Here is a 53,062-nt window from a genome sequence, read left to right on the forward strand (position 1 = left end):
TTGGTCGTTGCCGGGGCCTCTTCTTACCCGGTCCGCGGGCGGGTTTGGGTGGGCCTCGCTTACCTCGCCCGACCCACAGTAAAAAGCACTTCTCGCCGGCGCAATGAGCGGAATGGGAGCGGCAGTAGCGCAGCATCTTTCACAACACGTAGATCAGGTGGTCTTCCTGGGGGCGCTCCCCGGGAAAGAGAGGCAGCTAGCCGCCGAGCTGAACGTGTCGCACTTTGTTGCGAAACTCTCCCGCCCGATCGCCCTGACCCGCACCGGACAGAGTCACAGCTCCGTGGCACGGGCGCTCGGCCTGAACCTCCGCACCGCCGGCAAGTACGCCCGGGCCCGCACGCCTGCACAGCCTCGAAAGAGTTGTCCCGTAAAAGCTCTCCGAGATGTCTCGGGTGGTTGATCGCAATGAAGCCCTTTGATCTATCCGGCGAGGGCGAGGTTGTGCATCTGTGCGATTCCGCCCATGCCTTGCAGTCGTTGCGGTTCCCGGGGAGCGGTCGGCCGACCACGACGACACGGCGGGTGTCGGCGACGGTGTGGTCACCGGTGGGGACCAGGGTGCCGTCGACGATGAGCACCGTGTCCTTGGCGAAACGCTTGCGAGGGCGAAGCCCGAGCAGCGGTCCAAGGTGGTCGATGATCCGAGATCCGATCCGCCGCCGACTTGGATACCCCGAAGAGCAGCCCAAGCTGGCGCGTCGTCAGGTTGGTTCTCCAGTACGCCGCGACCAGTAGGGCCCGGTCCTCCAGCGGGAGGCTCCATGGCCGACCCTCGCGGACCGCGTCCGCGCCTTGGCGCCGTAAAACCGTCACCAGCTTGCCGAAGCAGCGCGGGCTCAGCCCGGTGCACGGGGTTATCCAGGAAGGCTCCGACGCCGTGATCACACCAGCCACACCAAGATCATCTCATTGCGTGACCTGCGGTTGCAGAACAACCCTTAGAATGCGTCGAGTTGGTGTGGCATCTTCATGTGCCTCACGCGTCTAGAGGGGCAGCGGGGCGGGCGTGAAAGAAATTCTGTACTGGTCACCGAGGAAACTCGAACATTTCTACCTTCCGGGTAGGAAATGGGGCGTGGTGCCGAGTGAGGTGGAGCTCTCTGGGCTGGGCGCCTCGGTCCGCATGGCTTCCTCGCCCTCTATCGAGGGCGAGGAAGGAGGTCAGTTCCGAAAATTGGCGCGTGTGGCTAAGCACTTGACGAAAAAATCGGCGCCTCTATCTGAACTGCGACGTCCATGGGAGGTGGGGGACTGGTTCCAATTTGATTACAAAATGCGCTACGGTCGAGTCGCTAATTTTTCGGGCGAGCATGCGGCGATTTTTTACACCTCGGGAATCTTTGAGGCCGGCGGTCTGTTCCTGTTCGGCAGTGCCCACCACATGGTTGGGGAAGCGCCGCAGGCAACGACGCATTACACCTCAGCATTAGATTGGCTGTCATCTACTGCGGATCACCTGGAGGATGACCCCGATTATGTGGTCGGAGATGGGCGTAGGCTCCAGGTCTACTGGGAGCTGCCGCGGTTGGCACTTGAAACGACTATCCGTCGACTTCATAGAGAAAATAAACTTCTCCCTGCTGTGCGACTTAGCGGCCTAGCTCGTATCCTCCTCCTTCAGCCTCCCTGCATCTGGCCGAACAGCGGATATCAAATTGGTCCACTCATCGTAGGGAGCCCTCTCTATGTAGAAATTGGGCCGTGGAATCCGAAGTGGTAGATCCAGCCGATAAGGAAAAGGTTCTCACGGCTCAGGTGGGCGCCTCGTGATGAGCGTCAGTTCTGAATGCGGTCCTCGGTGTAGTTGTTGCCGGCCACGGCCGTGCAGCCCAGGAGCTTGATCCTCATGTTCGCGACCATCAAGTCGTCATCGACGCCGACACCCGGCTGGTCGTCGTGGTCGGTCGCTGCCCGGTAACCGCAACGACTGCAAGGCGTGGGCGGAATCCGGCGCGAGGGACACCGTCGGTACGACGATGACCATCGCTTACGGCGGCTATCCGGGCGCCGCCCTCGATGAAGGAATTGGCCGGCCGACTGTACTGCAACGCACCCAACCTCAGCTTCGTCATGAATCAGCTCACCGGTCGGGGACTCGTCGAACGTTCCGTCGACCCCGCCGACCGCCGTTCACGCGTCGTAGCGCTCACGGAGGACGGTCGGCGGGTACGAGCCGCGGTGATCGAGGCGACACTGGCTCTGAGCCCTTTCGCCCGTCTGGACACCGATGACCTGCTCAACCTGGTGAGTCTCCTGAGGAAAGCGCTCGAACCGACCCCAGGTCCGGCGTGAGATTCGGCGAACTTCACGACGTAGCAGCCATCGGTCGCGATTTGCTCATGCGCTGGCCCGACAGGGCGTCGCGGTGTGCCTCGAACGTCTCGGTTCGGCGAAGCCCCCACCCGTAGACGACCTTGAACAACGTGGCGTCGCGGTAGGCGGCGAGGCCCCCTGTCTCAGCCCGGGAGGAGCTGCTGGCCGCCGTCGATGTCGTAAGTCGCGCCGGTCAGCGCCTCGTTCACCATGATGTGTACGGCCAGGGCCGCGACGTCGGCGGGGCCGACCACCCGGCGGATCGGCAGCTTCGTGCGCAACTCCTCGCGCCGCGCCTCCAGTTGATCGCCCAGGAGTGAGGCCGACAGGGGCGTGTCGACGAAGCCGGCGGCGATGAGGTTCACCCGGACCGGCGCCATCTCCAGTGCCAGGTTCGCGACCAGGGGAGGCAGCGCCGCGGTCATGGCCGACAAGACCGACATCCCGACAGCGGGGCGTCGGCCGCCCGTGCCACCGACGAAGAGCAGCGTGCCCCCAGCGCGGACCTTGGCACGGCTGTAGAGGGCGATGCCGAGCGTCAGTGCCATGCGCTCGTCGAAGCCGCGCACCGCCTCGGCGAGGTCCATGCCGTCCAGCGGCATGTACGAGGGGGTGCCCGCGGTGCTCAGGACATGGTCGACGGGTCCGGGCAGCTCCTCGAAGAACGTCCGGAGGCTGTCGCTGTCGGTGGCGTCGAAGGCCGCCGTGCTGACGGGGGTGACCTCGGCCGCTGCCTGTGCCAGCCGCTCGGGGTTGCGGCCGGCCAGCACCACGTCCGCGCCGCGGGACCGTGCCAGGCGGGCGGTCTCCAGCCCCATCCCGGCGCTGCCGCCGATCACCACCACGGTCTGGCCCGCCATGTCCGCCGGGCCCGCGGCTCCCGGAGCGCTCGCCGTCGCGTTCATGAGCTGCCACCGCCTCCAAGGGGCTGCCGTCGTCCCCCAGCGACCATTGTCCCGCCGAGGGCCGGTCCCCGCCTGTCCGCCGAGGAGCGCGGGAGAGGACCGGCCGACGTACACGCCCACCGCGTCCCGCTCGGGCAGGTGAGGGCGGTGGGGTGCCTGCTCAGATCTGGTTCGTGCCTCCGTCGACGTAGATGTTCGCGCCGACGACGTAGCTGCTCTGTTCCGAGGCGAGGAACGCCACGACTGCGGCGGCCTCTTCAGGCCGGCCCATACGGCCCTTGGCCACCGTCGCGGCGACGTTCTCCTTGACGGCCCGCGCGGTCTCCTCGTCGCCGAATGCGGCGGTGCCCCCGGGGGTCTCGATCCATGCCGGCGAGATCGCGTTGACCCGGATGCCACGGTCCTTGAGCTCGTTGGACCATGTCCGTGCGAAGGACCGGACGGCCGCCTTCGATGCCGCGTACGCGCCGAACGCCTCTACTCCGCGGTCGCCGGCCGTCGAACCGACCAAGACGATCGACGCTCCTTCGTTGAGCAGCGGCAACGCCTTCTTCACGGTGAACAGCGTGCCTCGGACGTTGACCGCGAAGGTCTGGTCGAAGTGCTCCTCGGTGGTCTGTTCCAGCGTCACGAACGCACCGACCGCCGCGTTCGCCACGAGCACGTCCAAGCCCCTGCCTCGGGCCCGGACCGCCTCGTAGAGCCGGTCCAGGTCCTCCGGATTCGAGATGTCGCCGACGACCGCGGTGGCCCGGTCCGCTCCGATGGTCTTGACGGCGGCCTCCAGTTCGGACTGGCGTCGGCCGGTGACGAAGACGTACGCGCCCTCGTCCGCCAGCCGTACGGCGGTGGCCAGACCGATACCGGTGCTGCCCCCGGTGACCACCGACGTCTTGCCTTCCAGCTGTCCCATGTGGGTGTCTCCATCACTCTCTCGTTGCCGATCCGTTCGACATCGATAGTGCGGGAGATTGGGGATACTATCCATGATGCAGAGTCCGGCATTCTTTACGTATCGTCCAGGACCTGTGGTCGGTGCTCGGATGTCGGGATCTCGGGATCCAGTGGCCGACACCTCGCGGACAGCCTCCGCGCACACGCCGGCGTGCGGCGCCCCGCCCGTCCGGGCGGGGCGCCGCAGGCGGCGGGCTCCGCATGGCTGAGCCCGCCCGGGTCAGCCCGCGAGCTGCTTCTTCAGTGCCTCGACGTCGTGGACGTTGGACATCTGCACGAACTTTCCGTCATGGATCCGGTACAGGGCGAACTCGTCGATCTCGATCGGAGCGCCGGTGGGGGCCACCCCGAGCCATTCCTTCGTGGGGGTGCCGTGGTTGACGGAGTGGCAGGCCAGGATCTCACCGTGGATCGCCACCTCTTTGATCTCCCAGTGCATGTCGGGAACCGCGTCGGTGATGCCCTTGAGCGCCGCGACGACATCCGCGCGAGTGGCCGGCTGGCCGTGCGAGAGGATGGACTCGTCGACGAACTCGTCCATGCGGTCGAACTCATGCGCGTTGAGCGCATCGCAGTAGCGGTCGTAGAACTCGCGAATATTGAAGTCGGACATGACTGCCTTTCTCACCCGGTGTCCGCGGGCTGCACTTGTGTACTCATTGTTCACCTGCGACATCGATACTGCGGGAGATCGGGGATACTATCCATGATGCAAAGTCCGATATTCTTTACGTATCGTCCAGGAGGTGTCGTCGGTGCTCGGTTTTCGGGATCCAGTGGCTGACGCGATCGGCCTGCTCCGCCCCCGCACGGTGATCGGGCCCAGTCTCCTGGCCGCGGGCGAGTGGGCCCTGCGCTTCGACCCGTTCCTGCACGTGCGGATCGGGGGCCTCGTGCGCGGCACCTGCTGGTTGGTCCTCGAAGGGCACGAGCCGGTGCTCCTGCGGGAGGGTGACACCTTCATGCTGGGCAACCCGCCGCCGTACGTGCTTGCCAGCACGCCCGACGCGAACCCGCGCCCCGCGGGGCCGGTGCTGGCGGGTGCCGAGGACGGGTTCGTGCGGATCGGCCCGGAGTCCGAGGAGGACCTCTATCTCTGCGTCGGGCACATCGCGTTCGACGACAAGAACGCGGCCCTCCTGACCGATCTTCTGCCGCCGCTCGTGATCGTCCGCGTGGCCGATCCTCATGGCGGGCGGCTCGCGCAGCTGATCGATCTCCTGGCCACCGAGGTCGGGGTCGCCGCCGCTGGCGGCCCGCTGGTGCAGAACCACCTCGCACAGATCCTGCTCGTGCACATGCTGCGCGCTCACGCCGGTCAGACGGACCGGCCCACCGGCTGGTTGGGCGCCCTGAACGAGGACGGCATCGGTGCCGCCCTGCGTGCCGTGCACGCGGACGTGGCCCACTCCTGGAGCCTCAAGGAGCTCGCCGAGATCAGCCACATGTCGCGTTCCGCGTTCGCCCAGGCCTTCAAGAACCATGTCGGGGTCCCGCCGTTGGAGTACCTGATCCAATGGCGCATGAGCCTCGCGCGCGACGCCCTCGCCCGCGACACCCTGTCGATCTCCGAGCTCGCACGGGAAACGGGCTACCGGTCCGAGAGCGCGTTCAGCACCACGTTCCGCCGCGTGGTCGGATCATCGCCCGCACAGTTCCGGAGCCAGGCACGGCAGCCGGCGCACTCGGCCGCGAACGGAAGCTGAAGGAGGCGCGCCCCGCGGCCTCTCCTGTTCTTCGCCGGCGGGCCGAGAGTGCCCGGAGGCGCCGTGTCGTTCTCACCCATTGCCCCACCGTGAATGATAGCGCTTCCTGACATAGGCATCCCGTCGATCCCGACCACCTAACCGCCTCGTTCTCAGGCCTCGCAGCTACGGTCGGCCGACACACGCCCTCCGGCCGCCAATGGCGCACAATCTTTCCAGCGTTGTATAGAAAGCGCTTTCCCGACTGTTGCCTTTTCAGTGAGGGCTGCCCTTCACTGAGAGCGGCAGCCCGTCAGCCACTGGACCGCCGGCTGCCTCGGCCCTCAAGGAGGAAGGCCTATGCGGCCGTTCGTCGCACTCTTCTCAGCACTGTTCCTCGTGCCCCTCGTTCCAGGCCAGGCCGCCGCACAGCCTCCCGACATCCCACCCCAGCAACCGGGTGTGACCATGCGGGTGTTCGACGTGCAGGTGCCTCTTGAGGACTTCTGCACGCTCAAACCCGGCCAGACACCCAACATCGACCAGCTGAAGCCGACGATCGACTGGACCACCCCGGAAGACTTCGGGATGGGCGAGAACTTCGTCACCGAGGTCACCGGCTACCTCAACATCCAGACGCCCGGCAAGCACAACTTCCGTATCACCAGCGACGACGGATCCCGGCTGATCGTCGACGGCACGGAGATCATCGACAACGGCGGCAAGCACGGCCCTCAGCCGAAGGACGGCTCGGTCGATCTGTCCGAGGGGCCTCACCCGCTGCGCATCGACCACTGGGACGGCGCCTTCACGCAGCGCCTCCTGCTGGAGTGGCAACCGCCAGGTGCGGCCGGGTTCTCCCGCGTGCCCACGTCCGCGCTGAGCACCGACGCCGATGTCACCCGGGTCACTTCCCCCGGGCGCAAGACGTGCGAGGGCGTCGACGAGTCGCCGGGCGACGGCCTGCCGCTGAACGGCGTGCACCCCGACTACACGCTGACGAACCTGCGTCCCGACGGCTTCGAGCCACAGGTCACCGGCATGGACTGGCTGCCGGACGGCCGCATGGCCATCAGCACCTGGGGCGGCAGCAGGGAGAGCGAACTCGGCGAGGTGTACCTGCTCGACAACGTCACCGGCGCCACCGACCCGTCGAAGGTGACCAAGAAGCTGGTCGCCAAGGACCTGTTGGAGCCGATGGGCCTCAAGTACGTCGACGGCACCCTCTATGTGTCCGAGAAGGACGGTCTGACCGCGCTGATCGACAAGGACGGTGACGAGGTCACCGACGAGTACCGGACGATCGCGACGTGGCCGTTCGGCGGCAACTACCACGAGTTCGCGTTCGGCCTGCTGTACGAGAAGGGCCACTTCTACGTCAGCACGGGCATCGCCATGGTTCCCGGTGGCGCGACCAGGGACCCACAGCTCGTGCCCAACCGCGGCAGCACCCTCAAGATCAACAAGGACACCGGGAAGGTGTCCTACGTGGCCGGAGGGCTGCGCACACCGAACGGCCTCGGCTGGGGCCCGGAGGGCGACATCTTCGTCACCGACAACCAGGGCGCGTACGTACCGACTTCGAAGCTGGTGCGGATCAAGCAGGGCGCCTTCTACAACCACCACACGAACCCCGACGGCGTGTACGACAGCCAGCCGGTGACCGAGCCTGTGCTCTGGCTGCCGCACGGCGAGATCTCCAACTCGCCGAGTAATCCCCTCGTACTGCCCAAGGGCCCTTTCGCCGGCCAGATGGTGTTCGGTGACGTGACGTACGGCGGCTTGCAGCGGGCGTACCTGGAGAAGGTCGGCGGCGAGTACCAGGGCGCGGTCTTCCGTATGACGCAGGGCCTGGAGGCCGGGGTCAGCCGGATCAGCCTCGGGCCGGACGGGGCGATCTACACCGGCGGTATCGGCGACACGGGTAACTGGGGCCAGCAGGGCAAGCTCAAGCACGGCCTGCAGAAGCTCTCGCTCACTGGCGACGACGCGTTCGACATGCGCGCCATGCGCGCGGTCAATGGCGGCTTCACGATCGAGTACACCCAGCCGCTGTCCGAGGAGACCGCCGAGGACCTGGTGGCCAAGTACACCGCCGAACAGTGGCGTTACGTGGCGACTCCGAGGTACGGCGGCCCGAAGGTCGACGAGGAGACCCTCGACATCACCTCGGCGACACTGTCCGCCGATCGCAAGACCGTGACGCTGAAGATGGAGGGCCTGCGGCCCGGCCGGGTCGTACACGTCCAGTCCCCGCGTCCGTTCGCCGCGGAGTCCGGTGCCGAACTGTGGAGCACCGAGGCGTGGTACAGCCTCAACACACTGCCCAACGGCTCCAAGCCGCCGCCGGTGTACGAGGCGGAGTCCGCGTCGCTGGACGGCGGGACCGGGTTCAACGACAACCACTCCGGCTACTCCGGCGCGGGGTTCATCGACCGCAACTGGGAACCGGGCGCCCGCACCACTTTCGCCGTCCGAGCCGACAAGGCCGGCCGGCACGACCTCGCCCTGCGGTACGCGAGCGGAATGAACTCCGACCCGGAGCCCGTCCCCAGGTCGATGAGTGTGTATGTCAACGGCGAGCGCCTGAAACAGATCTGGCTGGACAGTACACGCACCTGGAACACCTGGGCGACCCACGTCGAGTCGGTGCCCTTGCGGAAGGGCGCGAACACCGTCTCCTACGTCTACGAGTCCGCGGACGACGGCCATGTGAACCTCGACAACCTCACCGTCACTCCGACGAAGCGCACCACTCTGTTCGACGGGTCCAACCTCGACGCGTGGGAGGCGGCGGCCGGCGGTCCGGCGAAGTGGCCGGTGGCGGACGGCTCGGTGGAGTCGCTCGGCGGGGACATCCGTACGAAGGAGAAGTTCGGCGACTTCCGGATGCACGCCGAGTGGTACCAGCCGGACTACCCCCCGGAGGTGACCGGACAGGCCCGCGGCAACAGTGGCGTCTACATCCAGGAGCGCTACGAGATGCAGGTACTGGAGTCCTTCGGGGTCAAAACGCCCCGTAACGACGATGCCGGCGCGATCTACCGGCAGAAGGCGCCGGACGTCAACGCGGCCACCGCGCCGCGTACTTGGCAGAGCTACGACATCGAGTTCCGGGCGGCTCGCTTCAACAGCGCGGGGGAGAAGGTGGAGAACGCGCGCGTGAGCCTCCGTTGGAACGGCAAGCTGGTGCACAAGGACGTGGCCATCACGGGCAGCACCGGGGCCGGCCGGCCGGAAGGCCCGGCACCCGGCCACATCAAGTTGCAGGACCACGGGGACCCCGGTGCGAACCCGAGATTCCGCAACATCTGGATCGAACGGCTCTGAACCACCATCGCCACCTCTCGTGGCGGACCCGCTCCAGCACTGCGGCGGGTCCGCCACGAGCGTGTGCGCGTGATGGTCGGTACCAAAGCAGGCGCGCAGCCGGGAACCGGCCTGTTGGCGCGATGAGTTCGGGGACCGGTTGACGCTCACCTGTGCGCCCCTCCCGCCCCGCGGGATTCTCGGCTGTGGCAGAGTCCTACAGGTGGATGAGCTGCGACCCCAGGATCCCGCGCGCATAGGCGTGTGGCAGATACTCGCCCGGCTTGGCGCGGGCGGCATGGGACAGGTGTATCTCGGCCGCTCGCCCGGCGGCCGGCTGGTGGCCGTGAAGGTGATCCGGGACGAGATCAGCGACCATCCGGAATCGCTGGCCCGGTTCCGGCGGGAAGCCGCGACCATGGAAACCGTACGCAGCCCCTACACCGCCCAGTTGATCGAGGCGTCGCTCGACGCGTCCCCGTACTGGCTGGCCACCGAGTACGTGCCAGGACCCACGCTGCGTGAAGCGGTGCGCGCGAGCGGGCCGTTCCCGCCCGAGAGCGCGCTGCGGCTGTTCGCCGCGCTCGCCGAAGGGCTGGCGACCGTCCACCGGCACGGGGTCACGCACCGGGATCTGAAGCCGCAGAACGTCATCCTCGCGCCGCAGGGACCGCAGTTGATCGACTTCGGGATCGCACGGGGGCAGGAGTGGACGGCGCTCACGCAGGTCGGAATGGCGCCGGGTACACCCGGGTACGCCGCGCCCGAAGTGCTGCTGCGCAATGAGGTCACCCCGGCCGCGGACATCTTCGCGCTGGGAGCGACGATCGCCTACGCGGCCACCGCCCGGCCCCCGTTCGGCGGCGGGGACGCCTCGGCGGTGAGTTTCCGGACCGTGCACGAGGACATAGACCTGACGGGCGTACGGGACGATCTGGCCGCGCTGATCCGGCGATGCGTCGCCAAGGACCCTGGCGAGCGGCCCGAGTTGGCCACGGTGATCGCCGGATGCGCGGTGGACTCGGCGCTGACCGCGGACGCGCACTACCGGTCGGTGGCCCGCGATACCGAAGCCGTACCCGAGCCCGTGTCCGAGCCCGAGCCCGAGGCCGTGTCCACCGCGCGGTCGGCGGAGTCCTGGCGGTGGGGGGACCCCGAGACCACCCCCTACGCCGCCCCGGACCCTCAGCCGCCGGCCCCCGCCCGGCCCGCGCGTCGCAGGGGCCTGCTCGCGGTCTGCGCGGTGGCGCTCCTCGTACCGCTGGGGCTCTGGCTGCTCCACGGACAGGGCGACGACGATCAGGACCCCGAGGCGGCGCCCACCACCGGCACCACCGGCGGCACCACCACCGACCGGCCTGCCGCCAAGGACGACCAGGCGGACCAGGCGGACCAGCCGGACGGCCCACCCGACCACATCGTGAACGACCGTGAGTCGCAGGACCGTTGGGCCCTGTCGGACGATCCGGAACAGGCCGCCCAGGGCATCGGCTCCTGCGACCTGGCCAGTCTCGTCGACTCCACACCGCCGGCGGGCCTCCAGTCCTCCGTCTCCTACACCAGCGGCTCGGGCACCGCATCGGTGTCCGTCCGCCCCCAGGCCGCCGGGAGCGGAAAGCGCCCGGCACCGTACTACGTGTCCATCGCGGTACGCCCTCCCCACAAGATCGACCGCGCCACCGGCCGCCCCCTCGACTCGGCCGGAAAGGACGTCGGCTTCACCAGCAAACCCGTCGACCTCTACTCCCGGTGGTCGTCCGGCGGAACCATCAAGCTCCAGTACCCCGACGACTTCCGGGCCCACTTCGACGACGGAACCCTCGACGCGATCCCGGTGAACGACGACCCGGGCGACTGGACCGTGGTGCTCCATCACGTGCAGGGCGGCCCCGCCAAGTACAAGACCATCGGCTGCAACGGCTTCCACGCCTGAGCCGAAAGACACGCCCTAGACCTGGTAGCGGGAGTGATGGATGTGCCAGACGTAGGAGGACGCGACGGACTTGAGAGCCTGCGCGTGATCGGACAGCGGGCCTTCGCCGGCTGACAGTTCGACGATTCGGGCGGCGGCCACCTCGGCCCGCCGCTCGCACATACGGGAGGCCAGCCGGAACGCCTCTTCGAGGTCGCAGTCGTGCTGTCGCATCAGCAGCGAGGGCAGGCTGAGCGTCCACGGCCCGTCCCGGGCTGTCTCCTTCGCGTACGAGGCGAGGTCGTTGATCCAGCCGGCGAGGTCGGCGACAGCCGTCTCCAGCTCTCGGACCGGCGCCAACGACCTCTCGGTCTCGCTCAGTTCGTACCCGAGAAAGACCTCACCCGTCGCGACGACGGTCCGTACGAAGACCGTGTGCGGCCGCATCGCGCGATAGTCGCGCATGGTGATGTGATCGGGCCTGTTGAAGTGGTGCGCCTCCCAGAGGATGCCGAAGAGGTTGTCCCGCAGGTGTGCGGTGAGCCGCAGATACTGAACGGGTGTGGCCCGCTCCCGAAATCGGGCCAGCAGGTCACCCAGCGCGTCGGTGAAGGTACTTGGGCCGCTCGCTGGCTCGTCGTGGCCGGCGATGAGGTGGACGCAGTCACCGATCACGCGGGCCAGTCGAGCCGGGTCGCGGGCCCCCGTGGCCTCACCGTGCGCGTCGTCGAACGCGGTGAGCCACAGGAAGAGGTCGGCGCAGAGGAAGAGGTCGTCCCGCCCGGCCGTCGGGAAGGTGCGGGCCACGCCCTGGCCGGTGATCTGGGACAGGGCGCCCAGCGCGCGCTCCGAGTCGACGAGCGGGTACGTCCGGAGCCACCGCGCGGCGTGGCGCTCGATGTCGTCGCTGTACGCGCTGGCCGGGAAGGGACCGGGAAAGGAGCCCCGCAGATCGGGCATCGGCAGGGCAGCACGCGAGTGGGTGCGGATCGCGTCGTTCATCGGGCCTCTCCCGCGACGGTGTGATGCCTGAGTTCCGGCACCATGTGAAGGGAAGAGGGGCGTGTGGTGATCTCTCCGACCGGGCGTACGGTGCCAGGGGTCGGCCGCAGCCGCCAGCGGTGCGCGACCATTGCGGTGATGATGGTCGCCTCGGTCCAGGCGAACGCGTCGCCCATGCACATGCGTTTGCCGGAACCGAAGGGGATGAAGGCGCCCTTCGGCGGCTGGGGGCGTTCGGGGAGCCAGCGGTCGGGGTCGAAGCGCAGGGGATCGGGGTAGAGGGCGGGATCGCGGTGCAGCGCGTAGGCGCTCCAGATCACGTCCGAGCCCGCGGGCAGGGTGAACTCGCCCAGTGTCACGTCCGAGATGGCCTGTCGGGTCACGAGCCACGCGGGGCTGTACAGCCGCAGGGTCTCGCTGACGAGCCTGCGGGTGAGGACGAGGCGGGGAACGCGCTCGGCGGTGAGCGGGCCTTCGGCGAGGACGGCGTCGACCTCCTCGTGGAGTTGGCGCTCCAACTCCGGGTTGCGGCCCAGCTCGTGGAACAGCCAGGCGAGGACGACCGCGGTGGTCTCGGAGCCCGCGGCGAGCAGCGCGGTGACCTCCGAGAGGATCTCGTCGTCGGGCAGTGTCGCGCCGGTCTCGTCCTGCGCGGTCAGGAGCAGCGACACGATGTCGTCGTACGCCTCGGGGTGCGCCCGGTGTTCCGCGATGATGTCGGTGACCGAGGTGCGCAGCGTGCCGCCGGCGGCGTCCGCCTTCCGATTGCGCCGGGTGGGCAGTCGTTCCAGGGCGGATATGGGCAGCAGGGCCCGCCGCAGGGCGGTCCTGAAGACGGTGTCGACGCTGTCGAGGATCTCGTGGGCGGGATCCCGCTCGGGCCTCGCGGAGAACAGGGCCGACATGACGACGCCCTGGGTCATGAGCTGCATCTCGGTCTTCAGGTCGAGTGGGCTTCCGCCGTCCCACGCCGTGATGTACGGCCGCACGGTTTCCCGCATCGTGCTGACGTAGCCGGCGATCTGCTCGCGGTGGAACGCCGGTTGCATCAGGCGGCGTCGACGCAGATGAGGCTTGCCCTCGGCGACGGGCAGGGCGTCCTTGCCGAAGAGTTTGAGCTTCTCGAAGAGCAGCCCCTTGGTGAATTCGTCGGCCTGGCTGGTGAGCATCTGGTGGATCAGCTCGGCCGAGTTGATCACCGTCAGTGTCTTCGGGCCGACGGTGATGCGGACGATGGGGCCGTGCGCGCGCAGGCTCTGGACGAAGGCGAGACGGTCCTTGATCAGTGGTACGGCGTGTCCGATGAGCGGCAGCTTCCCGGGCGCGATCGGTGGAACGTAGCTGGTGGTCGTCATGTGTCTGCCCTACCTTTCCGCGTCGGTGGGTGTGGTCGTCTCCCGCCCGGACGGGCGGGGTCGGGTCCGCAGCAGCTCCCGCACGGCGAGGACTTCGGCTTCGATCATGGCGCCGGGGGCGTAGAGGGTTTTGTCGTGCCAGAGCGCGGGGTGGTGGCCGGTGTTCGGGACGCCGTTCAGATAGGTCTCCGCGCGGTGCAGGGCGCGGGCATGCTGTGGCCGGTGCTCGGCGGCGGACAGCAGGATCTGTGCGGCGTACGCGGTCTCTTCCGCGGTACCGCCCCACACCCCCCAGGAGCCGTCGTCACGCTGGGTGTCGACGGTCCAGGCCACTGCTGTCTCGACGGCCGTGGCGGCGTGGTCCGCGCCGTACTGCCCGCCGTACTGCTTGAGCGTGGACACACACCGTGCGGTGGCGTAGTAGGGGGAAGCGTGCCATTTGTCGGGCCACGTTCCTTCGGGCCGCTGCTGGCCGACGAGCCAGTCGCGCAGCTTGTCCGTCCGGGGGCCGTAGGTCCGCTCCGCCCCGGGGTGCCGGCGCTGGTGGGCGCCGAGCGCCTGGAGGGCGTGGGCGTTCGCGGTGACGGACCCGGTGTCCTCGCCGATGTAGCAGTCGTAGTGGCTGCCGTTGTGGAACCGGTCGAGCGGCTCAGGACCGTGCGGCAGGCCGACCAGTGAGGACACCAGCACGGCCATGGCGGTGTCGTCGGCGTCCGTCATGAGCCCGGGGGCGCCGCGTACTCCCCGGGGATCGTAGATCTCGGCGGCCCATCTCCGCACGGTGGGCAGACTGACCGCCGGCAGGCCGGCGCGAGCCAGTGCGGCGGCGACCCACAGGCGCTCGAAGACGAGGATCGGGGCCGCCTCGGGGAAGCTACCCGCGTAGCGCCGTGCCACGGATTCGAGGGCGGCGACGGTCCCCGCCGAGGGTGATGTCGGGGCTGTCGCGGCGCGGGCGGCGGTGGCGGCCGGTGAACTGCCCAGCAGGTCGGGCCTGTCGGGTACGAGCGTCTGCGGGATGTACGCGGCTATGCCTTCGAACGTGTGGTGCAGCTTGACCGGGAGGCCGCCCGCCGAGGCGTACCGCTTCGCCGCGTACTCGGGCAGGGCTCGGTCGTAGCCGTGGGGCAGCGCGAGTTGGGGCCCGGGACGCCAACTGTCGGGGACCGGTGTCCTGTTGTCGACCGATGACGCGTTGTCGGCGATGAGGGGGAGCTGCTCGTTGATCCTCGCGACCAGGCTGGGGACGAGGATCTCGGCCGCGGCGGTGTCGGGCCATGGTCCTGCCGGGGGAAGTGCGCGCAGCGCGGCGAGACCTCTGTCCACCGCCGTAGCGAGCCGCCGGGTCGTCTCCGCGGGCGTGGCGGTGGTGCCTCGCAGGAGGACCGCCAGTGCGGCTTCCACGGCGCTGAGCGTCGGCAGCAGGCGGTAACGCTCCGGTCCTTCACCCCAACTGCCGTCGGAGGACTGCTCGTTCAGCAGATAGGCGATCCGGCCCGGTTCCCCGGGCAGCCAGGGAGCCGCCGAGATGACCCGGGCGGTCTCGTACAAGGAGGGGCGGACGCTGCCCCATCTGTCCTGGTCGACCTTGGCCACCAGGTGTGCGGCCTGTTGGGAGTAGGGCGCGTTCACGACCGTGTCGCTCATGGGCTTTTCCACCTCACGGTTGCGGTGACGGCATGCGGGTGCGCGGTTATGTCTGCCGGTCCGTGGCGGCCAGTGCGATCTGGCGCAGCTGGGCGGAGGCCGCTTCCGGGAAGGGCGCAGCGTCCAGTGCGGCGAGGGCGGCGTCCCGGCGTTCGGTGATCATTTCTTCCACGGTCTGCCGGGCCCCGGTGGACTCCAGGATCGCTCGTACCTCGGCGGCCTGGTCCTCGTCGAGGTCGCTCCGGCCGACGAGGTCGCGCAAGGTCTTGCGCTCGGTGGGCGAGGCTCGCTGGACGGCGAGGGCCATCAGTACGGTGGCCTTGCCCTCGCGCAGATCGTCCAGTATCGGTTTGCCGGTCTCGGCGGGATCGCCGAACACACCGAGCAGGTCGTCGCGCAGCTGAAACGCTTCTCCTAGTGGGATGCCGAACGCGGTGCAGGCGTCGAGCACCGCCGGGGCGGCTCCGGCCACCGCCGCCCCGATATGCAGGGGGCGTTCAACGGTGTACTTGGCGGTCTTGTAGCGGATGACGTGCAGCGCCGTTTCGAGGTCGCCGGTCAGCCGCCCGGTGGTCTGAAGGTCCAGGAGCTGGCCGTACACGATCTCGTTGCGCATGTCGGCCACCAGGGGCGTTACCTGGGCCAGCCTGATCGGGTCGAGGCCCGCCGTATGGAGGAGTTCGTCGGACCACACGAGTGCCAGATCGCCGAGGAGGACCGCCGCGCCGAGGCCGTGTGCCTCCGCACGGCCGCGGGGACCGCCGCTGTCGGTGTACGCGGCGGCCAGCGCCCGGTGCGCGGACGGCTGGCCGCGGCGGACATCGCTGTTGTCCATCACGTCGTCGTGCACCAGGGCGAACACCTGGAAGAGTTCAAGGCTCGCGGCAGCGCGCAGGGCGGCCGTCATCTCGCCGTCGCCTCTGGCGGCCTGCCATCCGTAGACGCACAGTACGGATCGCAGCCCTTTCCCGCTGGTGAGGAACGTGCGCAGGGTGGTGGTCAGATAGAGCAGCTCGGTTCCTGGCGCGGTTTCGTCCTTGGCGTCGAGGAATCCGGTGAGAGCCGCACCCACCTTGTGCCGTACGGACGAGAAGCTCGGCGGACTGGTCCCGGGACGTGTGGTGGTCATGGTGGTTGATCCCCTTTCGGCCGAGAACCGTCTTGGCGGTTCCGTTCGGGCAGAGGACAGGGCCAGGACACTGCTCGTCCCGGGGTGTCACGGTGGTGCGGGTCCTTCGCGGACGGCACCACCGCGACACGGCACGGGAGGGCAGGCTAGGAAGATGCCACCGACGCGCGGTCGCCTGCGGCCGACGGCGACCCGCTGTCCGTCTTCGGACCGGCGGAACCGCGGCTCCAGGGGGTGATGCCTTCGGCGTCGGGGGTCAGGGGAGTGAAGGTGGCCGGAAGTGACGTGAGAGTCCGGTGGATGGGCCCGTCGCGATAGGTCAACTGATCAGCCGGGACGGCCAGTTCGATGTCCGGCAGGTAGCTGGCGAGCCTTTCGATCGCGGCGGTGGCGATCAGCAGGGCGAGATCACGAGCCGGGCAGGCGTGCGGCCCGGCGGCGAACGCCAGGTGCGCCTTGGTGCCCGAGCGGTAGCCGTCGGCCGGGATCCCCGCGTGGGGGCAGGTGTTCGCTGCGGCGTACGAAACCATGACGGGGGATCCGGCGGGGATGTGTGTGCCGTGGAAAGTGATGTCCTTCTTGGGGAAGTGGAAACTGTAGTTGGCCAGTGGGGAGTCGTGCCAGAGCGCGTCGTCGATGGCGTTCTGGACAGGCAGACTTCCGGTGGTGAGCGTGCCGAAGTACCTGTCGTCGCTCAGCATCCGGACGCACGTGTTCGCGATGAGGTTGGCTGTCGTCTCGTTCCCCGCACCCAGGACGATGATGATCTGGTTCATCACCTCTTCCGGGCTCAGCCCGTTGGGGTGGTCGATGAACCAGGAAGTCAGGTCGTCGCCGCGCTTTTCGGCCTTGGTCTGGATGAGGGTTCCCAGGTAGGCGCCCAAGGCCTGGGCACCGGCAGCCTTTTGTTCCGGATCGGTGTCCATCATGGCGGCGAGAGCCCCCACCAGCGGGGGCCCCTGTTCGTCCTCCATACCGAACAGGGCGTTGAAGATCATCAACGGCAACTGCTGTGCGTACTGGCTGACGAGGTCGACCTTGCCGGTGTCCGCGAACTCCTGGAGGAGCCTGTCGGCGTAACGGAACGTCAGAACCCGGACGTCGTTGGGGTCGAGGAGGGCGAAGCTGTCGGTGATCACCTTGCGCAGGTGCGCGTGCTCGTCGCCGTCGGCGAAGAAGAGACTGGGCCGCCACTCCACCAGGGGCCTGATCGGACTGTTCTCCGGAACCTGGGACAGCCAACTGCGGGTGTCCTTGGTCCAGGTGGCCGTGTCCTGGAGAAGTTCGAGCGCCGCCCGGTAGTCGGTGACCAGATGGACGGTGAGACCGGTGTCGATCTCCGCGACGCCCACCGGTCCCTGGAGACGGAGCAGTTCGTAGCTGTGCTGAGGATTCGCCGCGTGCGCGGGCCCGTGCAGGGGCACGGCTGTGGCGGCTGGTGGTGTGATACTCACGGGGCTCCGACTCCGGCCGAGGATATGGAATGGGCGGTCAGTGCGATGAGTGCGCCGAGAGTGCTGTCCATCTCGCGGGCATCACAGGTGACGAGTGGGGTGGTTGGGGCGAGGTCGAGCTTCTTGCGCACGATCTCCAGGTCGTAGTCCGGGGAGTCAGGGAAGGTATTGACTGCTACGGCGTACGGCAAACCGCGCTCCTCGATGAGATCCATCACCTCGAAGGATTCATCGAGGCGCCGGGTGTCGACCAGAACGAGTGCGCCAAGGGCCCCGAAGGCGATGCCCTCCCACAGAGGAAGGAAGCGGCGCTGCCCCGGAGTTCCGTACAGATACAGGACAACTCGGCCGCCCGGGAGGGTCAGTCGGCCGAAGTCGATGGCGACCGTGGTGGTCGTTTTGTCCCGCAGGCCGACGAAACTGAGATCGTCGGCGCCGGCCGCAGCGTCCGTCATGACTTCGTCGGTGTGGAGCGTGGGGATCTGTGAAAGCGTCTTGATCGCCGTCGTCTTGCCGACACCGAGGGGACCCGCGACCAGGATCTTGGCTCTCTGGTGGTCCCCTTCGGGGAGGTACACGGGACGCGGGCTAGGCGACACGGAGTGACTGGAGTCCACTCAGCACCTCTTCCATGAGTTGCATCGACGGCCGACCGGCGCGCGAGGGGGCGAGAGCATCGGGCACCGGCACACTTGCCCTTAACACGCCGTCACTGACGAGTTGTTCGGCGAGCATCAGGCCGACACTGGCCGGCAGCCCGAGATAGGCGGCGATCTCAACTGCCGTGAGGGAACCGTCCGTCACCAGCTCGACGACTCGGCGGTGCACCGGCGTGTGATAGGCGGCGAGCGGCAGGCCGCTGGCGCGCAGGGCCGTCAGCGTATCGAGGGTGGTGGGCAACGGGGCGCCGCCGGCTCCGGTCGCCAGATACGCCGGAAGCAGGCGCCGCTGATGACCGCGGCTCATGACGCGCTGTCATGGCTACGGGCGGAGACAGACATGTGCTGCTCCCCGAGCTTCTTCGCCTGCCGCGCCATCATGTGGACGACCACGCCCATATGCATCGAATCGTCACCCGCGGCCGCGATCAGGGTGTTGGCACCGGCCGGCATGACCATGTAGGTGCCCTCGGCGATCTTCACGGTGACGGTCTCGATGGGCGTGTCCGGCGCGGCCCCCAGCGCCGGGATGACGGCGGCGCGCGAGGCGGCGTGCAGGGCGGAGGTCATCGCGGCCACACCGTCCGCGTCGTCCACCGAAAGGTTCTCGGACCGGGCCTGGACCATCCCGTCGAGGGTCATGAGCAGGGCGTGGCGGACTCCGGGGATCTCGGTGATGGGGTCCAGGTACCAGGTCTCGTTCTCGCCGTTGGGCATGGTCACTGTGTTTCCTCCGAATCAGAATCGGTTCGGCCACCTTCGAGGCCGTCCTGGAACTCACTCCAGGCCTTGCGAGACCGCTCCGGGTCCGGGGCACGGTACGAGGGAACGGTGAGACCGCCGGCGGTTGCCGCGGGCCCGCGGCGGCGACGCTGTGGCAGACCGTCCGCACCGTCCGGCGCGGTGGCACGCGACTTCTCCTCGTCGGCCGGGGTTTCGGTCGCGGTGGCGGTTTCGGTCGCCGCGGAGGGCCGCCGCTCCGCCTTCGGCGCCACGGCCGCCTGAGGAGCCATCGCGGACGGCGGCTCGGCCTCCTCGTCGATCGAGGCCAGAAGGTTCGGGGGAATGGTCACCACAGCGCGTACACCGCCATAGGGAGACGGATTGTCGACGGAGACATGAAAGCCGTAGTCGGCGACGAGCCGGCCGATGGCGACGAAACCCTGGGACGGCGGGTCGCCCAGCTCGGTGAGCATGACGTCCTGGCTGTCGGCCGATACCAGCCGTACACCCCGCGCCGCCGCTTCCGCGGTCATGCCCTTGCCCGCGTCGTCGACCGTGATGCTGACGTTGCCGTTTCCGGTCTGGATCAGGCTGACATCCACCGCGAGGTCGTCACGGGAGTGCTCCAGCGCGTTGGCCATCAGCTCCGCGCACGCCACGGCGACCGGCTCGGCGGCACGTCCGACGATCCCGACGTTGGAGGCTATTCGCGAGTTGATCTTTATCCGGTCGAAGCCGCGCAGCCGGGAAGAGGCACCCGTGACGAGCTCGGCCACGTACGTGTCCTTGCGGACGTGCCCCGGCCACGCCCCGCAGACGATGGCGGTCCGCTGGATGAGCCGCAGATTCTGTTCGTTGAGATGGTCGGCGGCGAGCATACGGTGCGTCAGCTGCCGCGACCCCGTGAACTCCCTCTGCAACGCGTCGAGTTCCGACTGGAGGCGGTACGACAACGCCTGCGAGTCCTGGCTCGCGCCGCGCAGGGCGGCCCTGGCGGCGGCGTCGACGCGGCGGCGCTCGGTCAGGACGATCTCAGAAACCTTGGTCAGTACGGAGTCGAGGAGTTCCGCGTCCTCGGGCCCCGCCGTCTTCTCGTGGAGCAGCCCGGGGACCGGGTGGTGAGAGCTGATCAGGTTGAGTTTGAGGGCCGGAAGCCGGGCCGAGACGAGATGACTCACCTCGGCGCGGAACCGCTCCTCGCGGGCCTCCGCGTCATCCGTGCGGGATTCGGCGGAGCGCGTACGAGCCTCGGCGCTCTTCAGGGCTGCGTCCATTTCTCTGCACCGTCGCACCTGTTTGCGACGTGAGAGCGCCAGCAGCAGTGCGACGGCCGCCATGACGACCGTCACGGCGCCGAGCACAACGGCGGGTTCTGAGGGAGAGGTCACGGAAGAAGGGTCCTAGGGGTTCGAGGGGGGAATGGGCGGGGGAGCGACGCTGTCGGCGCTCCCGCCCGTGGGGTGGTCACGTCGAACAGTGCCGCAGGCGTGGCGTGTCAAGGCGCCGACTATTGGGGATGGTTGAAAGCATCGGAGTCGTGAGTCCGCCTGAACGAGGAGGGAGGCCCGCCGATCCATGGCGGCTCCACGGGAGACCTTACGGAGGAGATCATCCATCCGGTGCACAGCAAGTCTCCCTTCTCCGCACGTCACAGATGTCGCCCGCGACGCGCGATGCCCGGACCGGTCACGATTGCCCAGGTTCATGATCGAGACTCCACGGCGGACGGCGGAAGACACAAGGGCGTCCGCCATCGCAGCCGTACCTCGGTGAGGGATCACGCCAAAGCTTTGCCAGCTTAAGGGAGTTGACCTCCAACTTTCAGCGCGAGTGGCCGGGCTGTAATGATCACGCGGGGATAAAACGGGCCAAGAATGGATCAACCGTCTGTCGCGAGCCGATCACGTCCCGGATCAATTGGCGGGCTTGCCGAACCAGCGGGAGAGGTGGTCTTCCAGGTCCCGCTGATCGTCGCCGATCCAGGCGACGTGGCCGTCGGGACGTAGCAGGACGCACGGAACATCCAGTGCCGCGGTGGCGTCCGCGAGGTGATCGACCCGGTCCGACCAGCCGCCGACGGTCAGGCGTTCGGTGCGGTCGAGCAGCAGGCTGCGGCCGCGATGCAGCAGACCGTAGAGGTGGCCCTGCTCCACACCGATGTCGCGCAGGCGGCGGCCGAGCAGGTCGGGGCCCTCACCGAAGTCGTAGCGGATACCGATCGCGGTGATCTTCTCGATGAGATGGCGGTTCACCTCGTCGAAGTCCATCAGTTCGGTGAGCAGTCTGCGCAGTGCCCGCGCGCCCGGTTCGGCGGAGTGCAGTTCCATCTGGGCGCGGGTGTTGTCCAGCACGTCATCGGCGACGGGACGGCGTTCGGCCTGATAGGTGTCCAGCAGTGTTTCCGGCGCCCAGCCGCGGATCTGCGCGGCCAGTTTCCAGCCGAGGTTGAACGCGTCCTGAACGCCGAGGTTGAGGCCCTGTCCGCCGGTGGGCGGATGGATGTGCGCCGCGTCGCCGGCCAGCAGCACCCGCCCGACCCGATAGCGTTCGGCCAGCCGGGTGGCATCCCCGAAGCGGGACAGCCAGCGCGGGGAGTGCACACCGAAATCGGTTCCGGCGACGGTGCGCAGCTGTTGTTTGAAGTCATCGAGGGTGGGTGGCTCCGCGCGATCACTGACTCCCGCGGCGGGGACCACGACGCTGTATGCCCCTTCACCGAAGGGCCTGAGCGAGAATCGCCTGTCGGTCCCGCCGATTTCGGCCACCTTGGCGGCGATCTCCGCCTGCGGCACACCCACTTCCATCTCGCCCATCAGCGTCTCGGCCCGCGAGGGCTCACCGGGGAAGCCGACGCCGAGCAGTTTGCGTACCGTACTGCGCGCGCCGTCGCAGCCGACGAGGTAGCGCGAACGCAACTGCTCGCCGTCGGCGAGCTGGACGGTCACGCCCTCGTCGTCCTGCTTGAAACCGGCCACCGCACAACCGCGCCGCACCCGCGCACCCAGTTGGGTCGCGTGCTCTTCGAGCAGGCGAACGATGACCGGCTGCGGGATGCCCAGCAGATAGGCGTGCGCGGAATCCAGGCCCTGGGGGGCGGGTTTGCCGATACCGGCGAAGAATCCGCCGGCCGGCCGCTGCCTTCCGTGTGCGCGAACGCGGTCCAGCAGTCCGCGCATTGCCATCAGTTCGAGACTGCGAATGTGCAGCCCGACGATACGGACGAACGACACGGGCTCGGTTTCCTTCTCCAGAACGAGTACCCGCACATCGTGCAGCCGCAGCTCGGCGGCCAGCATCGCGCCGGTGGGCCCGCACCCGGCGATTATCACGTCGAACATGAGGTGTTGCCTTTCGGGAGTGCCTATTTGTCGAGGCGCTCCCGGCGACACCTACGTCAATCGCCGGCCGTGACGGGAACGGGGAGCGCCCACGTCGATACTGCGTTCATGGGTCTCACCTCCTCGGGCGGTGTCGCGGTCGACCGCAGGTTACGAGCCGGGGCGTCAACCGGTCCAATCCTTTTCGGAGCTGGTCCGGCGGCCGGGAGTGAGGCAAATTCCGCGGCATGCTCTTACTTCGGCTAAACGGACGGGGGCGTCCACTAGCGTCGGCCCAGGTCACATGCCGTGTGCGTGATGTGCAGCCGTAACAGCCACGCATGCGGGAGACATCGAGCTCCGTGGAGGTACGTACCCGTGAAGGCCGTAGAGATCCGGACCTTTGGAGATCCTGAAGGACTGGCCCTGGTTGATCTGCCGACACCCGTCCCCGCCGAAAGCGAGGTTCTGATCGCTGTTGAGGCGGTGGGGGTCGCCGGTGCGGACGTGCTGATCCGGAGCGGGGCCCTGGCCGCTTACGGGTTCAAGGAGGGGTTCGTCCCGGGCAGTGAGGTGGCAGGCAGGGTCACGGCCGTCGGAGAGGGGGTTGACCGGTCCTGGGTCGGGCGGCGGGTGTGGGCCTTCACAGGTATGGGAGGAGGTTATGTCGAGCAGGCGTGCGTACCGGTCGAGCAGGTGCTGCCGCTGCCCGAGGGACTGTCGCCGGTCGATTCGGTCACGGTCGGCAGCTCCGGGGCCGTAGCCCATTTCGGCCTGGCGCACGCCCACTTCGCCCCGGGCGAGGCGGTGCTGGTACGCGGGGCGGCCGGCAGCGTCGGGGTCATGGCGGTGCAACTGGCGGTCCGCGAGGGCGCGTCCGCGGTGGCGGTGACCACGTCGTCGGCCGAGCGCGGAGAACGCCTGCGCCAACTGGGCGCCACGCACGTGCTGGACCGCTCGGGCCGCGGTGGCCCCGACTCCCCGGCGGGCTACGACGTGGTCTTCGACGTGGTGGCCGGCGACGACCTGCCGTCGTTCTTCGACCTGCTCAATCCCAACGGGCGCATGGTCGCCGTCGGAGCCGTGGGAGGTCAGCCGCCCGCGGACTTCGGAACGACGCTGATGGCTCGGTTCCAGAAGTCGATGTCGTTCGCCACCTTCAGCGCGGCCACGGTCGGCACGGCGGATCTATGGGCCGTACGCGGCGAGCAGTTCGCCGCAGTGGTCCGCGGCGAACTCACCGCGGTGGTGCACGAGGTGCTCTCGCTGGACCAATTCGTCCTGGCCCACCGGAAGATGGACGCCGGTGAAGTCTTCGGCCGGATCGTGCTCAGGCCCTGACCCGTCGCGATTGCCCAGCACTGTCCGCATCCGAAACCGGGAGGGACTCCCCGCGCTGGGCTGGGCCGAGCCGCCGTCGCGGGACGAGGTGGCGGAACTTCTCCGCCATGTCGTCTCCGAGGCGCGGGCCGGGGACGCGGCCCTGCGTGCCGCCTACCTCGACCGATGGCTCGTGGGGCTGGGGTACTGGCTTCGCTGCGCCCGGCCGACCCATCGGCCACACGCCGATCTGGAGAAGATCGCGGTCGATGCCGGGGCGCATGGTCGCGGTGTCGGCCGGGCGCTTACCGCCGCGTTGATCGCTGACGCCCGGGACGCGGGTATCGAGGTCCTCACCCTGGACGCCCGAGGCGACAACACCGGTGCACTGCACCTCTACGGGTCGCTGGGTTTCACCGAATACGGCCGCCTCACCGACTTCGTCGCGGTCGGCGAAGACCGCTACGACAAGGTCTTCTGCATGCTGGACTTCCGCCGACCGGGCTGACCAACGCCACGGAGGCCGACGTCTCCTGCCGGCGGCACACATCTCGGCACCCCCGTCGCCGAGATGTGTGCCGGCACCCCTACCGCCCCGCCGGCTGCCAGACGGTCTTCGTCTCCAGGAACGGTGTGATGCGGGTCAGTCCCGGTAGCGTGGTCCAGTCGGGGGATGGTGCCGGGCGCAGGACCCGGGTGAGGGTGGTTGCCGCCGCCGTCTCCAAGTCCGTGGCGAGTTCTCCCGCCCCGGCCAGGTCGAGCGCGTTGACGTCGGCGTGCGCCGCCAGTGGTGTGGCCAGTTCGGCCGTCCTGCCGGTGAGGATGTTGACCACCCCGCCCGGCAGATCGGAGGTGGCCAGCGCCTCGGCCAGGGTGACGGCGGGCAGCGGGGCGCGTTCGCTCGCGATCACGACCGCGGTGTTCCCGGCCGCGATCACCGGTGCGACGACCGCGACCAGTCCGAGCAGCGGCGCGTCCTGCGGGGCGAGGACGGCGACGACACCGGTCGGCTCGGGAGCGGAGTTGTTCTCGTACGGCCCGGAGACCGGGTTGCCGGTGCCCAGGACCTGGGCGATCTTGTCGGTCCAGCCCGCGTAGTACACCCAGCGGTCGATCGCCGCCGAGACGATGTCCCCCGCCTCGGCGCGGCCGACGCCCTGGGCGTCGACGGTGTCCTGGACGAAGTGGGCGCGGCGGCCCTCCATCATCTCGGCGATCCGGTAGAGGATCTGGCCCCGGTTGTAGGCGGACCGGGCGGCCCACGGACCGAACGCCCCGCGGGCCGCGACGACCGCGTCCCTGGCGTCCTTCCGTGAGGCCAGCGCGGCGTGGGCCAGGTGTTCGCCCCGGGCTGAGGTCACGCGGATACTCCTGCCCGACTCGGAGCGGGGAAAGGCGCCGCCCACATAGAGCTTGTAGGTTTTGTGCACCGGCAGCCGCGGGGCCGCCGCCTCGGGTGCGGTGACGGATTCATCCATTGAGGTACGCCTCCAGTCCGTGCCGTCCGCCCTCGCGGCCGTAACCGGACTCGCGGTAGCCGCCGAAGGGGCTGGCGGGATCGAATGTGTTGAAGGTGTTCGCCCAGATCACCCCGGCGCGCAGCCGGTTCGCCGTCCACAGCATCCGGCTGCCCTTCTCCGTCCAGACACCGGCGGACAGCCCGTACGGGGTGTTGTTCGCCTTCTGGACGGCCTCCTCGGGGGTGCGGAACGTCAGCACGGACAGCACCGGGCCGAAGATCTCCTCGCGGGCGATCCGGTGCGCCTGGGTGACACCGGTGAAGATGGTCGGGGCGAACCAGTAGCCCCTGGAGGGCAGTTGACAGTCCGGGGACCAGCCCTCACCGCCCTCCTCCCGGCCGGCCCGCGCGAGGTCCTGGATACGGGCGAGCTGGGCGGCGGAGTTGACGGCGCCGATGTCGGTGTTCTTGTCCAGCGGGTCGCCGAGGCGCAGCCGGGCGACGCGTTCCTTGAGCCGGTGCAGGATCTCGTCGGCGACGGACTCCTGAACCAGCAGCCGGGAGCCCGCGCAGCAGACATGCCCCTGGTTGAAGAAGATCCCGGTGACGATGCCCTCGACGGCCTGGTCGACGGCGGCGTCCTCGTAGACGATGTTGGCGCCCTTGCCGCCGAGTTCGAGGGTGACCCGCTTGGAGGTCCCCGCGACGGTGCGGGCGATCTCCCTGCCGACGTCGGTGGAGCCGGTGAAGGCGACCTTGTCGATGCCGGGGTGCGCGACGAGGGCACGGCCGGTGGCGCCCGCGCCCGTGACGACATTGACGACACCGGGCGGCAGGCCGGCCTGCTGACAGATCTCCGCGAAGACCAGAGCGGTCAGCGGTGTGGTCTCGGCGGGCTTGAGCACGACGGTGTTCCCGGCCGCGAGCGCCGGGGCGATCTTCCACGCGAGCATCAGCAGCGGGAAGTTCCACGGAATGACCTGCGCGGCGACGCCGAGCGGCCGGGGCCGGGGCGCGCCCGGTACGGCGAAGGACAGCTTGTCGGCCCAGCCCGCGTAGTAGAAGAAGTGGGCGGCGGCCGTCGGGATGTCGAAGTCCCGGCTCTCCTTGATGGGTTTGCCGTTGTCGAGGGACTCCAGGACGGCGAGTTCGCGTGCGCGGTCCTGGATGATCCTGCTGATCCGGTAGAGGTACTTGCCGCGTTCGGAGGGGCTGGTCCTGGACCAGACGCCGTCGAAGGCGCGGCGGGCCGCCGCGACCGCGCGGTCCACGTCCTCGTCGGTGGCCGTGGTCACTTCGGCGAGGACTTCCTCGTCGGCGGGGTTGACGGTGGCCAGGGTGTGGTCACCGGGTTCGGTGAACTCTCCGTCGATGAAGAGCCCGTACGCGGGCCGCAGGGAGACCACGGCCCTCGATTCGGGCGCGGGTGCGTAGTCGAACGTACCGAGTGTGCTGAGCGTGCTTTCGGACATGCGTGCCTGGTCCCTTTCAGTCCACGGAGTAGTAGTCGGGACCGGGGTATGTGCCGGTCGTCAGTTTCGCCCGCTGCATCAGCAGGTCGTTGAGCAGACTGGAGGCACCGATACGGAACCAGCGGGGGTCGAGCCAGTCGGACCCCGCGGTTTCGGCGACCATCACGAGGTTGCGCAGCGCGTCCTTGGTGGTGCGGATGCCTCCGGCGGGTTTCACACCGACCTGACGGCCCGTCTCGGCGCGGAAGTCGCGTACCGCCTGGAGCATGACCAGAGTGACGGCCGGGGTGGCGGCGGGCGACACCTTGCCGGTGGACGTCTTGATGAAGTCGGCGCCGGCGCGCATGGCGAGCCACGAGGCGCGGCGTACGGCGTCGTAGCCGGGCAGCTCGCCGGTTTCGAGGATCACCTTCAGATGGGCCGGCTCGCCGTGCGGGCGGGCGCAGACCTTCTTGACGGCGACGATCTCGTCGTAGACCTTGCGGTAGTCACCGGCGAGGAAGGCACCCCGGTCGATCACCATGTCGATCTCGGTCGCCCCGTCGGCCACGGCGTGACGGGTGTCGAGAAGCCTGGCGTCCAGCGGCGCGCGGCCCGCGGGGAAGGAAGTGGCCACCGAGGCGACGCCGACCGGGGTGTTACGCAGGGCCTGTACGGCGACGGGCACGAGGTCCGGATAGACGCAGACGGCGGCCACCGGGGGGACCGTACGGTCGGCGGGGTCGGGCAGCAGCGCCTTGGCGCACAGGGCCCGTACCTTGCCGGGGGTGTCGGAGCCTTCCAGCGTGGTCAGGTCGACCATGCGGATGGCCAGGTCGATGGCGTGCGCCTTGGCGGTGGTCTTGACCGAGCGGGTGGCCAGGTCGGCCACGCGGGCGTGGACACCGGCCTCGTCGACGCCGGGCAGTCCGTGCAGGAAGGCGCGCAGCTCGGCGTTGCTGGTCGCGGAAGAGGCCGCGGCGGAGGCCACGGAGGAGGCCGCGAGGGAGGTCGGGGCGGGGACGGCGGCGGTGTCAGGCACGGGAGCCTCGCTTCTCTATGAGCATGTTGAGGACGAGCGCGACCACGAGGATCAGACCGGTGACGACCATCTGGAAGAACGAGCCCAGGCCCATCAGATTGCAGAGGTTGCGCAGCACCGACAGCAGCAGCACGGCGACGAAGGTGCCCATCACCCCGCCGCGCCCGCCGAAGAGATTGGTGCCGCCGAGTACGACCGCCGCGATGGCGTCGAGTTCGAGACCGCTGAACGCGGTCGGCTGGCCGATGGTGAGCCGGGAGGTCAGCAGCACCCCCGCCAGGGCGGACAGCGTGCCGGAGATGGCGAAGACCGCGGTGATCACGCCCCGTACCGGCAGACCCGAGAGCCGGGCGGCTTCCTTGTTGCTGCCGACGGCGTAGACGTACTCGCCGAACGTGGTGCCGCGCAGGACCAGTCCGGCGACGACGGTGACCGCCACGAAGATGAGACCGACGATCGGTATGTGACCGATGAATCCGCCGCCCAGGAGCTGGAAGGAGTGCGGGATGTCGCCGCCTGCGGGCTCGCCGTCCGTCAGCAGATAGGTCAGTCCGCGGATGGCCGTCAGTCCGGCGAGGGTGGTCATGAAGGCGGGCAGCGACAGATAGGCGGAGAGCCCGCCCATGAGCGCGCCGAACAGGGCACCGGCGGCGAGGCTGGCGGCGATGGCCAGCACGAAGTTGATGTCCTTGTCGATCAGCAGGGCGACGGTCATCCCGCCGAAGGCGGCGACGCTGCCCACCGAGAGATCGATCCCTGCGGTGAGGATGACCATGGTCATCCCGATGGCGACGATGCCGGTCAGCGCCGACTGCTGAAGCAGGTTGGACATGTTGCGGGTGGTCAGGAACTCCGGGGCGAGCAGACTCGCGACCACACACAGGGCCAGGAAGACCAGCACCAGATTGAACTTGACGACGAGGTCCAGGCCGCGCCGCCGGGTGGACGCGGTCCGCAGGCCCCGGTCGTCGGGGGCCTCTTCGGTGTCGGCCACCGTGGTGGATGTGCTCATGAGGGTGCTCCAGTCGGTGTGACTCCGGTAGGTGTGACTCCGGTGATGACGGTGTGCGCGATGGTGTTCTCGTCGGTCGTGCGCGGATCGAAGCAGGCCACGTTGCGGCCTTCGTGCAACACCCAGACACGGTCGGCGTTGGCGGTCAGTTCGCTCAGCTCACTGCTGGCCAGGAGCACCGCCACGCCCTGGTCGGCGAGGTGGCGCACCTGCCGGTAGAGGTCGGCCTTGGCCCCCACGTCCAGGCCGCGGGTGGGCTCGTCGAGCAGCAGGACACGTATCCCGCCCTTGGTGATCCATTTGGCGAGCACAACCTTCTGCTGATTGCCGCCGGACAGCTCGCCCACCAGTTGGTCGGGCGAGGAGCAGCGCACCCCGAGGCCGGTGAGGACCGGTGCGGACAGCCTGCGGCCGACGCGGTGGGGCAGCAGCCAGGGCCGGCGGCCGAGCGCGGTGACAGCGGCGTTGCGGCCGACGGACAGACCCGGCATCAGCCCTTGTTCCTTGCGGCTCTCCGGCACCAGGGCGAGTCCGGCCCGTACCGCCGCCGCGGGGCTGCCCAGCCGTACCGCGGCGCCTTCCAGGGTGACGGAGACAGTGGCCGGCGCGTCGCCGAACAGCGCCTTGAGCAGGGTCGTACGGCCGGCGCCGCCCAGCCCCGCGAGCCCCACGATCTCGCCCGCCCGCACCTCGACGCCGGCGATGTCGATCAGCCCGGGGCTGTGCACGCGGTGGATCTCCAGCATCGGCGGTGTCTGGGGCCGGGCCCGCTCGGTGGGGCGGACGAGTTCCCTGGCCTCGCCGATCATGTCGTCGACCAACTGGCCGACGGTGGTGGTGGCGAGGTCCCGGACGGCGACCGACCGGCCGTCGCGCATCACCGTGGCGCGGTCCCCGATCTCCATGACCTCGTCCAGGCGGTGCGAGATGTAGATGACGGAGCGGCCCTGCGCGGTGAGCGAGCGGATCACTTCGAACACCTTGCGCAGGTCGCTCTCGCCGAGGGTCGCGGACGGCTCGTCCATGACGATGAGGCGTGCGTCGGAGGTGAGTGCCTTGGCGACCGCGGTGAGCTGTTGTGCGGCGATGGGCAGATCGCGGACGAGGGTGTGGACGGAGAAGTCCCCGCCGACCCGGGCCACGGCGGCGCGGGCGAGCTCGGCGCGTTCTCTGCGACGGATGACCGGGCCCGTGGACGGCGCGTGGCCGAGGAGGAGATTCTGGGCGACGGTCAGGTCGGGTACGAGGTCCAGTTCCTGGTAGATGACGGCGATCCCCGCGGCCAGGCCGGCCTGCGGGCTGGTGAGCACGGCGGGTTCACCGTCGAGGAGGATCTCGCCCTCGTCCGGCCGGTAGGAGCCGGCCAGGATCTTCATCAGGGTGCTCTTGCCCGCGCCGTTCTCGCCGAGCAGGCAGTGCGTCTCTCCCGCGCGCACGATCAGTTCGGCCCCGTCGTTGGCGAGGGTGCCGGGGAAGCGCTTGACGATGCCGCGCATCGTCAGCCGGGGTATCTCGGGGTCGGTTCCCCGGCGGGGCGTTCCCTCGCGGCCGGGTCCCTCGCTGTCGGTTCCCCGGCGGTCGGTTTCCTGAGGGCTCATGGCCCCTCCCTTCCTGCTGTGCGCACTCACAGCTCGTCGCTCGGCTGCGGGTTGAGCAGATGGGACGCGGTGTGGTGGTCGGTGACGAGGGTGTTGCACAGCCCGCTGGAGACCACGGCCGCGCACACCGCGTGTTTGGCGCTGCCGGAGACCACGGCCACCGACACGGCGCTGTGGCGCAGGTGTTCCAGCGGGAGACCGAGGGTGCGGTCGTCCAGCGACCGGTCGACGATGGCACCCCGCGCGTCGATGAAGCGTCCCGCGACATCGCCGACGGCTCCTGCCTCGGCGAGCTTCCCCAGGTCGTCGGCGGTGAGATAGCCGGAGCTGACGAGTACGGAGTCGGCGCCGACACCACCGGGGCTGAACAGGACGGTGTCAGCGGCGGCGGCCTGGGTGAGGACGTCGGCGACCGCGCTGTCCCCCTCCAGGAGCCGCCGGGTCGCCTCCTGTTCCACGATGGACGGAACGGGCAGGACGCTGAGCGTGCCCTGGGCGGAGTGCGCGATCCGGCTGGCCATGTCTTGCGCGGAGGTAGGCGTGCGGGAGCGGCTGAGCCCGCCGTTGATCTGTACGACGTGGACGTCCTTCGCCCAGCCCGAGTGGAGGCTGGCCGCGAGCAGGTCCATCGTGCGGCCCCAGGACACGCCCAGTACCGAGGGCTTGAGCCTGGCGAGGTAGTCCGCCCCGGCCTCAGCCACCCGCGCGCGCAGTCCCTCCTCGTCGTCCGTACGGTCGGCCGTGACCACGACGGCGTCGCGCAGCCCGAAGACCTCCCGCAGCCGCTCCTCCAGTGCGCGCACCCGCGCCTTGGGGTGGACGACCTCGATCCGTACGATCCCCGCCTGCCGGGCCTCGGCGAGGAGACGGCCGACCTTCCAGCGGGTGAAGTGCAGTTCCTCCCCGATCTGCTCCTGAGTCCTGTTCTGCTCGTAGTACATGGAGGCGACCTGGTAGAGCAGGGCTTCGTCCTCGATGTTGGTCATCCGGCGCTCCTCGTCCGCTGCCCGGTCAGCTGTGCCCGCGGTCCGGCGCGCTGAGCCGGTGGGCGATCGTGCGGGTGGCTTCGGTGGCGGCGCGGTAGTCCGCGTAGCCCTCTTCGAAGGTGTCGTGGTGGGTGGGGTCAGGCTCGACCAGCCGTACCTCGGGGGCGAAGCCCGCCGCCGCCTCGGTCAGCGAGGCCGCCTCGCCCGAGCCGACGGCGGCGGCGACCGCGCAGGCCCGCAGGGTCAGGTTGTCCTCGGCGACCAGGCGCAGCGGGCGGCCGAGTACATCGGCCGTGGTCCGCAGCCACAGCGGGTTGTGCCGGATTCCGCCGGAGACGAACACCTCGTCGACCGGGACACCCCCGTCGATGAAGGAGTCGAGCACCTGCCGGGTGCCGTAGGCGACCCCTTCGACCGCGGCCCGGTAGACCCCCTCGGGGCGGGTGCCGACGGTCAGCCCGAGCACCGCTCCGCGCAGCCGGGGGTCGCGCAGCGGGGTGCGGTTGCCCATGAAGTAGTCGAGGACCATGAGGCCGTGTCGACGGGGCGGCAGGGCCGAGGCTTCCTCGATCAGTCCGGCCAGTTCGGCGCGGGGCCGGCCCAGCAGCTGCTCACCGACCCAGGTCAGGACGGATCCCGAGGTGACCTGTCCGCCCTCGACCAGCCAGTGCCCGGCGTTGAGGGCGTCCGGATAGGGGCCCCAGACGGTGGGCGGGAAGACCGGCTCGTCGATCTCGGTGACGAAGGCGGTCGAGGTGCCGCAGACGACCGACACCCGGCCGGGCCTGGCGCCTCCCACGGCGAGGAGCGACAGATGGGCATCGATGCCCCCGGCGCAGACCACGGCCTTTCCGGTGATGCCGAGTTCCTCGCGGGCTTCCTGCCGCACCCCGGCGACGGGGCCGCCGACCGGGATGATCCGGTCGGGGAGCTTGTCCCGCAGATCGGGGACGCCGAACTCGGCGTAGAGGTCGTCGGGCAGTCCGGCGCCGTGCGGGTCGTAGTTCCACTTGCAGACGGCGTTCATCTGCGAGCCCGTCCACTCCCCGGTGAGGCGCCAGACGAGGTAGTCGACGGCTTCGGAGATGTGCCGGGCGGCGCGGTAGGTGTCCGGTTCGTTCCTGGCCAGCCACATGGCCTTGGGTACGAGGAACTCGACGGCGTCGGAACCGCCCGCGTACCGCAGGGCAGGGTGGCCGGACCGCGCGGTCAGCGCCGATTCGGCGCTGGCGCGGCTGTCCATCCACAGCAGTGCGGGGCGCAGCGGCCGTCCTTCGCCGTCGAGTACGACGACGGTGGAGGCGGTGGTGGCGACCGCGACCCCGGTCACCGGGGGCGAGTCTGCTTCGGCGAGCGCGGCCCTGGTGGCGGTCACCACCGCGCGCCACCAGCTCTCGGGGTCCTGCTCGGCCCACCCGGGGTGCGGGAAGGATGTGGGGTAGCCGCTCCTGCTCTGCCCCAGTACGGCGCCGCCCGCGCCGTACACGGCGACGCGGGCGCTCTCGGTGCCCAGGTCGATCGCGAGAAATGCCGTCATGGCCGGTCTCCGTTCGGCATGAAGAGAACCTTGGAGCTGAACACGGAGCGATCGCCGAGGCTGTGCAGGGTGGACGAGACGTCGTCCAGGCCCAGCTCGTGAGTGATCATAAATTTCCAGCGGAGACTGCCGTCGCCCATGGCGCGCGCGGCGGTGCGCCATTCGTCGCCGGGGAAGGGCGCGGAGAAGGAGTTCCAGGCGCCGTGGAGGGTGACCTCGCGGCGCAGGAAGCTGCTGAACGTGGACTTGGGCAGCACCACCGGGTCGTGCGGAATGCCGATGAAGACGGCCTGGCCGTGCCGGGCGGCGAGGGCGACGGCCTGGTCGGCGGTGGCCGGTACGCCGGCGGACTCGATGATCACGTCGTAGCCGGGGCCCGCCAGTTCGGTGGCCTGCTCGGGCGTGGTGGCGGTGTGGGTGGCGCCGGCCTCCAGGGCCATCGCCGCCTTCTGCTCGCTCACATCGATCGACAGCACCTCACTCGCCCCGGCCAGCCGCGCCCACTGGACGGCGAACAGCCCGATCGGTCCCGCGCCGACAACCGCGACCCGGTGTCCGGTACGCAGCTTGGTGCGCCAGATGGCGTGCAGGGCGATGGCTGCAGGGTCGAGCATCGCGGCGGCGCGGGGGTCGAGGTCGGCGGGCAGGACCATGAGGTTGCCCTCCGGAACCGCGACGTACTCGGCGTACGCACCGGCCCGCCTGCTGCCGAAGTAGTCGTAGTCCTCGCAGAGGCTGAAGTGGCCCTGGGAGCAGGGTGCGCAGCGGCGGCAGGGGACCAGCGGCGGTACGGCCACCAGGTCGCCCTCCTTGACCGTGCCGGCGGCGGCCAGCTCGGCGCCCAGCGCCACCACATGGCCGGAGAACTCGTGGCCGCAGATGAGCGGGAGGTGGTACGCGCCGCCGGGCCGCAGCATCCTCGGTATGTCGGAGCCGCAGACTCCGCAGGCGGCGACGCGGACGAGTGCCTCCCGGGGCGCCGGTTCCGGTACCGGCACCTCCTCGACGCGGATGTCGCCCGGGGCGTGCAGCAGGGCGGCTCGCATGGTCTGCGGCATGTTCGTGTCGCTTTCTCGTGTGGATCCTGGGACGGGTCCGGAAGCCGGTTCGGGAAGGGGGCGGAGGCCGGGGCCGCGGTGGGACCCGGCCGCCGGGGTGGGACTCGGTGTCATTCCTTGCCCGCGAGGGCGAACGTGGTGGAGCCGGTGTACTTGGCGGCGTTGTCCCGGTCGACGAGACCGGTCCCGGCGTCGACGGACGCGGGGGCCTTCTTGCCCGCCTGGACATCGAGGGCCGTCTGTACGGCGGTGCCACCGAGGGAGATCGGGTCGTTGAGCGCCGTGGCGACATACGGACCGTCGGCGGCTATGGACTTCACCGCCTCCATCAGGCCGTCGACCCCGGCGACCATCACATCGCCGCGGTTGTTCTCCTTGAGCACCTGGAGCGCCCCGAGAGCCATGTCGTCGTTGTGGGCGTAGACCGCCTTGACGTCGGAGTTCGTCTGGAGGAGGTCCTGTGTGGCGGTGACGGCCTTGGAACGGATGTAGTCGCAGTAGGGCCCGGCGACGATCTTGATCTTGCTGTTCCCGGCCACGGCCTCGTGGAAGCCGGCGCTGCGGTCACGGGCGACCGCGCCACCCGCGTCACCCTTGATCTCAAGGATCTTGCCGCCCTGGGCGCCCATCGCCTTGGCGACCTGCTCCCCGACGAGCCGGCCCATCTCCTTGTTGTCCCGGCCGACGTGGGACGCGGCGCCGCCCGATGGCACCGGACGGTCGACGGTGACGACCGGGATGCCCGCGGCCTTCGCGGCGGCCAGACCCGCCTTGACGCCCTTGGGGTCCACCGGGTTTATCAGCAGCACGTCGACGCCGCGCGTGATCAGGTCCTGGATGTCGTTGTTCTGCTTGGTCACGTCGTCGCCGGCATCGGCGAAGTTGAGCTTGGCGCCGGCCTTCTTCGCGGCCTGCTCGGCTCCCGTGCGCAGCTGCACGTAGAACGGTGACTGCTGGGTCGCCTGGCTGAAGCCGATGGACAGGTCGCCGGTGGCCTTCTCGCTCCCGCCGTCGGTGCCACCGGGGGTGGTGGATACGGAGCAGGCGGCGAGTGACGCAAGGGTGGATGTCGCGATAAAGATCCCGAAGATGCGCTTGATACGCATGTGGGCCTCCTGATGTGGTCCTGGCGAGGGACAGTAGGTCGGCCGTTAACCTCCAGGCAACACATGCGGTTTTTTTTGCTCTCATGAGCAGGGCGGATAAACGGCCGGACACACCCGAGCGCGGGACCCGGCGATGGTCGCCGGGCCCGCGCGATTGACCTGCTATTACGTTCGTTTTCCTGCCGACCGCAGGACGATCGCCCGCGACCGTCCGGGGTCCGGGGTCAGGGGCGCTGGGGGACGATCGCCACCGGGCAGGACGCGTGGTGGAGCACCGCGTGGTTGACGCTGCCGAGTTGGAGGGCCGGTGAGTTGTGGCGGCGGCGGGCGCCGATCACCACCAGATCGGCGGATTTCGACGCGCCCAGCAGACCGTCGCGAGCGGGGCCGTTGAACGCCTCCTGGACGACCCGCACCGACGGGTGCCGGTGGGCGGACTTCTGCAGCGCGGCGGTGAGCAGTTCCCGCGCCTCGTGCTCCTGGTTCTCCGTGAACAGGTCCGGGGGGATCGGCACGTCGGGCAGTACGTAGGCCGGGGTCCTCCAGGCGTGTACCGCGTGCAGCCGGCTGCCGCGCGCCTGGGCCTCCGCGAAGGCGAACTCCGTTGCCGCCGAGCTGCGTTCGGCGTCGTGCACGCCCAGCACCACCTGGTTGAAGCCGCCCCTGACACTGGCCGGCGCGCCCCGTACGACGATGACAGGACCGGACGCGCGGGCCGCCAGCTGGAGGCCGACCGACCCGAGGAGCAGCCCCGTCAGGGTGCCGTGGCCTCTGCTGCCGATGACCACGGCGTACGCCTCCTCGCTCTCGCGCAGCAGCGCGGGCACGGCGGCGTCGGGCAGCACGGTGCTGGAGACCTTCAGCTCGGGCCGGCCCACCCGCGCCCGCCTGGCCGCTCCGGTGACGACGTCTTCGGCCCAGGTCCCGTCCAGCGGCTCGCCCGCGCCGAGGGGCGATCGGGCGCTGTCGTGCGGCTCCCAGAGATGGGCGTACACCACTCGCAGCGGCAGCGTGTGCCGTACCGCCTCGTCCGCGGCCCAGTCCAGCGCCCGCAGACTCGATTCGGATCCGTCGATGCCGACCACCAGGGGGAACTCCACCGTTCCCACCACCTTCCGTATCCGCTCACGTTGTTGTCCCGAGCAACGTGGCACCGGCCGCAGGCCCGGGGGTAGGGCCGGTCGGACCCCCGGGCGGGTCCGGTCGGCTCCTGTGGAACGCCCGTCCCAGGCACCAGAGTTGGGTCGCGGGCCCGGCCCGAGGGTCCGCCAGGGGCAGGAGGGGAGAACGCGCATGCTCGAACACCATGTGGTCGTGGGCGTCGACGGATCGGTCGTCGCGACCCGCGCACTGGACGCGGCGGCCGAGGAGTCGAGGCGCCGGGCGGTGACTCTGGAGATCGTGTACGGCGTGCCCGACCTGGACGTGGCCGGACCGGTCCTGACCACGTCGGCCGACCGGGTCCTCGCGCGCCACCCCCAACTCCCCGTCCGCCTCACGGCCGTGGCCGCCGACCCCGCCACGGCCCTGCTGACCCGCGGCAGGACCGCGGCGCTCGTCGTCGTCGGCACCCGCGCCCTGCGCGCTCCCGCCTCGCTGGCGTCGCGGTCCGTGGCCCAGAGCGTCGCCGAACGGAGCCCCTGCCCACTCCTCGTGGTCGGCGCCGGGTGCCCCACCGGCCAACTCCGGGCGGGCGAGGTGCTGTTCGCCGTCGAAAGCGACGCCGACCTCGAAGCCGCCGGCTTCGCCTTCGAGGAAGCCGTACGGCGCGGTGCCCGCCTGCGTTTCGTCCACACCGCGCACTACCGGCCCTCCACCGCCGACGCGCCGTTCTCCACCGCTCGCGCCACCGGAGCGGAGAGCCCCGCCGGGACGGACGACCGTGACCACGACCGGATCGCGCCCATGGCCGACAGCGAGCTGATCACCGCCACGTCCGGCGCCGACGCGGTGGTCGTCGCGTACCGCAGGCACGGCGGAAAACGCTCACGGCGCCTGCGCACCGTGCCCGCGCTGCTGCACCACGCACGCTGCCCGGTGCTGCTGGTTCCCTCCGGACTCACTCCGCCCGGCGACGGCGGCGGGCCTGTACGAGCCGACGACAGCTCGGGTCCCTCGGGACCGTAGGCGCCCGTCCACCCTCCACCCACACGACGCCCTCCACACGACGCCGGCAGGGCCGCTAGTCTGACCTCCGGTCCAGGCTGTGGAGGAGCGACGGTGGGCGAGCAGGATCCGTTCTCTCAGATACCGAAGATGCGGCTCGACGAGCTCCTTGACGAGCTTCAGACCCGTATCGACGCCGCCCGGGGCACCAGGGACCGGGTGCACAGCCTGCTGGAGGCCGTCGTCTCGGTGGGGCGGGAGCTGGACCTCGCCCAGGTGCTGCGGCGGATCGTGGAGGCTGCCGCCGTCCTCGTCGACGCCCGCTACGCGGCGCTCGGGGTGATAGGCCCGGACGGTCGCAGACTGTCCCAGTTCCTGACGGTCGGTGTCACGGACGAGGAGATCGAGGAGATCGGGCCACTGCCCGCGGGCCACGGTCTGCTGGGTGAGCTGATCCGCAATCCCGAACCGCTGCGACTCACGGATCTGACGGCGCACGAGGCGTCCTACGGTTTCCCGGCCCGCCACCCGCCGATGCGCACATTCCTCGGCGTGCCCATCCGCGTGCGTGACCAGGTGTTCGGAAATCTGTATCTGACCGACAAGCGCGGTGGGCAGGACTTCGACACCGAGGACGAAGCCGTCATCTCCACCCTGTCGGTGGCGGCGGGTGTGGCCATCGACAACGCCCGTCTGTACGAGGGCGTGAGGCTCCGGCAGAGCTGGCAGCGCGCGAACACGGAGATCACCAACAGCCTGTTCTCCGGCAGCCCGCGCGCGGAGGTTCTCGGGCTCATCGCCGACCGGGCCAGAGAGCTCACGGGAGCCGAGCGCGCCGACATCTGCCTTCCCGTGCCCGGAACCGACAGCCTCGTCGTGGAACTCGCCGCAGGAGGCGGGGAAGAGGAACGGCGCGGGCTGGTCCATCCGGTCGACGGCACCCTGCCCGGCGCCGCCTACCGTGAAGGCGGCCCTGTCGCCACGGCATCTCTGGCGGACGACGACCGCTTCACCGGCGGAGCCGGTGATCTCACGAAGCCGGGGCCCGCCGTCGCCGTCCCCCTGGGCACCCCCGAGCACGGTCTCGGAGTGCTGCTGCTGGTCAGGACCGCGGGAGAGCCGGTCTTCACGGACAGCGAGATCGATCCGCTGCTCGTCTTCGCCGGCCAGGCCGCTGTCGCCCTGGAACTGGCCGAACGGCGCAGCGACACCGAACAGTTGACGCTCCTGGAGGACCGCGACCGCATCGCTCGCGATCTGCACGATCTGGCGATCCAGCGGCTGTTCGCCACCGGGATGACCTTGCAGAGCGCCGCGCGGCTGGTGGATCACGCCGGCGCCGCCGAACGGCTTTCCCGTGCCGTCGGCGACCTGGACGAGACGATCAAAATCATCCGCAGCACGATCTTCGGCCTGCGCGTCAGGGACGAGGAGGCCGGGCGCAGCCTGCGGGCGCGTGCCGCGCGGACGGCCGGTGAGGCGGCGTCCGTCCTCGGCTATCCGCCCCGCCTCAGCATGGAGGGTCTCCTGGACACCGACGTGCCTGCGCCGGTCGCCGACCACGTGCACGCCGCGCTGGGCGAGCTGTTGAGCAACGCCGGACGTCACGCACACGCCACCCGGGTGGAGGTCGATCTCCAGGCCACCGCCGACGAGGTCGTCCTGACCGTCACGGACAACGGCCGCGGCATCCCGCCGGATGTACCGCGCAGCGGTCTGCGGAATCTGGCCGAGCGGGCCAGGGGCGCGCGAGGGACCTTCACGATCGACACGCCCGCCGGCGGCGGCAGCCGATTCGTCTGGCGCGCCCCTCTGCTTCAGGAGGAACACGATCGACCGGCACGGACCGCCGGCTGAACGACGTCGTCGCTCAGCCGCCCGTCGGGTGCCCCGCCGCGGGGGTGAGCCTGAACCCGGTGATCAGCTCGGGACGGATACGCAGCACATCGGTCATCGTCCGGGCCACCCACGGACGCAGCAGATCCCGGTAGCGTTCGAGGTCGGCCGGATCGTCCACCAGACGCGCGTATCCCGTGACGACGACGCTCCAGCCCACGTGCCGCACCGGGTCGATGACATCCGCCTCGTACGCCACGACGGCTCCCGGCGGGTCGCTCGGCGCCTTGAGCGACGCGAGCGCCGAACCGTCACCGAGCCGGATGATGATGTCCTCCCCGTCCAGCAGATGGTTGAGCGGACGGATCGCAGGCAGCGCGCTCTCGGTGAACACGAGGCGGCCGAGTGACACCGAGCGCAGCAGATTCAGCGCGTCAGCACGCTCCAACGCCTCCATGTGCCGGTGCAGCTGTGTCTCCCGGGCGCTCGGCGACGGCCGCGGGATCCGCTCGCTCATCATCCACAACCTTTCCTCTCGCCGAGCCCGATCACGCGCTCGCCTGCCGGACAACCAGCGTCCCCTCGCCGTCGCCCCGGTGCCAGGGCCGAACGGTCCATCCCTCACGGACATTTCGCTTCACATGGCTTTTGACGCCCGTTGCGGCGAGGATGCACCAGGTGGGGCGATGGATGACCGGAGCCAGGGATCGAGGGGAGCGGTAGTGACGGACAGCGGGAGCGGCAAGGGCTCGACGGCACCGGTGAGCGTCTTTCTGCTGGACGACCATGAAGTGGTCCGGCGGGGCGTACGCGATCTGCTGGACGCCGAACCTGATCTGACGGTGGTGGGGGAGGCGTCCACGGCGGAGCAGGCGCTGGTCCGCATTCCCGCGCTGCGTCCGCGGGTCGCCGTACTCGACGTACGGCTGGCCGACGGCGACGGGGTCGCGGTGTGCAGGGAACTGCGTTCACGCATGCCGCAGTTGGCCTGTCTGATGCTCACCTCCTTCGACGACGAGGAGGCGCTGCTCGACGCGATCATGGCCGGCGCTTCGGGTTACGTCCTGAAGCAGATCAGCGGCACGGACCTGGTCACCGCGGTCCGTACCGTCGCATCGGGGCAGTCCATGCTCGACCCCGGGACCACCTCACGCGTGATGGCACGACTGCGCGGCGAGGCCGAACCCGAGCAGCGGACGCCCGGACTGCCGGACCTGACCGAGCGCGAGCGGGAGATCCTCGTCCTCGTGGGGGAGGGGCTGACCAACCGCGAGATCGGCGAACGCCTCTACCTGGCGGAGAAGACGGTGAAGAACAACATCTCGCGGCTGCTGGCCAAACTGGGCGTCGAACGACGGGTCCAGGCCGCGGTCATCGCCACCCAGGCGAACGCCGCGAACGAACAGCACGGCACATCACCGAGGTCTGAACGGCGCTGACGGAGAGGGCCGTTCGGCCCTCGGAGGAGGGCCTGTCGCCGCTGTGCGCCGCCTTCGGCCGGCGGGATATTGAGTGTGCAAGCAGCAGCCACACCGTATCCACAGTCCCGAAGGGGGCAACACCAATGGCAGTTCACGAGGGTTCGCACCGGCCTCGTACTTCACGGCCGGTCCTTGACGATCAGGCTCTGAGCATCGCGGACGCCGCCCGAACCGGTGCGGATGTCTTCCTCCCGAGGATCCTCGCCGTCGTACGCCTGATCCTCGGAGGGGTGTTCCTCTGGGCCTTCCTGGACAAGGCGTTCGGCTGGGGATACGCGACTCCCGGCGGAGCGGCCTGGATCGACGGAGGATCGCCGACGAAGGGCTTCCTGAGCGGCGTCGCCGCGGGGCCGCTGGAGTCCACCTTCCACAGCTGGGCCGGCCAGGCATGGGTGGACTGGCTGTTCATGCTCGGCCTCCTCGCGATCGGCGTGACCCTGCTCGCCGGCTTCGCCCTGCGGTTCGCCGCGATGGCCGGCACCTTGATGATGGGCATGATGTGGCTCGCGGAATGGCCGCCCGCCAGACATCTCTCCGACGGCGCGCCCAGCATGTCGAGCAACCCCGTCCTCGACTACCACATCGTGTACGCGGTGGTCCTGATCGGCCTCGCCGCCGCCTACGCCGGCCGGACCTGGGGCCTGAGCGCCCTGTGGGAGCGACTCCCGGTCGTCAACCGCAACCGCTGGTTCCACTGACCGGATCGCCCACCGGTCCGGGACACGGTCACCGTGTCCCGGACCGGTGTCGTTTGCCCCGGCAGCCCACCTGCCACAGGCTTGAACCATGACGTCCGCAGTCTCCGGAGAACCGACGCACGCCTGGGCCGTCGAGAGGCCAGGACCCATCGGCACCGGACCCCTGACCCGGGTCAGCCGGCGCCCGCCCGACCCAGGGCCAGGCGACCTGCTGCTGCGGGTGGAGGCGTGCGGTGTCTGCCGTACCGATCTGCATCTGGCCGAAGGCGATCTCGCACCCCGGCGGCCATCGACCGTACCCGGCCACGAGATCGTCGGCCGCGTCGTCGCCACCGGCGACGCGGTGGACTCGTTCCGTGCCGGTGACCGCGCCGGCGGCGCGTGGCTGCGCGGCACCTGCGGAAAGTGCCGCTACTGCCGGGCCGGGCGGGAGAACCTCTGCCCCTGGTCCACCTACACGGGATGGGACGAGGACGGCGGCTTCGCCGATCTGGCACTGGTCCCTGCGGCCTTCGCCTACCCGCTCCCTGAGGACCGGGACCCCGCCCCGCTCGCGCCCCTCCTGTGCGCCGGGATCATCGGCTATCGCTCGCTGCGCCGCGCCGCACTGCCCGAGGGCGGGCGGCTGGGCATCTACGGCTTCGGCGCCTCCGCCCATCTGGCGGCCCAGGTGGCCCTGGCCGAGGGAGCCACCGTCCATGTGCTGACCAGATCGGCACGGGCACGTGAACTGGCGCTCAGCCTCGGTGCCGCCTCGGCCGGTGACGCCTACGGCCGCCCGCCCGAACCGCTGGACTCGGCCATCCTCTTCGCCCCCGTGGGCGATCTCGTGCCGGTGGCCCTGGAGGCGCTGGACCGGTCGGGCACACTCGCGGTCGCCGGTATCCACCTCACCGACATCCCCTCGCTGAACTATCAGCGCCATCTCTTCCAGGAGCGTGACCTGCGCAGTGTCACCTCCAACACCCGCCAGGACGGACGCGAGTTCCTGGCCCTCGCCGACCGGATCGGTATCGAGGTCACGGTGAGTCCGTACCCGATGGACCGCGCGGACCAGGCGCTGAGCGACCTCGCGGCCGACCGCGTCAACGGCGCCGCCGTGCTCGTGCCGGGCTGACCTTCCCCCGGGCCAGATCGAGCAGGCGGTCGGTACCGGGCGGGACCGCCCACTCCTTCCCGTCGAGCACGAGGCGTACGGGATCCTCCTCCGATTCCGGCACGGCGATCCGTACCCGGTGCGCCCGGATCCGCAGGTCCACGTCCCAGTGGTTCCGGTAGCGGATGCCGACCCGGAACTTCGAGAGCTGAGGCAGCGGCGCGGGGTCGAGCCACAGCCCGTCGGCGCGCGTCTCCAGCCCGGTCAGACAGCGCTGCACGAAATCCAGGGTCCCGGCCATGGCGCCCAGATGGATGCCCTCCCCGGTCGTGCCGCCCTGGATGTCCGCCACGTCCCCGATGAGAGCCTCCTCCGCGTAGGCCCACGCCTCGTCCCTGCGCGCCCTCGCCAGCACCCACGCGCTGACCAGGGCGCTGAGCGTCGAACCATGGCTGGTGCGCGGCAGGTAGTAGTCGATGGCGGCACGCCAGGATTCGTCGTCGAACCGGTGACCGAGCTGCCGGAAGAGACCCGCGAGTTCCTGCGGCGAGAAGAGATAGCCGAGCATCAGCACGTCCGCCTGCTTCGACGCCTTGTACCGGTTGACCGAGTCCCCCTCGGCCTCCAGGATCCGGTCCAGCCGCCGGATGTCGCCGTAGCGCCCGCGGTACCGCTCCCAGTCGAGTTCGGCGAGGTCCGCGTAGCCCTCGAACTGGCTGACGACGCCCTCGTGGTACGGCACATGGAGGCGGTGCGCGATGTCGTCCCAGCGGTCCGGCTCGCCCGGATCCATTCCGAAACGCTCGAACAGCTCCTGTCGACGCGTACGGGGAAGGGCGCGACCGAGTTCGAGCGCCCGGGTCAGCACCCACGCGGCGGTTACGTTCGTGTACGCGTTGTCGTCGAGCCCCGGCGTGGTGGAGTCCGGGTAGCCGTCGTGGTACTCGTCGGGGCCGACGACACCCCGGAGCCGATAGCGGTCCAGCGAGGGGTCCCAGACCGCCGCGTCCGCCCAGAAGCGGGCGATCTGGATGAGCATCTCCGCGCCCTTGCCGTGCAGGAACTCCGTGTCGCCGCTGGCCTCGGCGTACCGCCACACGTTGTACGCGACCGCCGATCCGACGTGGTGCTGGAGGCGGGAGTGGTCGGGCAGCCAGCGGCCCGAGCGCGGGTTCAGATGGAGTTCCGGTGACTCCTCGCGTCCGTCGCTGCCGCTCTGCCACGGGTACATCGCCCCCACGCGTCCTGCTTCCGCCGCCGCCCGGCAGGCCGCCGGCAGCCGCCGGTGCCGGTAACCGAGGAGCGCCCGGGACACCTCCGGGAAGTGCAGGTTCAGATACGGCAGCACGAACAGCTCGTCCCAGAAGACATGCCCGCGGTACGCCTCGCCGTGCAGCCCCCTCGCGGGTACCCCGACGTCCAGGCCCGCGGTGTGCGGGGAGAGCGTCTGGAGTACGTGGAACAGGTGCAGCCGCAGAATCGAGCCCGCCTTCCCGGGTACGTCGAGAGCCGCGCGCCGCCAGATGCGCTCCCACGCGTGGTGGTGCGAGGCGAGGAGGCGCGGGAAGCCCGGGGCCCGTCGTACGGCCTCGACGGCCGTCGGCAGGGGACCGCTGATCGCCGGATCGCGCGAGGTGTACAGCGCGACCGTCTTGTCGACGACCACGGTCTCGCCCCGCCCCACGGGGATCGTCAGGGTCTGGGCGGCCCGCCGGTCGGCGAGCCGGGTGCGGGGCGTGATGTCTCGGTGGCCGGCCACCCTGGTCCGCGAGGCCAGCGCGATGAGGATGTCGGAGTTGAGTGTGCGGCAGCACAGCCACACCGTGTCGCGTTCCTCGGAGCCGGTACGCCAGCGTGTCAGATGCTGGTCCGCGAGGTCCGCGTAGCGGTCGACGCCGGCGTTCCGTACGTCGCCGTCGACGGCCGTCTCGATCTCCACCTCGCCCGCCCAGCCCTCGGCGGTGAACGAGGTGCGCTGCGCGGCCAGATGAGGCTCGCCCATATGGACCAGCCGGCACTCCTCCACGCGCAGCCGAGGTCCGGCAGGGTCCTCCGCCGCCGTGTAGACCGACCCCCGTGTGAGTGTGCCGTGCCGGAGATCCAGCGTCTGCCCGTACTTGATCAGCTCGGGGCCGCCGGGCGCCAGCCACGGGCCGGGGCGTGCGCCTTCGACGCGGACGCGGTAGCGGAGCGGCAGCCAGTTGGGCAGATTGACCATGTCCTCGTTCTCGACCTGGCGTCCCTCGACCGTGGACGTCAGCCGGTTGTAGCACCCCGCCGCGTAGGTGCCAGGGGAGTGCCAGGGCGGGGCGGAGATCTCCGACGCCGATCCACGGGTGGCGAAGTAGCCGTTGCCCAGGGTGCACAAGGCTTCGCGCAGGCGTTCCTGCTCCGGGTCGAAACCCTCGTACGTCCATGTCCCCGCCCGCACAGCGGGTCCCTCACCCCCGTCCCGGCGGCTCAACGAAGGGGCCCGTCTCCGCCGCCGGCGACCGGGCCGGGTGCCGACGTGCTCGCGTCTCGCATCGCTTCCTCCCGCATCGCGTCCTCCGGAACGTCGTGAAGCCGGGCGCCGGATTCCAGCGTCCCCCCGACAGACGCTCCCGGCCAACGCACCACAGGGCCCCGGAGCCGGAGCCCTCCGGCCGGAGCAGGGGCCCGTTCGGCCCTGGTCCGGCCCCGGAAGGCGGGCGAGGATGGAGGCCGGGACTGGTCCACGAACCGCGGAAGGACCGATATGAGTGAGGCAAGGGAGTTCTCGCCGTCCCACCCGATCCGGGTTTTCCTGCTCGACGACCACGAGGTCGTCCGGCGCGGCGTACAGGACCTGCTCGACGCCGAACCCGATATCGAGGTGGTCGGCGACACGGGTACGGCCGCCCACGCGCTGGCCCAGGGCCCGGCCCTGCGCCCGGATGTCGCCGTGCTCGACGTACGGATTCCCGACGGGGACGGAATCACGGTCTGCCGGGAGCTGCTCTCCCGCATGCCCCGGCTGGCCTGCCTGATACTCACGTCGTTCGACGACGACGACGCGCTTCTCGACGCGATCATGGCCGGGGCCGCCGGATACGTGCTGAAGGAGATCAAGGGGTCGGACCTGGTGGCCGCCGTGCGGACGGTGGCCTCGGGCCAGTCCATGCTCGACCCGGCCACCACGACCCGGCTGATGAGGAATCTCCGCGGCGAGGAGGCCGGTGGCGGTACGGAGGCCGAGCAGGGCGCTCTGTCGCAGCTCTCACCGCGTGAGCGGGAGATTCTCGTGCTGATCGGGGAGGGGCTCACCAACCGTGAGATCGGCGGACGGATCTTTCTGTCCGAGAAGACGGTCAAGAACCACATCTCGCGGCTGCTGGCCAAACTCGGCGTCGAGCGGCGTATCCAGGCAGCGGTTCTCGCCACGGAGGCGGCATCCCGGGTCGACGACCACACGGGCCGGCCGGACGGGCACGCCGGCGGTCACCGCTGATCAGGAGGCTCTCACCGGAGGAATCCGCCCGGCCTCCCATGAGCCGTACGCACCGTACGCGTGCGGCGTCACTCGATGGACAGCCTGGCCTCGCTGCCTTGCGGGGCGTACATGCCCAGAAGGCGGATGCGGGTCGCCTGGAGACGGTCCGCCACCACTTCCAGCACGCGGCGGGTCAGCGCGAGTCCGAGGACGGGGTCCTCGTCGCACAGGGCCCGTACGGCGCGGGCGTCGAACTCGTCGGCCCGGACCATGCTGAAGGCTTCGGCACCCAGCCGCCAGGTGTACGGCGGGACCAGCCACGACCATCCCAGCAGGTCGCCGTGGCCCAGCATCTCCAGCGTGCCCGTGTTCCGCGCACGCCTGTGCAGATCGAGGTTGACCGCGCCTGTCCGGATGACCCAGAACCGGTCCGCCGGATCCCGGTCCTCGAAGATCCGGGTACCCGCCGCGAAGGAGACCGGACGGGAGAACTCCATCAGATGCTCCCGTCCCTGGCCGGGCAGAGCGTTCAGCAGAGTCATGGTCATGGCCGTACCTCCAGATTCCGCTCCGTCCGCCGAACCCCGACGCCCTGCCGGACGGGTCGCTCGACTTCCAGGGTGCCTGTGGTGACCGGGCTCAGGCAAGGACCGCCCGGCCTCGCGGGTGGCCCGAACGGCCCCTTGCCCTCGCCCCGCGCTCCGACCCCGGCGCCCCCGCGCCCCCGGCCCGGCACGCGATCACCGCGGGACGACCGGGACGGCCCATACGAGGCGGGTACCCCCGTCGCCGGGTGCTTCGAGCGCCATGGTGCCGCCCAGGCCGCGGCCCGCCTGGAGAGGTTCTCCAGCCCGCTTCTCCGGCTGTCTTTCCCGATGCCCACCCCGTTGTCGGAGACCGACAGGGTCAGCGTCCCGCCGCGGACCACGAGGGACACCGACGCCGAGGTGGCGTGCGCGTGCCGTGCGACGTTGCTGAGCGCCTCCGCGAGGACGGCGACGACATGCTCGGCCGCCTCCGGCGGCACATCCGCGTCGACCAGCGCGACCGCCGCCTCCACGATGCCCCGCAGCACCTGGGGGAGGTCCAGCTCCCGTCCGACCGAGAGCACGGCCCGGAGCAGGCTCTGCACCGATTCGGGATTGCCGTACTGTACGGCGCCGAGCTGGCAGTCCAGCCCTGGGGCCTGATCCGAACGACAGCCCCAGAGGGTGTAACTCCACGGTAGCCACTGCTTCTGTGACCGCATCCTGTACCGGAAGCGGGTCGCCTCCCTACGCACCCGCCCTCTTCAGGACGACCTTCAGCGCCCCGCTGTCGGCCGCCCTGAAGACCTCGTACGCCTCTTCCATCCGGTCGAGAGCGAAGGTGTGCGTGACCAGCGAGCCCGTGGGAAGCCGTCCGGCGGCCGTCATGCCCAGCAGCATCGGGGTGGAGGAGGTGTCGACCAGGCCGGTCGTGATCGTCACGTCCTTGATCCACAGGTCCTCCAGGTGGAGCACCGCAGGTTTTCCGTGGACGCCGACGTTCGCGACGTGTCCGCCGGGGCGCACCGTGCGGGTGCACAACTCGAAGGTCTCCGGCACACCGACCGCTTCGATCGCCACGTCGGCGCCCGAGCCGCCGGTGAGATCAGCGATCACCCGGGCGGGGTCCTCCGCCCCGTTCACCACCTCGTCGGCACCGAACCGCCGAGCGGCCTCCAGCCTGGCGGGAGAGAGGTCGACCGCGATGATCCGGCCGGGGCTGAACAGCTGTGCGGTCGTGATCGCCGCCAGCCCGATCGGACCCGATCCGACCACCACGACCGTGTCGCCGGGGCCGACCCGGCCGTTGAGGACTCCCACCTCGTAGGCGGTGGGGAGGATGTCGGCGAGCAGTACGGCGTCCTCGCTGCTCACGCCGCCGGGCAGGGGGTGAACGGACATGTCGGCGAAGGGGACGCGCACGTACTCGGCCTGCGTACCGTCGATCAGATGCCCGAGCACCCAGCCACCGCCGCCGAGGCACTGGCCGTACCGGGCCTCGCGGCAGTAGCGGCAACGCCCGCACGCCGAGATGCAGGAGACCAGCACGCGGTCCCCCGGCCGCACGGTCCGCACGTCGCGGCCGGCCTCGACCACCTCGCCGACCGCCTCGTGTCCGAGGACCGTCCCCGGGGCGACTTCCGGGACGTCCCCCTTGAGGATGTGCAGATCGGTTCCGCAGATCGTGGTCGCGTCGACGCGGACCACCACGTCCCCCGCGTCCGTGAGCGCGGGGTCGGGGACCTCGTCCCACGACGACTTTCCCGGCCCGTGAAAAACCAGTGCCTTCATGACGTGTCCCCTTCTCCGGGTGTGTGGCTGTCGCTGCCACACACCCGAGCGTGACTCCCGTCGGCACGGCGCCCCAGGGGCCACTCAGCCCTTTCGGGCGTCGACAGGTCCCGGGAAGGGGCTTCCACACCGGGTCGGCGAGGCTCCGGGAAAGGGGCCGGTCGGCCCCTGCCCCGAACCCGGTCACGGCTCCATGCTGGAAGTACGACGAGGCTCGGGAGGCACCGTGTCCGCACAGACGATCGACGAGCGGACGGTGACGGGGCTCGTGGCCGACGCCACCGCCGCACCGTCGATGCACAACGCACAGCCGTGGCTGTTCCGGTACGCCCCGAGCACCCGCACCTTCACGATGTACGCGGATCCGGCGCGTGCCCTGCCGCACGAGGACCCCGACGGACGAGGTCTGCACATCGGGTGCGGAGCGGCGCTGCTCAACCTGCGGGTCGCGCTCGCCCACCTCGGTTTCCGCTCCGAGACGGCGCTGCTGCCCGATCCAGCCGCTCCGGATCTGCTGGCGACCGTACGCGTCGGCTCCGCCGCGACGGCGACGCCGCGGGCCGACCTGTACCCGGCGATCCACGAAAGGCACACGAGCCGCTTTCCGTTCTCCGAGCGCGAGATTCCCACCGGTCTCCGGGACCTGCTCGGGGAAGCCGCCCGCTTCGAAGGCGCCGAACTGGACTTCCTCGCGCCCACGCATCTGCACACCGTGCTGGATCTGATCAGGGACGCCGAGGGCTACAACCTCATGGACCCCGACCGGGACGCCGAGCGGGCCCGGTGGACCAGGAACTCCAGGACGGACGTCACCACCGACGGGGTACCGGACTACGCCTTCGGGCCGCGCAAGCTCGGTGGAACCGCCCCCGCCCGCGACTTCGCCGGGCTCGACGCGGTCCGGGGCCGGCCCACCGTCGACTTCGAGGAACGGCCCCAACTGGCACTGCTCAGCACGGCGTCGGACGGACCGGCCGACTGGCTGCGGACGGGGCAGGCGCTGGAACGGCTGCTGCTCGTCGCCACCCTGCACGGGCTGACGAGTTCGTTCGCCACCCAGGCACTCGAATGGTCCGATCTGCGGTGGCTGCTACGCGATCCGGTCTCGGGCTCGGGGCATGTCCAGATGGTCCTGCGGCTGGGATACGGACCCCACGGACCGAAGACACAGCGTCGCCCCGTACGTGAAGTGCTGAGGTTCACCGACTGATCGGGGATCTCCCGGGCCGGTGGACGCGGTCGAGAGCGCCTCTCTTCACCGCTCGGTCACGCCTCTTGTGCACAATGACCATCAGTCGGCCCAACTGCCCCTCCAGGAACGGCAGTTCGTATGATGCCGCCATGGCAAGTCACGGGGATCTCATAGCGGGGCGCTACCGCATCACCACACCGCTCGGACGCGGCGGTATGGGCACGGTCTGGCGGGCGAACGACGAACTGCTCGGCCGCGCCGTCGCGATGAAGGAGTTGCACGTCGACGAAAGGCTCTCGCCCGCCGAGGCCGAGAGCCGGCGGCAGCGCACACTGCGCGAGGCGCGTTCGGTCGCGCAGGTGAAGCACCCCGGTGTGCTGGTCCTGCACGACGTCGTCCAGCACGACGCGCAGCCCTGGCTCGTGATGGAGCTGATCGACGGCCAGTCGCTCGCCGACCGGATCGCCACGGACGGCCCGGTCGCGCCCGCGGAGGCCGCCCGTATCGGCCTCGCCCTGCTGGCCGCCCTGCGCGCCGCGCACGCGGCCGGAGTGCTGCACCGTGACCTCAAGCCCGCGAACGTACTCCTGGAGGCGGCCACCGGGCGCGTGGTGCTGTCGGACTTCGGGATCGCGCAGGTCGACGGGCAGGCGACGCTTACGGAGACGGGCGCGTTCGTCGGCTCCCCGGAGTACACCGCTCCGGAGCGGATGTCGGGGAAGCGTACGGGCCCGGAGTCCGACCTGTGGTCGCTCGGGGTGCTCCTCTGCGCCGCCGTCGAGGGCGAGTCGCCGTTCCGCCGCGACTCGATGGCGGAGGTGCTGCACGCCGTGGTGATCGACGAGGTCAAGGTGCCCGACTCGGCCGGTCCGCTGCTTCCCGTCGTGAACGGTCTCCTTGAGCGGGATCCCGGGCAGCGGCTCGGCGCCGACGAGGTCGAGCGGACACTGCGCGGCTTTCTGACGCAGGAGCGGATGCCCACCGTGCCCCACACGCCGGTGAGTCCCAAGCCCGGGGGCCCGTCCCCTTCCGGCGCCCCGGTCGTGCTCGGCGCCGCCTCCGCACCGGCCGCGCGCCCACGGGTCCGTACGGCGCTTCTCGTCGGCACGCTGGCCGTCGTCCTCGCGGCGGGCGGCACCGGTGCGTGGGTCATGACGAGGGACGACTCCGCCAAGGGGACGGAGGCGGGGAGCGGTCCCGCGGACGAGGTACGGGAGCGGGACTCCGACGCGGCCACGGAGAAGCCCGCCAAGACCCCCGACACGTCGAAGGATCCCGGCAGGAAGGACTCCGACGCGGCCGAACCCCTCGGCGACGACGCGGACAAGCCCGCTTCCACCGGACCCGCGGAGACCCCCGGGGCCGGCGGCGACCCGGCCCCCGACGGCTACCGGACCGTCACCGACCCGGCCGGCTTCAAGATGGCCACCCCCACGGGCTTCATCCGCACCGACGAATCACCCCGGGTCTTCTACAACTCCGCCGACAACGCCTTCCGTATCGGCGTCCATCCCCAGGCCCTGGACCCGAACGGCCCCGCCGCGGTGATGCGCCAGGCACACGCGTCGGGCCCGTCGGACTACTCCGGCTACCGCGACGGTTCCGTCCGCGAGACCACACACAACGGATTCCCGGCCGCCGTCTGGGAGTTCACCTGGGACGGCGGCGCCGCCGACGGCGGACCGCGCCGAACGTACGACCTGAGCTGGGACGAGGGCGGCAAGATGTACGACCTCTGGGTCTCCGCGCCGGCCGGCCAGGCGGCGGCTGCCGAACGCCACTTCGTCGAGGCCCACAGGTCCTTCGTACGGACGGGCTCCTGACACCAGGGCTGCAAGGTTCTCGCAAGGGTCCGTCCAGCCTTCCGTCCCCCCTGCCGGGCATCCCCTCGACAGAAGGAAGTTCATGGCACTCGGAAGAGTGCGGTCAACAGGGGGACGCCATGTCGGCGTTGAGCAGGACCGGATCGATCACGTACGGGTCCATCACGTACCGATCGACTCCGTACGGATCGAGTACGACAGGATCGGGCACGACAGGATCGGGCACGACCGAAACGAACAGGTTCGAAACAACCACCAGCGACGCGGGGACCACAGAGGCGAACACGGGTGAGTCACGGCAGTGGCTGACCCTGGTGGGGCGCAAGAGGATACTCGCGGTGGTCCACACCGTGACGTACGGGAAACGGCTGCTCGATGTCCTTTCCCTGCTGGAAGCCGACTTCCGGGTCCAGGTCCTCTTCACGGCACCGCCGCACGCCTTCGGCGACGACGTGCCCGCCTTCCTCGCGAGGCTGGGAAGCGTGGTGCTGCCGTGGGAGCAGGCCACCCGTATGACCTTCGATCTCGCCCTCGCCGCCGGGCCGCGCGGCGTGCAGTACATCGACGCACCGCTGATCACACTGCCGCACGGGGCCAACTATCTGAAGCGGGTGACCGAGGGAGCGAACACGGGCGTGGCCGGGCTGCGCAGGCAGGACATCCTGCCCGGCGGGCGACTGCCCGCCGCCGTGGTCGTGCCGCACCACGCCGAACTGCGCGAGCTGGCGCGCGACTGCCCGGAGGCGCTCCCGCTGGCGCATGTGACCGGTGATCCCGTGCATGACCGGATCACCGCAAGCCTGCCGCTGCGCGCCGCGTACCGTCGCGCGCTCGGGCTCGTCGAAGGAGAGAAGTTCGTCGTCGCGGTCTCGACCTGGGGAGCGCACTCCTCCTTCGGCCACTTCGACACGCTGCTGCCGCGGCTGATGGGCGAACTCCCGGCGGCGCGCTACCGTACGGCCCTGCTCGTCCACCCCAATGTGTGGGCCGGCCACGGGGCGTATCAGATCCGTGCGTGGCTGGCACGGTGCGGCCAACTCGGCATGGCGCTCGTGCCGCCGGAGGCGGACTGGCGCAGTGTCCTGATCGCGGCCGACTGGATCATCGGTGATCACGGCTCAGTCACCCTCTACGGGACGCTCACCGGGGCGCCGATGCTGCTGGCCACCTCGCCGGAGCGGGAGATCAATCCGTCGTCGCCCGCCGCGGCTCTCGCGGCGCACGCGCCGACGCTGTCGCCCACCCATCCGCTGATGGACCAACTCGCCTACGCGGCACGCGAGTACCGGCCCGAGGAGTACGCGGCCATCGCCTCGCGCATCACGTCGGAGCCGGGCCGGTTCAACCGGAACATGCGCAGGCTGATGTACGGGCTCCTGGGGATGGGCCAGCCCGCGCACGAGCCGGTGACCGTCCCGCTGCCGGAACCGCCGCCGCTCCCGCTGCCCGGGTGGGCGCCAGGACGCGGGGAGGTGTCGGCGTGAAGCGCTTCGTCGTGGTCGAAGCGGGCCCGGCCCCGGCTGTGCTGAACGCGCGTTGCGCCGACGCGTCGTTCGGCGTGCGCCTCGGCGCCGGGGTCGGTTTCGGCGGTGCGCCGGCGGTCGTCGACGAGCACCTCGTCGTGGACCTGGACGTCTGCCGGGACAGCCGCCTGCTGGACTGCGCGGACGTACTCCAGGGCAGCCGGGCGCGTTCGGTCCCCGACGCACTGCGCCGGTTGGCGGAGCTCATTTCGGCCCACCCGTCCTGCGGAATCGCCGCGTTGCCCCTCGCCGGTGCCGGTGCCGGTGCCGGTGTCGGGGGCGCGGGCGGCTGGGCCGTGGCCGGCGGCTCCGACCGGGCTGTCGTCCTCGTACCGTACGGCCCTCACCTGCCGTACCACGCTTCCGGATACGGGTCGTTGCTGCCGTCGTGCCTGCACGCCTGGCTGGTCGCTGGGCGCTCGCTGCGGGAGTGGCCGTACGCCCGCGGCGCGCGACCGTCCAACTGAGAGACACCAGCCCAACCACACCCGGGACCGGGCCGCCGTCAACAGCGGCCCCGGCCCCCCCACACCCCCCTGCGGGGTCAGCCGACCCCCCCCAGGCCCCCCCCGGCGGGGGGGGGCGTGGGGTAGGAAAACCCC

The 53,062-nt window shown here is 70.0% G+C and carries 45 protein-coding genes and 3 pseudogenes; 18 read left to right on the forward strand and 30 right to left on the reverse strand.

Features of this window, described 5'->3' with window-relative positions; translation table 11 throughout:
• Window positions 1-455 precede the first annotated feature (455 nt).
• Window positions 456-897, reverse strand: a pseudogene (locus ACFWV8_RS07450) (transposase family protein); the annotation flags it as partial.
• Window positions 898-1,009: 112 nt separating this feature from the next.
• Here ACFWV8_RS07450 and ACFWV8_RS07455 point away from each other — a divergent pair.
• From ACFWV8_RS07455 to ACFWV8_RS07465, 3 genes and pseudogenes are all read left to right on the forward strand, one after another.
• Window positions 1,010-1,723 carry an SAVMC3_10250 family protein gene (locus ACFWV8_RS07455; RefSeq protein WP_384198820.1) on the forward strand — a complete coding sequence of 238 codons (714 nt, stop codon included), beginning with the start codon at window positions 1,010-1,012 and terminating at the stop codon, window positions 1,721-1,723.
• Between the two features lie 134 nt (window positions 1,724-1,857).
• A pseudogene (locus ACFWV8_RS07460) lies at window positions 1,858-2,018 on the forward strand (IS5/IS1182 family transposase); the annotation flags it as partial.
• Between the two features lies 1 nt (window position 2,019).
• A complete protein-coding gene (locus ACFWV8_RS07465; protein WP_384198821.1) occupies window positions 2,020-2,295 on the forward strand; it encodes a MarR family winged helix-turn-helix transcriptional regulator in 276 nt (91 codons plus the stop codon).
• A gap of 164 nt (window positions 2,296-2,459) precedes the next feature.
• On the opposite strand, the gene ACFWV8_RS07470 is transcribed toward ACFWV8_RS07465, so the two are convergent.
• The 3 genes from ACFWV8_RS07470 to ACFWV8_RS07480 form a co-directional block, all read right to left on the reverse strand.
• Window positions 2,460-3,221, reverse strand: a complete 762-nt coding sequence (locus ACFWV8_RS07470) for an SDR family oxidoreductase (protein WP_384198822.1) — start codon at window positions 3,219-3,221, stop codon at window positions 2,460-2,462.
• 160 nt (window positions 3,222-3,381) lie between these two features.
• Complete coding sequence (locus ACFWV8_RS07475) at window positions 3,382-4,134, reverse strand: SDR family NAD(P)-dependent oxidoreductase (RefSeq protein WP_384198823.1); 753 nt, start codon at window positions 4,132-4,134, stop codon at window positions 3,382-3,384.
• Between the two features lie 261 nt (window positions 4,135-4,395).
• Window positions 4,396-4,788, reverse strand: a complete 393-nt coding sequence (locus ACFWV8_RS07480; protein ID WP_384198824.1) for an ester cyclase — start codon at window positions 4,786-4,788, stop codon at window positions 4,396-4,398.
• Between the two features lie 163 nt (window positions 4,789-4,951).
• Between ACFWV8_RS07480 and ACFWV8_RS07485 the strand changes: the two genes are divergently transcribed.
• The 3 genes from ACFWV8_RS07485 (at window position 4,952) to ACFWV8_RS07495 (ending at window position 11,102) form a co-directional block, all read left to right on the forward strand.
• Window positions 4,952-5,881 carry an AraC family transcriptional regulator gene (locus ACFWV8_RS07485; RefSeq protein ID WP_384198825.1) on the forward strand — a complete coding sequence of 310 codons (930 nt, stop codon included), beginning with the start codon at window positions 4,952-4,954 and terminating at the stop codon, window positions 5,879-5,881.
• 339 nt (window positions 5,882-6,220) lie between these two features.
• Window positions 6,221-9,190 carry a family 16 glycoside hydrolase gene (locus ACFWV8_RS07490; protein ID WP_384198826.1) on the forward strand — a complete coding sequence of 990 codons (2,970 nt, stop codon included), beginning with the start codon at window positions 6,221-6,223 and terminating at the stop codon, window positions 9,188-9,190.
• A gap of 202 nt (window positions 9,191-9,392) precedes the next feature.
• Entirely contained in the window at window positions 9,393-11,102 is a 1,710-nt protein-coding gene (locus ACFWV8_RS07495; RefSeq protein ID WP_384198827.1) for a serine/threonine-protein kinase, read from the forward strand.
• A gap of 15 nt (window positions 11,103-11,117) precedes the next feature.
• Here the strand turns inward: ACFWV8_RS07495 and ACFWV8_RS07500 are convergent, their stop codons facing one another.
• The 10 genes from ACFWV8_RS07500 to rox form a co-directional block, all read right to left on the reverse strand.
• Window positions 11,118-12,083, reverse strand: a complete 966-nt coding sequence (locus tag ACFWV8_RS07500) for a terpene synthase family protein (RefSeq protein ID WP_384198828.1) — start codon at window positions 12,081-12,083, stop codon at window positions 11,118-11,120.
• Window positions 12,080-13,438: a cytochrome P450 gene (locus tag ACFWV8_RS07505; protein ID WP_384198829.1), complete on the reverse strand. Its 1,359-nt coding sequence runs from the start codon at window positions 13,436-13,438 to the stop codon at window positions 12,080-12,082. Before ACFWV8_RS07505 ends, ACFWV8_RS07500 begins: the two co-directional genes overlap by 4 nt.
• Window positions 13,439-13,447: 9 nt before the next feature.
• Window positions 13,448-15,085, reverse strand: coding sequence for a prenyltransferase/squalene oxidase repeat-containing protein (locus ACFWV8_RS07510; protein ID WP_384198830.1), 1,638 nt, complete (start codon window positions 15,083-15,085; stop codon window positions 13,448-13,450).
• Between the two features lie 46 nt (window positions 15,086-15,131).
• Entirely contained in the window at window positions 15,132-16,214 is a 1,083-nt protein-coding gene (locus ACFWV8_RS07515; protein WP_329378511.1) for a polyprenyl synthetase family protein, read from the reverse strand.
• A gap of 146 nt (window positions 16,215-16,360) precedes the next feature.
• Window positions 16,361-17,668, reverse strand: a complete 1,308-nt coding sequence (locus ACFWV8_RS07520) for a cytochrome P450 (RefSeq protein WP_384198831.1) — start codon at window positions 17,666-17,668, stop codon at window positions 16,361-16,363.
• Window positions 17,665-18,246, reverse strand: a complete 582-nt coding sequence (locus ACFWV8_RS07525) for an ATP/GTP-binding protein (protein ID WP_384198832.1) — start codon at window positions 18,244-18,246, stop codon at window positions 17,665-17,667. Before ACFWV8_RS07525 ends, ACFWV8_RS07520 begins: the two co-directional genes overlap by 4 nt.
• 10 nt (window positions 18,247-18,256) lie before the next feature.
• Window positions 18,257-18,634 carry a DUF742 domain-containing protein gene (locus ACFWV8_RS07530; protein WP_329378505.1) on the reverse strand — a complete coding sequence of 126 codons (378 nt, stop codon included), beginning with the start codon at window positions 18,632-18,634 and terminating at the stop codon, window positions 18,257-18,259.
• The gene (locus ACFWV8_RS07535) at window positions 18,631-19,044 is read right to left on the reverse strand and encodes a roadblock/LC7 domain-containing protein (RefSeq protein WP_329392158.1); all 414 of its coding nucleotides are present in this window, start codon (window positions 19,042-19,044) and stop codon (window positions 18,631-18,633) included. The genes ACFWV8_RS07530 and ACFWV8_RS07535 overlap by 4 nt, the downstream gene beginning before the upstream one ends.
• A 2-nt stretch (window positions 19,045-19,046) precedes the next feature.
• Window positions 19,047-20,438, reverse strand: a complete 1,392-nt coding sequence (locus ACFWV8_RS07540; protein ID WP_384198833.1) for an ATP-binding protein — start codon at window positions 20,436-20,438, stop codon at window positions 19,047-19,049.
• A gap of 525 nt (window positions 20,439-20,963) precedes the next feature.
• Window positions 20,964-22,388 carry a rifampin monooxygenase gene (gene rox / locus ACFWV8_RS07545; RefSeq protein ID WP_384198834.1) on the reverse strand — a complete coding sequence of 475 codons (1,425 nt, stop codon included), beginning with the start codon at window positions 22,386-22,388 and terminating at the stop codon, window positions 20,964-20,966.
• A 357-nt stretch (window positions 22,389-22,745) separates the two neighbouring features.
• On the opposite strand from rox, the gene ACFWV8_RS07550 reads away from it, so the two are divergent.
• Window positions 22,746-23,708 carry a zinc-dependent alcohol dehydrogenase family protein gene (locus ACFWV8_RS07550; RefSeq protein ID WP_384198835.1) on the forward strand — a complete coding sequence of 321 codons (963 nt, stop codon included), beginning with the start codon at window positions 22,746-22,748 and terminating at the stop codon, window positions 23,706-23,708.
• A complete protein-coding gene (locus ACFWV8_RS07555; RefSeq protein WP_384198836.1) occupies window positions 23,674-24,195 on the forward strand; it encodes a GNAT family N-acetyltransferase in 522 nt (173 codons plus the stop codon). Before ACFWV8_RS07550 ends, ACFWV8_RS07555 begins: the two co-directional genes overlap by 35 nt.
• Before the next feature lie 79 nt (window positions 24,196-24,274).
• On the opposite strand, the gene ACFWV8_RS07560 is transcribed toward ACFWV8_RS07555, so the two are convergent.
• The 10 genes from ACFWV8_RS07560 to ACFWV8_RS07605 form a co-directional block, all read right to left on the reverse strand.
• Window positions 24,275-25,165, reverse strand: a complete 891-nt coding sequence (locus tag ACFWV8_RS07560; RefSeq protein WP_384198837.1) for an aldehyde dehydrogenase family protein — start codon at window positions 25,163-25,165, stop codon at window positions 24,275-24,277.
• Complete coding sequence (locus tag ACFWV8_RS07565) at window positions 25,158-26,618, reverse strand: aldehyde dehydrogenase family protein (protein ID WP_384198838.1); 1,461 nt, start codon at window positions 26,616-26,618, stop codon at window positions 25,158-25,160. The genes ACFWV8_RS07560 and ACFWV8_RS07565 overlap by 8 nt, the downstream gene beginning before the upstream one ends.
• 16 nt (window positions 26,619-26,634) lie before the next feature.
• Entirely contained in the window at window positions 26,635-27,588 is a 954-nt protein-coding gene (gene deoC / locus ACFWV8_RS07570) for a deoxyribose-phosphate aldolase (protein ID WP_384198866.1), read from the reverse strand.
• Window positions 27,589-27,631: 43 nt separating this feature from the next.
• Complete coding sequence (locus tag ACFWV8_RS07575) at window positions 27,632-28,651, reverse strand: ABC transporter permease (protein ID WP_384198839.1); 1,020 nt, start codon at window positions 28,649-28,651, stop codon at window positions 27,632-27,634.
• Complete coding sequence (locus ACFWV8_RS07580) at window positions 28,648-30,249, reverse strand: sugar ABC transporter ATP-binding protein (protein ID WP_384198840.1); 1,602 nt, start codon at window positions 30,247-30,249, stop codon at window positions 28,648-28,650. Before ACFWV8_RS07580 ends, ACFWV8_RS07575 begins: the two co-directional genes overlap by 4 nt.
• A 26-nt stretch (window positions 30,250-30,275) precedes the next feature.
• On the reverse strand, window positions 30,276-31,235 hold the full coding sequence (locus ACFWV8_RS07585) for a sugar-binding transcriptional regulator (RefSeq protein WP_384198841.1): 960 nt from the start codon (window positions 31,233-31,235) through the stop codon (window positions 30,276-30,278).
• 25 nt (window positions 31,236-31,260) lie between these two features.
• Window positions 31,261-32,772, reverse strand: coding sequence for a ribulokinase (locus ACFWV8_RS07590; RefSeq protein ID WP_384198842.1), 1,512 nt, complete (start codon window positions 32,770-32,772; stop codon window positions 31,261-31,263).
• Window positions 32,769-33,830 (reverse strand): galactitol-1-phosphate 5-dehydrogenase, encoded by a 1,062-nt coding sequence (locus ACFWV8_RS07595; RefSeq protein ID WP_384198843.1) that lies wholly within the window; start codon window positions 33,828-33,830, stop codon window positions 32,769-32,771. Before ACFWV8_RS07595 ends, ACFWV8_RS07590 begins: the two co-directional genes overlap by 4 nt.
• A gap of 110 nt (window positions 33,831-33,940) precedes the next feature.
• The gene (locus tag ACFWV8_RS07600; protein ID WP_384198844.1) at window positions 33,941-34,936 is read right to left on the reverse strand and encodes a substrate-binding domain-containing protein; all 996 of its coding nucleotides are present in this window, start codon (window positions 34,934-34,936) and stop codon (window positions 33,941-33,943) included.
• A gap of 224 nt (window positions 34,937-35,160) precedes the next feature.
• Window positions 35,161-36,036, reverse strand: coding sequence for a universal stress protein (locus tag ACFWV8_RS07605; RefSeq protein WP_384198845.1), 876 nt, complete (start codon window positions 36,034-36,036; stop codon window positions 35,161-35,163).
• Between the two features lie 193 nt (window positions 36,037-36,229).
• On the opposite strand from ACFWV8_RS07605, the gene ACFWV8_RS07610 reads away from it, so the two are divergent.
• Together ACFWV8_RS07610 and ACFWV8_RS07615 are read left to right on the forward strand one after the other, a co-directional pair.
• The gene (locus tag ACFWV8_RS07610; protein WP_384198846.1) at window positions 36,230-37,063 is read left to right on the forward strand and encodes a universal stress protein; all 834 of its coding nucleotides are present in this window, start codon (window positions 36,230-36,232) and stop codon (window positions 37,061-37,063) included.
• Between the two features lie 93 nt (window positions 37,064-37,156).
• Window positions 37,157-38,899 carry a GAF domain-containing protein gene (locus ACFWV8_RS07615; RefSeq protein WP_384198847.1) on the forward strand — a complete coding sequence of 581 codons (1,743 nt, stop codon included), beginning with the start codon at window positions 37,157-37,159 and terminating at the stop codon, window positions 38,897-38,899.
• A gap of 13 nt (window positions 38,900-38,912) precedes the next feature.
• Here ACFWV8_RS07615 and ACFWV8_RS07620 read toward each other — a convergent pair whose 3' ends face one another.
• Window positions 38,913-39,398, reverse strand: a complete 486-nt coding sequence (locus tag ACFWV8_RS07620) for a pyridoxamine 5'-phosphate oxidase family protein (protein WP_384198848.1) — start codon at window positions 39,396-39,398, stop codon at window positions 38,913-38,915.
• Window positions 39,399-39,600: 202 nt separating this feature from the next.
• Between ACFWV8_RS07620 and ACFWV8_RS07625 the strand changes: the two genes are divergently transcribed.
• The 3 genes from ACFWV8_RS07625 (at window position 39,601) to ACFWV8_RS07635 (ending at window position 42,174) form a co-directional block, all read left to right on the forward strand.
• Entirely contained in the window at window positions 39,601-40,317 is a 717-nt protein-coding gene (locus tag ACFWV8_RS07625) for a response regulator (RefSeq protein ID WP_384198849.1), read from the forward strand.
• A 125-nt stretch (window positions 40,318-40,442) separates the two neighbouring features.
• A complete protein-coding gene (locus ACFWV8_RS07630) occupies window positions 40,443-41,057 on the forward strand; it encodes a hypothetical protein (protein WP_384198850.1) in 615 nt (204 codons plus the stop codon).
• Window positions 41,058-41,145: 88 nt separating this feature from the next.
• Window positions 41,146-42,174: a zinc-dependent alcohol dehydrogenase family protein gene (locus ACFWV8_RS07635; RefSeq protein WP_384198851.1), complete on the forward strand. Its 1,029-nt coding sequence runs from the start codon at window positions 41,146-41,148 to the stop codon at window positions 42,172-42,174.
• On the opposite strand, the gene ACFWV8_RS07640 is transcribed toward ACFWV8_RS07635, so the two are convergent.
• Entirely contained in the window at window positions 42,143-44,584 is a 2,442-nt protein-coding gene (locus ACFWV8_RS07640; RefSeq protein WP_384198852.1) for a glycoside hydrolase family 65 protein, read from the reverse strand. The genes ACFWV8_RS07635 and ACFWV8_RS07640 overlap by 32 nt on opposite strands.
• Before the next feature lie 306 nt (window positions 44,585-44,890).
• On the opposite strand from ACFWV8_RS07640, the gene ACFWV8_RS07645 reads away from it, so the two are divergent.
• Window positions 44,891-45,622 carry a response regulator gene (locus ACFWV8_RS07645; protein ID WP_384198853.1) on the forward strand — a complete coding sequence of 244 codons (732 nt, stop codon included), beginning with the start codon at window positions 44,891-44,893 and terminating at the stop codon, window positions 45,620-45,622.
• A gap of 68 nt (window positions 45,623-45,690) precedes the next feature.
• Here the strand turns inward: ACFWV8_RS07645 and ACFWV8_RS07650 are convergent, their stop codons facing one another.
• The 3 genes and pseudogenes from ACFWV8_RS07650 to ACFWV8_RS07660 form a co-directional block, all read right to left on the reverse strand.
• Window positions 45,691-46,152, reverse strand: coding sequence for a cyclic nucleotide-binding domain-containing protein (locus ACFWV8_RS07650; protein WP_329378467.1), 462 nt, complete (start codon window positions 46,150-46,152; stop codon window positions 45,691-45,693).
• A 192-nt stretch (window positions 46,153-46,344) separates the two neighbouring features.
• Window positions 46,345-46,727, reverse strand: a pseudogene (locus tag ACFWV8_RS07655) (sensor histidine kinase); the annotation flags it as partial.
• A gap of 151 nt (window positions 46,728-46,878) precedes the next feature.
• On the reverse strand, window positions 46,879-47,922 hold the full coding sequence (locus ACFWV8_RS07660; RefSeq protein ID WP_384198854.1) for a zinc-dependent alcohol dehydrogenase family protein: 1,044 nt from the start codon (window positions 47,920-47,922) through the stop codon (window positions 46,879-46,881).
• 226 nt (window positions 47,923-48,148) lie between these two features.
• Between ACFWV8_RS07660 and ACFWV8_RS07665 the strand changes: the two genes are divergently transcribed.
• Both ACFWV8_RS07665 and ACFWV8_RS07670 read left to right on the forward strand, forming a co-directional pair.
• The gene (locus ACFWV8_RS07665) at window positions 48,149-49,132 is read left to right on the forward strand and encodes an Acg family FMN-binding oxidoreductase (RefSeq protein WP_384198855.1); all 984 of its coding nucleotides are present in this window, start codon (window positions 48,149-48,151) and stop codon (window positions 49,130-49,132) included.
• Window positions 49,133-49,263: 131 nt separating this feature from the next.
• A complete protein-coding gene (locus ACFWV8_RS07670) occupies window positions 49,264-50,937 on the forward strand; it encodes a serine/threonine-protein kinase (RefSeq protein WP_384198856.1) in 1,674 nt (557 codons plus the stop codon).
• Between the two features lie 103 nt (window positions 50,938-51,040).
• Here ACFWV8_RS07670 and ACFWV8_RS07675 read toward each other — a convergent pair whose 3' ends face one another.
• Complete coding sequence (locus ACFWV8_RS07675) at window positions 51,041-51,163, reverse strand: hypothetical protein (RefSeq protein ID WP_384198857.1); 123 nt, start codon at window positions 51,161-51,163, stop codon at window positions 51,041-51,043.
• An 88-nt stretch (window positions 51,164-51,251) separates the two neighbouring features.
• Between ACFWV8_RS07675 and ACFWV8_RS07680 the strand changes: the two genes are divergently transcribed.
• Together ACFWV8_RS07680 and ACFWV8_RS07685 are read left to right on the forward strand one after the other, a co-directional pair.
• Entirely contained in the window at window positions 51,252-52,421 is a 1,170-nt protein-coding gene (locus tag ACFWV8_RS07680) for a hypothetical protein (protein WP_384198858.1), read from the forward strand.
• The gene (locus ACFWV8_RS07685) at window positions 52,418-52,927 is read left to right on the forward strand and encodes a hypothetical protein (RefSeq protein WP_384198859.1); all 510 of its coding nucleotides are present in this window, start codon (window positions 52,418-52,420) and stop codon (window positions 52,925-52,927) included. Before ACFWV8_RS07680 ends, ACFWV8_RS07685 begins: the two co-directional genes overlap by 4 nt.
• The last annotated feature ends 135 nt before the right edge of the window (window positions 52,928-53,062 follow it).

This window comes from Streptomyces sp. NPDC058665, assembly GCF_042714995.1.
Classification (GTDB): domain Bacteria; phylum Actinomycetota; class Actinomycetes; order Streptomycetales; family Streptomycetaceae; genus Streptomyces.

Coding starts and splice junctions, on each gene's coding strand:
- ACFWV8_RS07465 (WP_384198821.1), top strand. CDS start 2,020: ATGAAGGAATTGGCCGGCCGACTGTACTGCAACGCACCCAACCTCAGC.
- ACFWV8_RS07470 (WP_384198822.1), bottom strand. CDS start 3,221: ATGAACGCGACGGCGAGCGCTCCGGGAGCCGCGGGCCCGGCGGACATG.
- ACFWV8_RS07475 (WP_384198823.1), bottom strand. CDS start 4,134: ATGGGACAGCTGGAAGGCAAGACGTCGGTGGTCACCGGGGGCAGCACC.
- ACFWV8_RS07480 (WP_384198824.1), bottom strand. CDS start 4,788: ATGTCCGACTTCAATATTCGCGAGTTCTACGACCGCTACTGCGATGCG.
- ACFWV8_RS07490 (WP_384198826.1), top strand. CDS start 6,221: ATGCGGCCGTTCGTCGCACTCTTCTCAGCACTGTTCCTCGTGCCCCTC.
- ACFWV8_RS07500 (WP_384198828.1), bottom strand. CDS start 12,083: ATGAACGACGCGATCCGCACCCACTCGCGTGCTGCCCTGCCGATGCCC.
- ACFWV8_RS07505 (WP_384198829.1), bottom strand. CDS start 13,438: ATGACGACCACCAGCTACGTTCCACCGATCGCGCCCGGGAAGCTGCCG.
- ACFWV8_RS07510 (WP_384198830.1), bottom strand. CDS start 15,085: ATGAGCGACACGGTCGTGAACGCGCCCTACTCCCAACAGGCCGCACAC.
- ACFWV8_RS07515 (WP_329378511.1), bottom strand. CDS start 16,214: ATGACCACCACACGTCCCGGGACCAGTCCGCCGAGCTTCTCGTCCGTA.
- ACFWV8_RS07530 (WP_329378505.1), bottom strand. CDS start 18,634: ATGAGCCGCGGTCATCAGCGGCGCCTGCTTCCGGCGTATCTGGCGACC.
- ACFWV8_RS07535 (WP_329392158.1), bottom strand. CDS start 19,044: ATGCCCAACGGCGAGAACGAGACCTGGTACCTGGACCCCATCACCGAG.
- rox (WP_384198834.1), bottom strand. CDS start 22,388: ATGTTCGACGTGATAATCGCCGGGTGCGGGCCCACCGGCGCGATGCTG.
- ACFWV8_RS07560 (WP_384198837.1), bottom strand. CDS start 25,165: ATGGATGAATCCGTCACCGCACCCGAGGCGGCGGCCCCGCGGCTGCCG.
- ACFWV8_RS07565 (WP_384198838.1), bottom strand. CDS start 26,618: ATGTCCGAAAGCACGCTCAGCACACTCGGTACGTTCGACTACGCACCC.
- ACFWV8_RS07575 (WP_384198839.1), bottom strand. CDS start 28,651: ATGAGCACATCCACCACGGTGGCCGACACCGAAGAGGCCCCCGACGAC.
- ACFWV8_RS07580 (WP_384198840.1), bottom strand. CDS start 30,249: ATGAGCCCTCAGGAAACCGACCGCCGGGGAACCGACAGCGAGGGACCC.
- ACFWV8_RS07585 (WP_384198841.1), bottom strand. CDS start 31,235: ATGACCAACATCGAGGACGAAGCCCTGCTCTACCAGGTCGCCTCCATG.
- ACFWV8_RS07590 (WP_384198842.1), bottom strand. CDS start 32,772: ATGACGGCATTTCTCGCGATCGACCTGGGCACCGAGAGCGCCCGCGTC.
- ACFWV8_RS07595 (WP_384198843.1), bottom strand. CDS start 33,830: ATGCCGCAGACCATGCGAGCCGCCCTGCTGCACGCCCCGGGCGACATC.
- ACFWV8_RS07600 (WP_384198844.1), bottom strand. CDS start 34,936: ATGCGTATCAAGCGCATCTTCGGGATCTTTATCGCGACATCCACCCTT.
- ACFWV8_RS07610 (WP_384198846.1), top strand. CDS start 36,230: ATGCTCGAACACCATGTGGTCGTGGGCGTCGACGGATCGGTCGTCGCG.
- ACFWV8_RS07620 (WP_384198848.1), bottom strand. CDS start 39,398: ATGATGAGCGAGCGGATCCCGCGGCCGTCGCCGAGCGCCCGGGAGACA.
- ACFWV8_RS07630 (WP_384198850.1), top strand. CDS start 40,443: ATGGCAGTTCACGAGGGTTCGCACCGGCCTCGTACTTCACGGCCGGTC.
- ACFWV8_RS07635 (WP_384198851.1), top strand. CDS start 41,146: ATGACGTCCGCAGTCTCCGGAGAACCGACGCACGCCTGGGCCGTCGAG.
- ACFWV8_RS07645 (WP_384198853.1), top strand. CDS start 44,891: ATGAGTGAGGCAAGGGAGTTCTCGCCGTCCCACCCGATCCGGGTTTTC.
- ACFWV8_RS07650 (WP_329378467.1), bottom strand. CDS start 46,152: ATGACCATGACTCTGCTGAACGCTCTGCCCGGCCAGGGACGGGAGCAT.
- ACFWV8_RS07660 (WP_384198854.1), bottom strand. CDS start 47,922: ATGAAGGCACTGGTTTTTCACGGGCCGGGAAAGTCGTCGTGGGACGAG.
- ACFWV8_RS07670 (WP_384198856.1), top strand. CDS start 49,264: ATGGCAAGTCACGGGGATCTCATAGCGGGGCGCTACCGCATCACCACA.